56 protein-coding genes and 1 pseudogene are annotated in these 45909 nt (G+C 70.4%); 32 read left to right on the top strand and 25 right to left on the bottom strand.

The genetic code is table 11. The features are described from left to right. Nucleotides 1–746: helix-turn-helix transcriptional regulator (locus tag J7I97_RS29250; protein WP_308364341.1), on the bottom strand; the 746-nt coding region annotated here is incomplete at its 3' end. A gap of 184 nt (nt 747–930) precedes the next feature. Between J7I97_RS29250 and J7I97_RS29245 the strand changes: the two genes are divergently transcribed. The 3 genes from J7I97_RS29245 to J7I97_RS29235 are packed head-to-tail and all read left to right on the top strand — an operon-like array spanning nt 931 to nt 2136. Next, nucleotides 931–1314: an ATP-binding protein gene (locus J7I97_RS29245; RefSeq protein WP_214940724.1), complete on the top strand. Its 384-nt coding sequence runs from the start codon at nt 931–933 to the stop codon at nt 1312–1314. A 22-nt stretch (nt 1315–1336) separates the two neighbouring features. Further along, nucleotides 1337–1639, top strand: a complete 303-nt coding sequence (locus tag J7I97_RS29240; RefSeq protein ID WP_214940672.1) for a hypothetical protein — start codon at nt 1337–1339, stop codon at nt 1637–1639. After that, the gene (locus J7I97_RS29235; RefSeq protein WP_214940670.1) at nt 1636–2136 is read left to right on the top strand and encodes a hypothetical protein; all 501 of its coding nucleotides are present in this window, start codon (nt 1636–1638) and stop codon (nt 2134–2136) included. The genes J7I97_RS29240 and J7I97_RS29235 overlap by 4 nt, the downstream gene beginning before the upstream one ends. Nucleotides 2137–2547: 411 nt before the next feature. Here the strand turns inward: J7I97_RS29235 and J7I97_RS29230 are convergent, their stop codons facing one another. From J7I97_RS29230 to J7I97_RS29220, 3 genes are read right to left on the bottom strand one after another with little or no spacing between them, the layout of a single operon-like run. Continuing rightward, nucleotides 2548–3084 (bottom strand): SRPBCC family protein, encoded by a 537-nt coding sequence (locus tag J7I97_RS29230; RefSeq protein ID WP_251059265.1) that lies wholly within the window; start codon nt 3082–3084, stop codon nt 2548–2550. Between the two features lie 5 nt (nt 3085–3089). Continuing rightward, entirely contained in the window at nt 3090–3602 is a 513-nt protein-coding gene (locus J7I97_RS29225; protein ID WP_214940668.1) for an RNA polymerase sigma factor, read from the bottom strand. Beyond that, nucleotides 3599–4027: a DUF3995 domain-containing protein gene (locus J7I97_RS29220; RefSeq protein ID WP_214940666.1), complete on the bottom strand. Its 429-nt coding sequence runs from the start codon at nt 4025–4027 to the stop codon at nt 3599–3601. Before J7I97_RS29220 ends, J7I97_RS29225 begins: the two co-directional genes overlap by 4 nt. 147 nt (nt 4028–4174) lie before the next feature. Between J7I97_RS29220 and J7I97_RS29215 the strand changes: the two genes are divergently transcribed. After that, on the top strand, nt 4175–4405 hold the full coding sequence (locus J7I97_RS29215) for an antitoxin (RefSeq protein WP_214940664.1): 231 nt from the start codon (nt 4175–4177) through the stop codon (nt 4403–4405). Next, the gene (locus J7I97_RS29210; RefSeq protein ID WP_214940662.1) at nt 4402–4809 is read left to right on the top strand and encodes a type II toxin-antitoxin system VapC family toxin; all 408 of its coding nucleotides are present in this window, start codon (nt 4402–4404) and stop codon (nt 4807–4809) included. The genes J7I97_RS29215 and J7I97_RS29210 overlap by 4 nt, the downstream gene beginning before the upstream one ends. Before the next feature lie 21 nt (nt 4810–4830). Here J7I97_RS29210 and J7I97_RS29205 read toward each other — a convergent pair whose 3' ends face one another. Both J7I97_RS29205 and argS read right to left on the bottom strand, forming a co-directional pair. Beyond that, a complete protein-coding gene (locus J7I97_RS29205) occupies nt 4831–5334 on the bottom strand; it encodes a hypothetical protein (protein WP_214940660.1) in 504 nt (167 codons plus the stop codon). Between the two features lie 235 nt (nt 5335–5569). Beyond that, nucleotides 5570–7354, bottom strand: a complete 1785-nt coding sequence (argS, locus tag J7I97_RS29200) for an arginine--tRNA ligase (protein WP_214940656.1) — start codon at nt 7352–7354, stop codon at nt 5570–5572. Nucleotides 7355–7534: 180 nt separating this feature from the next. On the opposite strand from argS, the gene lysS reads away from it, so the two are divergent. Next, nucleotides 7535–9262 carry a lysine--tRNA ligase gene (lysS, locus tag J7I97_RS29195; protein WP_214940653.1) on the top strand — a complete coding sequence of 576 codons (1728 nt, stop codon included), beginning with the start codon at nt 7535–7537 and terminating at the stop codon, nt 9260–9262. Nucleotides 9263–9350: 88 nt separating this feature from the next. On the opposite strand, the gene J7I97_RS29190 is transcribed toward lysS, so the two are convergent. The 3 genes from J7I97_RS29190 to J7I97_RS29180 all read right to left on the bottom strand — a co-directional run bounded on the left by J7I97_RS29190 (nt 9351) and on the right by J7I97_RS29180 (nt 12731). Beyond that, the gene (locus J7I97_RS29190; RefSeq protein WP_214940650.1) at nt 9351–10829 is read right to left on the bottom strand and encodes a DUF2637 domain-containing protein; all 1479 of its coding nucleotides are present in this window, start codon (nt 10827–10829) and stop codon (nt 9351–9353) included. A 47-nt stretch (nt 10830–10876) separates the two neighbouring features. Next, a complete protein-coding gene (locus J7I97_RS29185; RefSeq protein WP_214940647.1) occupies nt 10877–11647 on the bottom strand; it encodes a DUF3558 family protein in 771 nt (256 codons plus the stop codon). Nucleotides 11648–11831: 184 nt separating this feature from the next. Next, nucleotides 11832–12731, bottom strand: coding sequence for a DUF3558 domain-containing protein (locus tag J7I97_RS29180; protein ID WP_308378372.1), 900 nt, complete (start codon nt 12729–12731; stop codon nt 11832–11834). A 192-nt stretch (nt 12732–12923) separates the two neighbouring features. Here J7I97_RS29180 and J7I97_RS29175 point away from each other — a divergent pair, with 192 nt between their 5' ends. Further along, nucleotides 12924–14117, top strand: coding sequence for an RtcB family protein (locus tag J7I97_RS29175; protein WP_214940645.1), 1194 nt, complete (start codon nt 12924–12926; stop codon nt 14115–14117). A gap of 36 nt (nt 14118–14153) precedes the next feature. Here J7I97_RS29175 and J7I97_RS29170 read toward each other — a convergent pair whose 3' ends face one another. The 3 genes from J7I97_RS29170 to J7I97_RS29160 all read right to left on the bottom strand — a co-directional run bounded on the left by J7I97_RS29170 (nt 14154) and on the right by J7I97_RS29160 (nt 15815). Beyond that, nucleotides 14154–14552: a VOC family protein gene (locus J7I97_RS29170; RefSeq protein WP_251050131.1), complete on the bottom strand. Its 399-nt coding sequence runs from the start codon at nt 14550–14552 to the stop codon at nt 14154–14156. A gap of 96 nt (nt 14553–14648) precedes the next feature. Next, a complete protein-coding gene (locus J7I97_RS29165) occupies nt 14649–15419 on the bottom strand; it encodes an SDR family NAD(P)-dependent oxidoreductase (RefSeq protein ID WP_214940641.1) in 771 nt (256 codons plus the stop codon). Between the two features lie 60 nt (nt 15420–15479). Further along, on the bottom strand, nt 15480–15815 hold the full coding sequence (locus tag J7I97_RS29160) for a YnfA family protein (RefSeq protein WP_214940639.1): 336 nt from the start codon (nt 15813–15815) through the stop codon (nt 15480–15482). Between the two features lie 187 nt (nt 15816–16002). Here J7I97_RS29160 and J7I97_RS29155 point away from each other — a divergent pair, with 187 nt between their 5' ends. Then, complete coding sequence (locus J7I97_RS29155) at nt 16003–16491, top strand: hypothetical protein (RefSeq protein ID WP_214940637.1); 489 nt, start codon at nt 16003–16005, stop codon at nt 16489–16491. Between the two features lie 177 nt (nt 16492–16668). On the opposite strand, the gene J7I97_RS29150 is transcribed toward J7I97_RS29155, so the two are convergent. Continuing rightward, a complete protein-coding gene (locus J7I97_RS29150; protein ID WP_214940635.1) occupies nt 16669–17406 on the bottom strand; it encodes a Mut7-C RNAse domain-containing protein in 738 nt (245 codons plus the stop codon). A 210-nt stretch (nt 17407–17616) separates the two neighbouring features. Here J7I97_RS29150 and J7I97_RS29145 point away from each other — a divergent pair, with 210 nt between their 5' ends. Then, the gene (locus tag J7I97_RS29145; protein ID WP_214940715.1) at nt 17617–18513 is read left to right on the top strand and encodes an NADP-dependent oxidoreductase; all 897 of its coding nucleotides are present in this window, start codon (nt 17617–17619) and stop codon (nt 18511–18513) included. Nucleotides 18514–18790: 277 nt separating this feature from the next. Next, a complete protein-coding gene (locus tag J7I97_RS29140; protein WP_214940633.1) occupies nt 18791–19825 on the top strand; it encodes a serine hydrolase in 1035 nt (344 codons plus the stop codon). Between the two features lie 2 nt (nt 19826–19827). Here J7I97_RS29140 and J7I97_RS29135 read toward each other — a convergent pair whose 3' ends face one another. Then, entirely contained in the window at nt 19828–20265 is a 438-nt protein-coding gene (locus J7I97_RS29135; RefSeq protein WP_008738524.1) for a hypothetical protein, read from the bottom strand. A 298-nt stretch (nt 20266–20563) separates the two neighbouring features. On the opposite strand from J7I97_RS29135, the gene hemL reads away from it, so the two are divergent. From hemL to J7I97_RS29095, 8 genes are all read left to right on the top strand, one after another. Next, nucleotides 20564–21886, top strand: coding sequence for a glutamate-1-semialdehyde 2,1-aminomutase (gene hemL, locus J7I97_RS29130; RefSeq protein ID WP_214940630.1), 1323 nt, complete (start codon nt 20564–20566; stop codon nt 21884–21886). 26 nt (nt 21887–21912) lie between these two features. Continuing rightward, entirely contained in the window at nt 21913–22614 is a 702-nt protein-coding gene (locus tag J7I97_RS29125; protein WP_214940695.1) for a histidine phosphatase family protein, read from the top strand. Between the two features lie 131 nt (nt 22615–22745). Further along, complete coding sequence (locus tag J7I97_RS29120; RefSeq protein ID WP_214940693.1) at nt 22746–23990, top strand: hypothetical protein; 1245 nt, start codon at nt 22746–22748, stop codon at nt 23988–23990. 66 nt (nt 23991–24056) lie between these two features. After that, nucleotides 24057–24698, top strand: coding sequence for a TlpA disulfide reductase family protein (locus tag J7I97_RS29115; RefSeq protein ID WP_214940627.1), 642 nt, complete (start codon nt 24057–24059; stop codon nt 24696–24698). A 13-nt stretch (nt 24699–24711) separates the two neighbouring features. Continuing rightward, entirely contained in the window at nt 24712–25506 is a 795-nt protein-coding gene (locus J7I97_RS29110) for a cytochrome c biogenesis CcdA family protein (RefSeq protein WP_374103625.1), read from the top strand. Between the two features lie 13 nt (nt 25507–25519). Next, nucleotides 25520–27277 carry a cytochrome c biogenesis protein ResB gene (locus tag J7I97_RS29105; protein WP_214940621.1) on the top strand — a complete coding sequence of 586 codons (1758 nt, stop codon included), beginning with the start codon at nt 25520–25522 and terminating at the stop codon, nt 27275–27277. Next, nucleotides 27274–28359: a c-type cytochrome biogenesis protein CcsB gene (gene ccsB, locus J7I97_RS29100; RefSeq protein ID WP_308364352.1), complete on the top strand. Its 1086-nt coding sequence runs from the start codon at nt 27274–27276 to the stop codon at nt 28357–28359. Before J7I97_RS29105 ends, ccsB begins: the two co-directional genes overlap by 4 nt. A 25-nt stretch (nt 28360–28384) precedes the next feature. Further along, a complete protein-coding gene (locus tag J7I97_RS29095; RefSeq protein WP_214940618.1) occupies nt 28385–28888 on the top strand; it encodes an SRPBCC domain-containing protein in 504 nt (167 codons plus the stop codon). Here the strand turns inward: J7I97_RS29095 and J7I97_RS29090 are convergent. Beyond that, the gene (locus J7I97_RS29090) at nt 28864–29415 is read right to left on the bottom strand and encodes a hypothetical protein (RefSeq protein WP_251059263.1); all 552 of its coding nucleotides are present in this window, start codon (nt 29413–29415) and stop codon (nt 28864–28866) included. The two genes, J7I97_RS29095 and J7I97_RS29090, sit on opposite strands and share 25 nt — an antisense overlap. A gap of 69 nt (nt 29416–29484) precedes the next feature. Next, nucleotides 29485–29964 (bottom strand): MarR family winged helix-turn-helix transcriptional regulator, encoded by a 480-nt coding sequence (locus tag J7I97_RS29085; RefSeq protein WP_374195522.1) that lies wholly within the window; start codon nt 29962–29964, stop codon nt 29485–29487. A gap of 100 nt (nt 29965–30064) precedes the next feature. On the opposite strand from J7I97_RS29085, the gene J7I97_RS29080 reads away from it, so the two are divergent. Further along, the gene (locus J7I97_RS29080; RefSeq protein ID WP_308369342.1) at nt 30065–30430 is read left to right on the top strand and encodes a cupin domain-containing protein; all 366 of its coding nucleotides are present in this window, start codon (nt 30065–30067) and stop codon (nt 30428–30430) included. Nucleotides 30431–30481: 51 nt separating this feature from the next. On the opposite strand, the gene J7I97_RS29075 is transcribed toward J7I97_RS29080, so the two are convergent. Then, complete coding sequence (locus J7I97_RS29075; protein WP_214940612.1) at nt 30482–30793, bottom strand: PLD nuclease N-terminal domain-containing protein; 312 nt, start codon at nt 30791–30793, stop codon at nt 30482–30484. Nucleotides 30794–30884: 91 nt separating this feature from the next. Between J7I97_RS29075 and J7I97_RS29070 the strand changes: the two genes are divergently transcribed. The 4 genes from J7I97_RS29070 (at nt 30885) to J7I97_RS29055 (ending at nt 34390) form a co-directional block, all read left to right on the top strand. Next, on the top strand, nt 30885–32342 hold the full coding sequence (locus J7I97_RS29070) for a menaquinone biosynthesis decarboxylase (protein ID WP_214940610.1): 1458 nt from the start codon (nt 30885–30887) through the stop codon (nt 32340–32342). Continuing rightward, nucleotides 32339–32809: a hypothetical protein gene (locus J7I97_RS29065; RefSeq protein ID WP_308364356.1), complete on the top strand. Its 471-nt coding sequence runs from the start codon at nt 32339–32341 to the stop codon at nt 32807–32809. Before J7I97_RS29070 ends, J7I97_RS29065 begins: the two co-directional genes overlap by 4 nt. Then, nucleotides 32806–33729 (top strand): menaquinone biosynthesis prenyltransferase MqnP, encoded by a 924-nt coding sequence (mqnP, locus tag J7I97_RS29060; protein ID WP_214940608.1) that lies wholly within the window; start codon nt 32806–32808, stop codon nt 33727–33729. The genes J7I97_RS29065 and mqnP overlap by 4 nt, the downstream gene beginning before the upstream one ends. Before the next feature lie 94 nt (nt 33730–33823). Continuing rightward, nucleotides 33824–34390 carry a Uma2 family endonuclease gene (locus J7I97_RS29055; RefSeq protein ID WP_308364358.1) on the top strand — a complete coding sequence of 189 codons (567 nt, stop codon included), beginning with the start codon at nt 33824–33826 and terminating at the stop codon, nt 34388–34390. A 1-nt stretch (nt 34391) separates the two neighbouring features. On the opposite strand, the gene J7I97_RS29050 is transcribed toward J7I97_RS29055, so the two are convergent. Further along, nucleotides 34392–35000, bottom strand: coding sequence for a rhomboid family intramembrane serine protease (locus tag J7I97_RS29050; protein ID WP_214940606.1), 609 nt, complete (start codon nt 34998–35000; stop codon nt 34392–34394). Between the two features lie 104 nt (nt 35001–35104). Between J7I97_RS29050 and J7I97_RS29045 the strand changes: the two genes are divergently transcribed. Beyond that, the gene (locus J7I97_RS29045) at nt 35105–35794 is read left to right on the top strand and encodes a UbiX family flavin prenyltransferase (RefSeq protein ID WP_214940604.1); all 690 of its coding nucleotides are present in this window, start codon (nt 35105–35107) and stop codon (nt 35792–35794) included. On the opposite strand, the gene J7I97_RS29040 is transcribed toward J7I97_RS29045, so the two are convergent. Beyond that, complete coding sequence (locus tag J7I97_RS29040; protein ID WP_214940602.1) at nt 35791–35934, bottom strand: hypothetical protein; 144 nt, start codon at nt 35932–35934, stop codon at nt 35791–35793. The genes J7I97_RS29045 and J7I97_RS29040 overlap by 4 nt on opposite strands. A gap of 129 nt (nt 35935–36063) precedes the next feature. Here J7I97_RS29040 and J7I97_RS29035 point away from each other — a divergent pair, with 129 nt between their 5' ends. The 5 genes from J7I97_RS29035 (at nt 36064) to lepB (ending at nt 40869) form a co-directional block, all read left to right on the top strand. Beyond that, nucleotides 36064–36519, top strand: a complete 456-nt coding sequence (locus J7I97_RS29035; RefSeq protein ID WP_214940599.1) for an Lrp/AsnC family transcriptional regulator — start codon at nt 36064–36066, stop codon at nt 36517–36519. 58 nt (nt 36520–36577) lie between these two features. Then, the gene (mqnE, locus tag J7I97_RS29030; protein ID WP_214940595.1) at nt 36578–37756 is read left to right on the top strand and encodes an aminofutalosine synthase MqnE; all 1179 of its coding nucleotides are present in this window, start codon (nt 36578–36580) and stop codon (nt 37754–37756) included. Between the two features lie 293 nt (nt 37757–38049). After that, a complete protein-coding gene (locus J7I97_RS29025) occupies nt 38050–38361 on the top strand; it encodes a DUF4229 domain-containing protein (protein WP_374103623.1) in 312 nt (103 codons plus the stop codon). A gap of 350 nt (nt 38362–38711) precedes the next feature. Beyond that, a complete protein-coding gene (locus tag J7I97_RS29020) occupies nt 38712–40028 on the top strand; it encodes a dicarboxylate/amino acid:cation symporter (protein WP_214940592.1) in 1317 nt (438 codons plus the stop codon). Nucleotides 40029–40176: 148 nt separating this feature from the next. Beyond that, entirely contained in the window at nt 40177–40869 is a 693-nt protein-coding gene (gene lepB, locus J7I97_RS29015; RefSeq protein WP_214940588.1) for a signal peptidase I, read from the top strand. Nucleotides 40870–40894: 25 nt separating this feature from the next. Here lepB and J7I97_RS29010 read toward each other — a convergent pair whose 3' ends face one another. Next, the gene (locus J7I97_RS29010) at nt 40895–41212 is read right to left on the bottom strand and encodes a hypothetical protein (RefSeq protein WP_214940585.1); all 318 of its coding nucleotides are present in this window, start codon (nt 41210–41212) and stop codon (nt 40895–40897) included. Between the two features lie 22 nt (nt 41213–41234). On the opposite strand from J7I97_RS29010, the gene J7I97_RS29005 reads away from it, so the two are divergent. Continuing rightward, nucleotides 41235–41789 (top strand): DinB family protein, encoded by a 555-nt coding sequence (locus J7I97_RS29005; RefSeq protein WP_214940582.1) that lies wholly within the window; start codon nt 41235–41237, stop codon nt 41787–41789. Between the two features lie 55 nt (nt 41790–41844). On the opposite strand, the gene J7I97_RS29000 is transcribed toward J7I97_RS29005, so the two are convergent. Genes J7I97_RS29000 through J7I97_RS28990 form a run of 3 tightly spaced genes read right to left on the bottom strand, consistent with a single transcriptional unit; the run spans nt 41845 to nt 43078 of the window. Next, entirely contained in the window at nt 41845–42027 is a 183-nt protein-coding gene (locus J7I97_RS29000) for a DUF397 domain-containing protein (protein WP_214940579.1), read from the bottom strand. A gap of 5 nt (nt 42028–42032) precedes the next feature. Further along, a complete protein-coding gene (locus tag J7I97_RS28995) occupies nt 42033–42224 on the bottom strand; it encodes a DUF397 domain-containing protein (RefSeq protein ID WP_214940577.1) in 192 nt (63 codons plus the stop codon). Beyond that, nucleotides 42221–43078, bottom strand: a complete 858-nt coding sequence (locus J7I97_RS28990) for a helix-turn-helix transcriptional regulator (RefSeq protein WP_214940575.1) — start codon at nt 43076–43078, stop codon at nt 42221–42223. The genes J7I97_RS28995 and J7I97_RS28990 overlap by 4 nt, the downstream gene beginning before the upstream one ends. Before the next feature lie 155 nt (nt 43079–43233). On the opposite strand from J7I97_RS28990, the gene J7I97_RS28985 reads away from it, so the two are divergent. Together J7I97_RS28985 and J7I97_RS28980 are read left to right on the top strand one after the other, a co-directional pair. After that, nucleotides 43234–43686, top strand: a complete 453-nt coding sequence (locus tag J7I97_RS28985; protein ID WP_214940573.1) for an ATP-binding protein — start codon at nt 43234–43236, stop codon at nt 43684–43686. Between the two features lie 1085 nt (nt 43687–44771). Further along, on the top strand, nt 44772–45146 hold the full coding sequence (locus tag J7I97_RS28980; protein ID WP_214940571.1) for a hypothetical protein: 375 nt from the start codon (nt 44772–44774) through the stop codon (nt 45144–45146). Here the strand turns inward: J7I97_RS28980 and J7I97_RS28975 are convergent. Both J7I97_RS28975 and J7I97_RS28970 read right to left on the bottom strand, forming a co-directional pair. Continuing rightward, nucleotides 45135–45302: a hypothetical protein gene (locus J7I97_RS28975; protein ID WP_214940569.1), complete on the bottom strand. Its 168-nt coding sequence runs from the start codon at nt 45300–45302 to the stop codon at nt 45135–45137. The genes J7I97_RS28980 and J7I97_RS28975 overlap by 12 nt on opposite strands. A gap of 274 nt (nt 45303–45576) precedes the next feature. After that, nucleotides 45577–45909: pseudogene (locus tag J7I97_RS28970) on the bottom strand (hypothetical protein); the annotation flags it as partial.

Below are 45909 nucleotides of genomic sequence, written 5' to 3'. Positions count from 1 at the left end.
AGGGCCGGGTCAAGTTTGACGGCCTGTGACCGCAGCATCGCATATTTCTGAGCGAGGATGCTGACCTCGTTGGGGTCCCGTACGAGGATGCTGCCGCGCTGGGTTTCCGAGTACGCGAGGTGCTGGTGCTCGGGGGTTTCCAGCAGGGTGAACGGGCCGTTGAGACCCGCGTGGGCGGTGATGCCCAGCGGCAGCACCTGGAGGGCGATGCCCGGGCGGTCGGCGCAGGCGCGCAGGTGGCGCACCTGCTCCCGGTAGACCTCGCTGCCGCCGATCCGGTCGCGGAGGGCGGCCTCCCAGATGACGAAGCTGAGGGTTGGCGGGGCAGGGCGGCGCAGTATTTCCTGGCGCTTGATGCGGCGGGCGGTCTGGAGCTCGATCCAGTCCTCTCCGTGGTAGGGGACGCGGCAGCCGAGGACGGCACGGGCGTACTCCTCGGTCTGGAGCAGGCCCGGGACGGTCAGCGTGTCGTACCAGGACAGGGCGAGCGCCTCGAACTCCCGCTCCATGTACTCCTCGGCCCAGGCCGGGATCATGTCGACCTCCGGCATCCGGTTCGCGGCGACCGAGAGCAGACCGGGGAGGCCGAGGATCCGGTCCATCCGCTCCGCGACGTCCGGCATCAGGACGCGTCTGCCCTGCTCGATGGAGGCCAGGGTCTCGATGTCCATGACGACTTTTTCGGCCAGCGCGCGCTGGGTCAGTCCTTGGGCGACGCGGCAGACGGCGACCTGCTCGCCCACCATTTTCATCGCGGTTGAATTCGGCCGAGGCCTCTTCCTGGGTGGCATGAACGTGAACTCCCCACCTGGGCTCAAGAGATACCCGTACCAACCCGTACTCAGTGATGAGTACGGGTTGGTCGTCTCTTTCACGGTAGTCACGCATCGCGACGATTGCCCTGTGAACGTGAATATTCAACCCGCCCTGATGCGGGAGCGGTTCTATCCGCGCAGCCGCCAAACCGTGGCCTCTGCCAGGGAGTTCACGGCGGTGACACTTGACGCGTGGGGTGTCACATCGCGCCGGGATGAGATGTTGCTCTGCGTGAGCGAGCTCGCCACCAACGCGCTGCTGCACGGCGTGCCGCCCGGCCGCTGCTACCAGCTGCGGCTGTTCCGTTTCGAGGGGACGGTACGGGTGGAGGTGCACGACAGCGGTGGCGGGCGGCCGCGGGTCGCCGACCGGGACGAGACCGGCGAGCGGGGGCGGGGGCGGGGGCTGTTGCTCGTCGAGGCGCTCGCGGACCGGTGGGGGGTGGGGCCGCGGTCGCCCGGGAAGATCGTCTGGTGTGAGTTCGCCTGCGCCTCGTAACACGGCGTGCTACGGTCATTTCATGGCCACCAGAGAGCGGTTCAGCATCAGCATGGACGCCGACGTGCGCGCGAGGGTGAAGCAGCACGCCGACGCGATGGGCCTTGACGTATCGGCCTATGTAACCGCAGCCGTGCTGCGGCAGATCGACGAGGACACCGCCGTTGCGCGTCGGTTCGCGGGAATCGACGCGGACATCGCGGCGACCGAGGCGCTGCCCGCACCCTCCGGAGCGGAACCGGAGTTCGACGATGCCGAGCTGGCGGCCGCGCGCGCCGGTATGGCTCGGGCGCTGGCTCAGGACATGCAGGAGTCCGCCGCGTGAGCAGCCCCGTCTTCGTGTACGACGCGGGCATGCTGATCGCGCTCGACCGCGGGGAGAAGAGCGCCGGACTGCTGCACCATGTGCTCGTCGAGGATGGGCATTCCCCGGTCGTGCCGCTCCCTGTCCTGGCGCAGGCCTGGCGTCCGGGGCAGTGGACGCCGCTGACTCGGGTCGTGCGGCAGTGCGTGGTCTTCGGTGTACGGGTTTCGGCGCCGCTGTCGTGCGGAGTGTGCCAGGCGGGGCACGTGGAGGACGATGCGAAGCGCGCCGGCCGGATCCTCGCCCTCGCGGCCATCCCGGCTGAGAAGCGGCCGGATGCGGTCGACGCGCTGGCGGTCGTCATCGCAGCCAGGCACCACCAGTCGGTCATCGTCACGTCAGACCCTCGGGACGTGACCGCATACCGGGATGTTCTGCCAGGCGCTTCCGAAGCGGTGAGGGTCCTGGACGTGCCGGATATCGCCGGGTTCATCGCGGGCAAGCGGGTGTTGCGCTGACGGGTCGTCGCAGGGGCGGCCGGCGCTGTGCCGGTCGTAGCCGGCCGTAGGGCAGAGGCTGGACAGCAGGTGCTGGGCGTCGCCGACGACACTGGGGAAGTCAGATACGGGACCTGGTGCCACCGGGCGGGGATGCCCACCGGCTGCTGGTGACCTCGCGGAACCGGCTGGTCGCGGGGGTGCTGCGGCGGACCTGGCCTGAGGATCCGCGGCCGGACCGGGAGCCTGCGGAGGCGGCGACGGTCACCGCCGCCGCGGCCACGGCGACCGCCGCGAGCAGCGCGACGACCTTCCAGGAGCGCCACCAGCCACCGCCGGCCGGCGGACCCTGCGGCTGTTGCGGGCTTATCCACCCTGCTCAGCGCACAGGCCGACGGAAGCCGGAGCACGGCCGTGGGGCGTCAGGCAGGTTCACCCGTCCGCTCCGGGACCGCCGCGGGCGTCCACGCGGGCGCCGAGGCGGGCCATCGCCCGCGCCAGTTCGGAGGCCGTGCCGAAGGGGACGATCGCCGCCCGGCCGGGGACGCGGACGCCGCCGGTCAGGGCCACGCGGGTGCCGCCGCCCGGCTCCGGGGCCGCGGCCATGCCGATGATCAGGAACCGGCTCTGCAGCCAGCACCAGCCCGGCCGCAGCACCCCCCGCAAGTGCGCCCGCAGCCCGTATTTGCTGCGGGCCAGCGCCTCCACACGGTCACCGCTCACGCGCAGGATCCGCACGCTGCGCATGTCCGGCTGGAACCGCCCGAACTCGCCCTCCAGGTCGGCCATGACCGCCCAGACCTCGGCGAGGGGGGCCGGGATGACGTGTTCGGCGATGCGGGCGCCGCGCACCCCGGCGGCCATGACGTGCAGCCGGCTCACCGCGTCGAGGGCGTAGCCCGTGCCGGGTGCGCCGCTCATGCCAGTGCCGCTCGTGCCCACGCCGCTCCTGCCAGTCGTGTCAGCCATGTCCGTCATGAGAACCACGCCTTCCGGAAGCTCGAACGGGCCCGGTGCAGCCGGGATTTGGCGGTGCCGGCCGGGACGCCGAGGAGGGCCGCCGCGCACTCCTCGTCCAGGCCTTCCACATCCCGCAGCACCAGTACGGCCCGGTGGTCCGGCGAAAGCCGGGCCAGGACGTCGTCGATGTCGGCGGACAGCTGCGGATCCCCGCGTTCTGGTACGTCGGCCAGCTCGGCCGGCCGGGCCCGCGCCGCCCGCCGGGCGATCCGGACCGCCTCGCGGACGGCGATGGCCCGCACCCAGCCGTACAGCGTCTCGGGGTCGCGCAGGGACCGCAGGGCCTTGAAGACCGCGACCAGCGCCTCCTGCGTGGCGTCCGGGCCGTCGTCGAGGGCGATCGGCGTGCAGATGCGGGCGATGTACGGGGTGAGGTGGTCGAGCAGGTCGTGCATCGCCAGCGTGTTCCCGGCGCGGGCCGCCCGGGCGAGGGCGACACCGCGGTCGCGGTGCCCGGACGCGCTCACCGGGCCCGTGCCAGGCGGGCCGCGGCCCAGCCGAAGCCGAGGCAGGCCGGCGTGTACAGGGCGAGGTTCAGCCAGTAGAAGGGCCCGGCCGGGCTGTCGAGAACCCCCGCCGCCCACCCCAGCCCCGCGAGGCCCCGTACCCCCAGTCCGGCCGCCACCGCGACGGTCACCAGGCGGGTGGCCCGCCCGCCCCGGCCGTGGGTGTGCGCGAGGACGGCCGCGGTCCCGGTCAGCGTGAGCGCCGCCAGCGGCAGCACCACGCGCGGCGCGAAGGACACCTCCGTGCCGAGCACGGCGAGCGACAGCGCCCGCTCATCGGCGGCGGGCCAGGTCTGCCCGGTCGCCCAGTACAGATGCGCCAGCCCGTCCACAGCCAGCAGTCCCGCGAGTGCGATGCCCGAACGGCGTGCCGTTGTACCGGTCATGAGTGCTCCCCCTCGGTGTCCCGTTTCGGTGTCGAACGCCAACACCCGAAAGAGGAGGTGCACACGGAGAACGTTCCCTGTGTGCCGCGTCACACGGGGCGGGGACCGCTGCCAGCAGAATGCTGGCAATGCGACTACAGTTGTTGCATGGCAACCTTGTATGTGCGTGATCTGTCCGAGGAGGCTCTCGCCGAGCTGAAAATACGGGCGGCCCGTAATCGGCAGTCGCTTCAGGCCTACGCGCGGGCGCTGCTTGAGCAGGAAGCGGCGACGCCGTCCATCGATGATGTGGTCGCCCGCATTCGCGCCCGCGTGTCGGCTCGGCTCGCCACGGACGAAGTCCTTGCGGACATCGAGGCCGGCAGGCGGCGCGAATGATCGTGATCGACGCCGGCGCACTCGTCCTGCTGGTCGCCGATGCCGGGCCCGTTGGGGAGGCGTTGCGCGACCGGGTGGCGGGGGAACGGCTCGCCGCCCCTTACCTGGTCGATGTGGAAGTGGCCTCCGCGCTGCTCGGAAGACATCGGGGCGGCAAACTGTCCGATGCCCAGCTCGACGCTGCCTGGGACGACTTCGGTCTGCTTCCCATTCGGCGCATGGAGCACATGCCGGTGCTTCCGAGAGTTCGTGAGCTGTATGCGAATCTCTTCGCGTACGACGCCACGTACGTGGCGCTGGCCGAAGGACTTCAGGTGCCTCTGGTCACCAGCGACGGCCGAATCGCCCGGTCAGGCCGCCCCCGGTGCAAGGTCGAGGTCTTCAACGAGGCACAGGGCATCTGAGCCGCCGGGCCACCGTGTACGTCAGAGGGACTGCCGGGCGTGCGTCAGGCCGCGTATGAGCCACAGGATCACGTACAGGCAGGCCAGCCAGCCCAGCGAATGCACCGCCCACACCCCGCCCAGCGTCGGGCCGCCCCACGCCTGGTGGTAGTCCGTGTCGCCGTACCAGATGGGGTAGCCGAGATTGCGGACGGTGTTGAAGGCCGAGTAGGCGACCACGATGAACGCCGCCAGCTCCAGCGGTATGCCGAGCAGCAGTCGCTTGGCGGCCGCGAGGGCGCCGGGGCGGGTCTGCGCAGGCGTGGCGCCCGGCAGCAACGCGCCTTCGAGGCGCCGGCGTATACGGGACGCGGTACGCCCCTGGCCGAGCAGAGTGGCCACCAGGCAGACGGCCGAGACGGGCAGCGCGAGGAAGGCGTAGCCGACGCGACGCCACGTGTCGGCGCGCAGTGGCGCGGCCCAGCGCGCCGCCCCGACGGGCGCGTTCAGGGTGGTGTCAGTGGCTTGTGCGGACCGGATGCTCATCGCTGTCTCCCCCGAGTGGTGGTTTTTCCTCACCGCCAGGGTCTCTTTCCGCACCGTCGTACGTCTTCACGCGCAGGTATCAACCTCGGCGTGCTACTTAGGTATTACTCAGCGAACGGCCCCGCCCCCGGCAGTGAATGCCGGGGGCGGGGCCGTGCTCGCGTGCGGTGCCGGGTGCCGGGGCCCGGGGCCCGGGGCCGGGGCCCGGGTGTCAGGTCCCCGGTCCCGGGTGCCGTCAGAGGCGCTCGGGAGTGCGGATGCCCAGGAGGGACATGCCCTTGGTGAGGGTGCGGGCGGTCAGGTCGCACAGGAAGAGGCGGTTCTCCATCTGCTCCGCCGTGTCGGCCTTCAGGACCGGGCACTGGTCGAAGAAGGTCGAGTAGAGCGTGGCCAGCTGGAAGAGGTACGCCGCCACCTTGTGCGGGGCGTGCTCGGCCGCCGCGTCCGCGATGACCTCGCCGAACTGGTCGATGTGCAGGCCCAGCGCGCGCTCCGCCGGGGCCAGCTCCAGCTCCGCGTGCGCGACCGGCCTGGCCTCGCCCGCCTTGCGCAGGATCGACCGGTTACGGGCGTACGCGTACTGGAGGTACACGGACGTGTCACCGGTAAGGGAGACCATCTGGTCCAGGTCGAACTTGTAGTCGCGGCCGGCCGAGGTCGACAGGTCCGCGTACTTGACCGCGCCGATACCGACGTACTGGCCGTTGGAGACGATCTCGTCCTCGCTGAGGCCGATCTTCTCGCTCTTCTCCCGGACGACGGCCGTCGCGCGCTCCACCGCCTCGTTGAGGAGGTCGACCAGGCGGACGGTCTCGCCCTCACGGGTCTTGAACGGCTTGCCGTCCTTGCCGAGCACCGTGCCGAAGGCCAGCTGGACGGCCTCGACGTCGCCGTTCAGCCAGCCGGCGCGGCGGGCCGTCTCGAAGACCATCTTGAAGTGGAGGGACTGGCGGGCGTCCACCACGTAGATGAGCGTGTTCGCGTTCAGGTTGCCGACGCGGTCGCGGATCGCCGACAGGTCGGTCGCGGCGTAGCCGAAGCCGCCGTCCGACTTCTGGACGATCAGCGGGGTCGGGTTGCCGTCGGGACCCTTGTACTCGTCGAAGAACACGCACAGAGCGCCGTTGGAGCGGACGGCGACGCCCGAGTCCTCCAGCAGCTTGCAGGTCTCGACCAGCATGTCGTTGTAGCCGGACTCGCCGACCACGTCCGGGTCCTGGATGTCCATGTCCAGCTTGTTGAAGACGGAGTAGAAGTAGATCTTCGACTCGTCCACGAACCGCTGCCACAGGGCCAGGGTCTCCTTCTCGCCGGCCTGGAGGTCGACGACCCGGGCGCGGGCACGCGTCTTGAACTCCTCGTTGGAGTCGAAGAGCGCGCGCGAGGCCTTGTACAGCCGGTTCAGGTTGGACATGGCCTCCTCGCCGGAGACCTCCACCGACTCGTCCGCGGCCTTGTGGTCCAGCTCGTGCGGGTGCTCGATCAGGTACTGGATGAGCATGCCGAACTGGGTGCCCCAGTCGCCGATGTGGTGGCGGCGGACCACCTTCTCGCCCGTGAACTCCAGGATCTGGACCATCGCCGCACCGATCACGGCGGACCGCAGGTGGCCGACGTGCATCTCCTTGGCCACGTTCGGCTGCGCGTAGTCGACCACCGTGATGCCCGGCTTCTCGGCGTACGGGACGCCCAGGCGGTCGTCGCCGGCGCGCGCGGCCAGGGTCTCGATGATCGCCCGGTCGGAGACGGTGATGTTGAGGAAGCCGGGGCCCGAGACCTCGATGTCCTTGATCAGGTCGTCCCCGTCACCGGCGGGGATGGCCTCGACCACGGTCGTCGCCAGCTCGCGCGGGTTGGCCTTGGCCTTCTTCGCGAGCGCCAGGATGCCGTTGGCCTGGAAGTCGGCCCGGTCGCTTCGTCGCAGCAGCGGGTCGGCGGCACCGGCCTCCGGCAGGGCGGAGGCGAGGGCGTCCGCGACGCGCTGATTGACGGAGGAAGCGAGGGAAGGGACCGAGGCCATGAGCTGCCGTTCCTGTGAGGTTGCGGGTGCGGTTGCACTTGGTTGTTCACTTGGTTGTTCCGACAAGTGGTGAGTATCCCATGCGGGTGCCATCCGTTTCGCGGGAGAAAACAACCCCGGAGCGGCTTGTTACGTCTGGGAGAATGGCTGAAGCCAGCATTCGAGATAGAAGGACGTGTCGTGGCTCAGAGCAGCACCGAGACCGACTGGGTCTCCCGTTTCGCGGACGAGGTCATCGCCGAGGCGGAGCGCCGAGCACCCGGCAAACCTGTCGTCGTCGCGTCCGGACTCTCCCCCTCCGGCCCGATTCACCTGGGCAACCTCCGCGAGGTCATGACCCCGCACCTGGTCGCGGACGAGATCCGCCGCCGGGGCATTGAGGTCCGCCACCTCATCTCCTGGGACGACTACGACCGGTACCGGAAGGTGCCCGCCGGTGTCCCCGGCATCGACGAGTCGTGGGCGCAGCACATCGGCAAGCCGCTGACCTCCGTGCCCGCCCCGGCCGGTTCCGCGTACCCGAACTGGGCCGAGCACTTCAAGGCCGCGTTCGTCGAGGCACTGGCCGAGATGGGCGTCGAGTACGACCCGATCAGCCAGACCGAGCAGTACACGAGCGGCGCCTACCGCGAGCAGGTGCTGTTCGCGATGAAGCACCGCGGCGACATCGACGCCGTACTGGACCAGTACCGCACGAAGCAGAAGCCGGGCGGTAAGAAGCCGCAGCAGAAGCCGGTCGACGAGGCCGAGCTGGAGGCCGCCGAGGGCTCCGGCGCGGCCGCCGAGGACGACGGCAGCAGCGCCGAGGGCGGGTACTTCCCGTACAAGCCGTACTGCGGCGAGTGCGGCAAGGACTTCACCAAGGTCACCTCGTACAACGACGAGACGACCGAGCTGACCTACGTCTGCACCGAGGACGAGTACACCGAGACGGTCAAGCTCAACGAGTTCAACCGCGGCAAGCTGGTCTGGAAGGTCGACTGGCCGATGCGCTGGGCCTTCGAGGGCGTGATCTTCGAGCCGTCGGGTGTGGACCACTCCTCACCCGGGTCGTCCTTCCAGGTCGGCGGGCAGATCGTGCACATCTTCGGCGGCGAGCAGCCGATCGGCCCGATGTACGCGTTCGTCGGCATCAGCGGCATGGCCAAGATGTCGTCGAGCAGGGGCGGGGTCCCGACCCCGGCCGACGCGCTGAAGATCATGGAGCCGCAGCTGCTGCGCTGGCTGTACGCGCGCCGCCGCCCGAACCAGTCCTTCAAGATCGCCTTCGACCAGGAGATCCAGCGTCTCTACGACGAGTGGGACAAGCTGGAGTCCAAGGTCGCGGACGGTTCCGTGCTGCCGGCCGACGCCGCCGCGCACACGCGCGCCGTGCGGACCGCCGCCGGCGAGCTGCCGCGCACCCCGCGGCCGATGCCGTACCGGACGCTCGCCTCGGTGGCCGACATCACCGCCGGGCACGACGAGCAGACGCTGCGGATCCTGACCGACCTGGACCCGTCGCAGCCGCTGACCTCGCTCGACGAGGTACGGCCGCGCCTGGACCGCGCCGAGAACTGGATCACCACGCAGGTGCCCGCCGACCAGCGCACGCTGGTGCGCGAGGAGCCGGACGTGGAGCTGCTGTCGTCGCTGGACGACGAGGGGCGCGAGTCCCTGCGGCGTCTGGTGGACGGGCTCGACTCGCACTGGTCGCTCGACGGGCTGACCACGCTCGTCTACGGCGTGCCGAAGGTGATGGCGGGGCTGGAGCCCGACGCCAAGCCGACGCCGGAGCTGAAGGTGGCGCAGCGGACCTTCTTCGCGCTGCTGTACCGGCTGCTGGTGACCCGGGAGACCGGGCCGCGGCTGCCCACGCTGCTGCTGGCGGTGGGGGCGGACCGGGTGCGCAAGCTGCTGGCCGCCTGATTCCGGGTATGTGAAAGGGCCCGCACCCCTCGGGGGGTGCGGGCCCTTCCGCGTGGCGCGTGGCGCATGGCGCCTTACGTCTTACGTCTTACGCGATGTGCTCGTTCTCCAGGTCGCGCTGGTAGCGCTGCTTCAGACCCGGCATGAGCTTGCGGATCATCGAGGAGCTGCGCGGGTGCACGATCCCGTGACGGTCCGAGAGGTGTATGTCCACCTGCTCCGGGGTCGGGAAGTCGGCGTGCTCGTCGAGGTACGAGCGGAACACCTCGTAGGCCGCCTCCGCGAACTTGACCTCGTCGAAGCCGGAGTCCGCGGCATCCTCCTCGTGTTCCCCGCGTTCCTCGCGGGCGGCCGGAACCGGGAGCTCCTGCTGCGGGACCTCCTGAAACCCCTCGTCCGGACCGGGGCCCGCCGGGGGCATCACCGGGGTGGGCTCCAGTCCCTCGACGTACTGGGGGTTGTAGCCGCCCTCGTACGCGGCCTGCGGGGCCAGGGGCGCGGCGAACCACGCGCTGTTGTGGGCCGCCGGCATGGCGGTCGGGTCCACGGCGAAGGGTGCCTGAGCCTGGGCGTACGCGAGGGCCTGGGCGGCGGCCGCCGCCTGGGCCTCGGCATGGGCCACGGCCTGGGCCGCCGCGCCGCCGGGCAGCGGCTGCGGGTGCTGCTGGGCGTACTGCTGGGGCTGCTGCTGCGCGTGCGACGCGTGCGACTGCTCGTGCGGCTGCTGCACGTGCTGCGGGTGGCCCTGGGCCGGCTCGGCGGCCGTCAGCGCCGGGGCCTGCACCTGCGCGTGCACCTGCGCCTGCATCTGCACCATTCCGGGGTCCGCGGCCGGAGCGGCGGCGGCCAGAGCGGCGGCGGCCGGGGGCAGCAGCGCCGGGTCGATGCCCGCCGCCGCCAGCCCCTCGGGCGCCGTCTGGGACAGCGGTACGCCGATCCGCGCCAGGCGCAGCGGCATCAGCGCGTCCACCGGGGCTTTGCGGCGCCAGTTACGGCCGTACCGGGCCTGAAGGCGGGCCTGGTAGATCAGCCGGTCCTGTTCCATGCCGACCGCCTGCTCGTAGGAGCGCAGCTCCCACAGCTTCATCCGGCGCCACAGCTTGAACGTGGGCACCGGGGAGAGCAGCCAGCGGGTGATGCGGACGCCCTCCATGTGCCGGTCCGCGGTGATGTCCGCTATCCGGCCCACCGCGTGCCGGGCCGCCTCGACGGTGACCACGAACAGGATCGGGATCACGGCGTGCATGCCGACACCGAGCGGATCCGGCCACGCCGCGGCACCGTTGAACGCGATCGTCGCCGCGGTCAGCAGCCACGCCGTCTGGCGCAGCAGCGGGAACGGTATCCGTATCCACGTCAGCAGCAGGTCCAGCGCCAGCAGGACGCAGATGCCCGCGTCGATGCCGATCGGGAACACCAGCGAGAAGCTGCCGAAGCCTTTCTGCAGCGCCAGCGCGCGCACGGCGGCATACGATCCCGCGAAACCGATCCCCGCGATGACCACGGCTCCGGCGACCACGACACCGATGAGTATCCGGTGCGTACGAGTCAGCTGCATCGCGGCCACCCGCGATCCCCTCCCCTTATTGAGCTACGGCAGGCACAGCGTACGGCCTACTGCGCGGAGGGCGACTGCTCAGGCTTCGGCGACTCCTGCTTGTTCGCCGCGTCGACCGAGGCAACGGTCTCCTTGGCCGCCGCAATGGCGTTCTCCAGCAGCTTCGCCTGGTCCGGGGCTTCGGCGCCCTCGTAGGAGGCGGCGTTGTAGTCGACCGTGACGACCACGTTCTGGGTGCGCACCACGAGCGTGGTGTTGAAGAACTCGACGTCCTTCTTCACGCCGTAGATGACCGCCGTGCCCTCGTCGCCGATCCCGCCCGCCGGGTCCGCCTTCAGGTCGTGCGCGCCCTCGGCCGTCTTCGCCGCCTCGACCTGCTTGTTGTACTGGTCGGTGGCGCGCTTGTTGCCGCTGCCGAGCGAGGCGTGCGAGTCGTAGCGGATCAGCGAGATCGAGAGCCAGCGGTACTTCGAGCCCTTCAGGCCGTCCTCGTCCAGACCGTTCCAGGAGCAGCTGGCGCGGCTGGCCAGGTCGTTCGACTTGGTCGCCGTACCGCTCTTGTCCTTCGCCTCCGGGACGAGCGTCTCGATGCTCTCCTCCTGGAGCGTCTTGCACGGGTCCGGCAGCGTGGCGTACGCGGCCTTCTCCAGGGCGGCCGACGGCTTCGCCTTCGGCTTGGTGGAGGAGGACGAGGACGAACCGGACTTCTTGCCGTTGTCCGAGCCCGAGTCCTTGCCCGAGTCGGACGAGCATCCGGCGACGGTGAGGATCACCGGGACGGCTGCGCAGGCGAGAACGCGGGTGAGGCGCGAGGCTGATCGGTGCATGGTTCCTTCAGACGTTGAGGGTCTTCTTGGGGGCGCGTTTTGGTGCGCGTTTTGGTGCGCGTTTCGGGGGCACGTTTCGGGCCCGTTGGGGGCGCGGGACCCGAACAACGGTAGCCCGACCCGGCGCCCGGCTGCTGTGCGCGCCGTCACGCAGGCCCCGCACGCCCCCTCGGCCGGGGCTCGGTCAGTCGCTGAAACGCTCGGCCAGGGCCTGCGCCAACTGCCGTGCCTTGTCCTGGGTTTCGGTGCTCGGCGGGACGGCGCCGGGCGCGGAGGGCTGCACGCCGTACTCGACGGTGACGATGACATTGGAGGTGCGGAACACAATCCGCACGTTGCGCGCCTGTGCCGCCGTGGCGCCGGCCGCGCTCAGCTTGTCGTCGAGGAACGCCTCGTTGCCGAGGTCCTCCAGGACGCGGGAGCCGAGCTCGGGCGGGGCGCTGGGGGAGCCGGAGGGGCTAGGGCTGCCGCCGGTGCTCGCGGACGGGGCGGGGCTCGTACCTGCTGCGGGAGTGGCCGTGGAGCCGGCCGCGCGTGTGCCGGTGGGGCTGGCCGTGGGGCTGGCCGTGGGGCTGGGGATCGCGGTGGGCCCGGGGAACGGAAGCTTTGCGTCCGTCAGCTGCCGTACGTAGACCTGCCGCGCCTTGTCGTCGTCGCTCGCGGCGGTGCGGTCGTACGAGACCACGCGCTCGAATCCGACGTAGAGCAGCCGGGTTTCCCCGGGCGTCTGCGTGGTCCAGCGGCAGCCGACGTGCCGGTCGCCGTCGTAGGAGGTGTCCGCGGTGCCGACGTAGAGCCTCTCGCGCTGCTCACTGGTGAGGGAGTCGGGCGGCGGCAGCATGGCCCTGAGGCGCTTGCCGTCGGCGGCCTTGCAAGGGGAGGGCAGACTGCGGTACTTCCCGGCGGGCGCGGTCACGGGGGTGTCGCCGGGCTTCGAGTCGCTGGTGGTCCCGCCGCCGCTGCCGCTGGTGCACCCGGCGAGCCCGGCCGTGCCGGCCGCGAGCGCGATGAGCGTCGCGATTCCGGGCAGGACTCGGCTTCGGACCCGGACTCGGACTCGCCGTACCGCCGCCTTGCGCTGCACGTCCACTGGCTCCCTTCGACCGGCCGGCCGCCCGACGGTCAGGAAAATGCGTTGCCGCGGCTGGGGCGCGGCTGGACACAATGTCTATCGCACACGCTGGTGCTGGCGCCGGTCCTCTGTCTGGTTTGGGACCAAGAGCGAGGCTTTTGCGTATTCAGACTTTCCTTTGGTTAACGGGGTATTGAGGCTGTTATGTCGTATGTAGAGATGCCCGGGGCGAAGGTCCCGATCCGGATGTGGACCGATCCGGCGTCGGTCGAGGACCGCGCGATGCAGCAGCTGCGCAATGTCGCGACCCTCCCGTGGATCAAGGGCCTGGCCGTCATGCCGGACGTCCATTACGGCAAGGGCGCCACGGTCGGCTCGGTCATCGCGATGAAGGACGCGGTCTGCCCGGCGGCGGTGGGCGTCGACATCGGCTGCGGCATGTCGGCGGTGAAGACCTCCCTGACGGCGAACGACCTGCCGGGGGACCTGTCCCGGCTGCGGTCGAAGATCGAGCAGGCGATCCCCGTGGGCGCCGGGATGCACCGGGACCCGGTGGACCCGGCGCGGCTGTACGGCTTTCCGGAGAACGGGTTCGGGGACTTCTGGGAGCGCTTCGACTACATCGCGGACGCGGTGAAGTTCCGTCGTGAACGGGCCATGCGGCAAATGGGAAGCCTTGGCGCAGGGAATCACTTTTGTGAAGTGTGCGTAGATTCTTCCGGTTCGGTGTGGCTCATGCTGCATTCCGGCTCCCGGAACATCGGCAACGAGCTGGCGGACTTCCACATCAACGTGGCTCGGGGCCTCTCGCACAACCAGGGCCTGGTCGACCGGGACCTCGCGGTGTTCCTCGCGAAGACCCCGGAGATGCAGGACTACCGGAACGACCTCTTCTGGGCGCAGGAGTACGCGAAGTACAACCGCGCCGTGATGATGAGCCTGTTCAAGGAGGTCATCCGCAAGGAGTTCCGAAAGGCGAAGGTCTCCTTCGACCAGGAGATCAGCTGCCACCACAACTACGTGGCGGAGGAGCGGTACGACGGCATGGACCTGCTGGTCACGCGGAAGGGTGCGATCCGGGCCGGCAGCGGTGACTACGGGATCATCCCGGGCTCGATGGGCACGGGCTCGTACATCGTGAAGGGCCTCGGGAACGAGAAGTCCTTCAACTCCGCCTCGCACGGCGCGGGTCGGAAGATGAGCCGGACGGCGGCGAAGAAGCGGTTCTCGGCGCGGGACCTCGCGGAGCAGACGCGCGGCGTGGAATGCCGTAAGGACTCGGGCGTCGTGGACGAGATCCCGGGCGCGTACAAGTCGATTGAGCAGGTCATCGACCAGCAGACCGACCTGGTGGAGGTCGTGGCCAAGCTCAAGCAGGTGATCTGCATCAAGGGCTGAGCCCTGAGCCCTGGGTGCGGTCGTCCCGTGGTGGGGTCAGCCCTGTTGGGCCGGGTAGAAGAGCTCCAGGGCGATGTTGTCCGGGTCCTTGAAGTTGAGGTGGACGCCGGAGGCGTCCTCGACGATGCCGGAGTGGGAGATGCCCTCCTCGTCGAGGCGGGATTCCCAGGCGTCCAGGTCGCTGCGGGCGCCGACGTGGAAGGCGCAGTGGTCCAGGCCGATGCGCTCCGCGTCGAACGAGTCCGCCGACTTCGTCGCCTCGTGCGTGCGGAAGCCGATGACGAGGGTCGGGGAGCCGCTGACCACGAAGGGGCCGAAGTCGTCCACGATGTCCTTCATCGTCTGTGTGCCGAAGAGCTTGTTGTAGAACTCCGCGCTGCGCTTTACGTCGCTCACGGTCAGCGTAATGTGCCCGATTACAGGCGTCTCGGGCATGGCCGCCACCTCCTTGATGGTGCGCTGCCCCCTGTTTTCAGGCTACGTCGGCAGGGTGGAGGGCGCCTGGCGGTCAAGTAGGGATTCCCGTGGGGACTACAGGTCGCGGTGGACCTTCGTGTTCGAGGCCTGGGCGCGGGGGCGGACCACCAGGAGGTCGATGTTGACGTGGCTGGGGCGCGTCACCGCCCAGGTGATGGTGTCGGCCACGTCGTCGGCGGACAGGGGGTCCGCGACGCCCGCGTAGACCTTGGCGGCCTTGTCGGCGTCGCCGCGGAAGCGGGTGGTGGCGAACTCCTCGGTCTTGACCATGCCCGGGGCGATCTCGATGACGCGGACGGGCTGGCCGACGATCTCCAGGCGGAGGGTCTCGGCGAGGACGCGGGCGCCGTTCTTCGCGGCGACGTAGCCGGCGCCGCCCTCGTAGGTGGAGTGGCCGGCGGTGGAGGAGAGGACGACCACCGTTCCGTCGCCGGAGGCGGTGAGCGCCGGGAGCAGGGCCTGGGTGACGTTGAGCGTGCCGATGACGTTGACCTCGTACATCGTGCGCCAGTCGGCGGGGTCGCCGGTGGCGACGGGCTCGGCTCCGATGGCGCCGCCCGCGTTGTTGACGAGCACGTCGACGGAGGGGAAGCGGTCGAGGGAGGCCGCGAAGGCATCGACGGCGGCGCGGTCGGTGACGTCGAGGGCGTAGGCGGTGGCCTCGCGGCCGGCGTCGGTGAGCTCGGCGGCGAGGGCCTCGATGCGGTCCTTGCGGCGGGCGGTGAGGACGACGTGGTAGCCGGCTGCGGCGAGCTGCCGGGCGGTGGCCGCGCCGATGCCGCTGCTCGCTCCGGTGACTACGGCGGTTCGGGTGGCCGTGCTCATGTGCGGGGCTCCTCGTGCGGGTGTTCGTAGGGGCGGATACTCGCCAGCATAGGCGGGGGGTCAGTGGCCCCGCGGGGCGTACATGATCACGGCCATGCCGGCCAGGCAGACGAGGGCGCCGGCGATGTCCCAGCGGTCGGGGCGGTAGCCGTCGGCGACCACGCCCCAGACGAGGGATCCGGCGACGAAGACCCCGCCGTAGGCCGCGAGGACGCGGGCGAAGTCGCCCTGGGGCTGGAGGGTCGCGACGAATCCGTAGAGGCCGAGGGCGATGACTCCGGCGCCGATCCAGGCCCAGCCCTTGTGGTCCCGTACGCCCTGCCAGACGAGCCAGGCGCCGCCGATCTCCAGGAGGGCGGCGAGGGCGAAGAGGGCGGCGGAGCGGGCGATCAGCATGGCCGGAAGCCTACGCAGGGGCCGCGCGCGGAGGCTGCTCGGCCGGTGGGCCGCCGCCGGGCGGGGACGGGCGCCGCCGGACGCCCCCGGGCGACCGTCGTGTGGGCGGCGGCCGCTTGGGCGAGGACCCGCCCTCGTTCGTGTGATGGTCCGACCGGAGGGCCGGCGGCCTGGCTAGCCTCGCCGCGTGGAGGTGGTGGCGGTGCGCCGTAGTGCCGTACGGGTACGGAGTGTGGTGGTGGCGGGGACGCTGGTGCTCGGCGTGGCCGGCGGCGCCCATGCGTGGGAGGGGCCGGAGGCGGACGTGGCGTACCACGGCCGGGTCTCGCTGGCCCGCGGGCAACTGCGCGTCCTGCTGCTCCCGGAGAACGACGGGCCGGCCGCGGTGCCCGCCGCGACGGTGCGGCTGCGCCTGTCGGCCGACCTCGCGGACCGGCAGGACCTCGCCGCGGGCTGTGCTCGGTCCGGGATGCGCGAGGTGGTGTGCGAGACGGGCGCGCTGCCGGAGCACGGGCGGGGCCGGCACATCGGGCTGCTGCTGGAGCTGCGGGAGCGGCCGGCGGAGGTGGCGCTGCGCATCGACACGTGGTGGAACGGCGGGGCGACCGACCGGAACCTCGGCAACAACGAGTTGGCGGTGCTGGCCCTGGACACGGGCGACTCGTACGCCTTCTGACGCCTTCTTACGCCTAGGTCCTGTCGTCAAAGTAGCGCCGGTAAGGCCTGCGGCGTCCGGCGCCGTGCATCGCAAGGCGGAGGGGCGCCCGTGTACTGGACGTACTCGGGTGCCCCGGCAACGCGGCGAGGTGCGGTGCCGGGCGTCGCAGGTCAGGCGGGACTTTGACGACAGGGCCTATGGGGTGGCGACCCCGCCGAATTCGGCGACGGCCTCGCTGACGATCCGCTCCAGGCGGGCGTGGTGGGCGCCGCGCCAGTAGACGCGCTCGCAGTCGGTGCACTGGGCGAACACGTCGTACGAGCGGTGCGTGCCGCGTTCGAGGCGTTCGCCCACGCTGTCCTTGTCGGCGCCCTGGAGCGGGCCGTTGCACGCGGTGCAGCGGGTCCAGGGCGCGAGGACGGGGGCGAACCGGCTGAGTACGTCGCGCAGTTGCTCGTCGGGGTTGTCGCTGTAGACGTACGCCCCGGCGAAGATCTCGCGGCGGCGCAGCAGCCCGCGGTCGCGGGAGAGCAGTACGCGCTGCTCGGCGGCGGAGCGGGTGGCGAGGGCCGGGTCGCCGATGTCCTCGTTCTCGTAGGCGGCGTCCACGCCGAGCAGGCGCAGGCGGCGGGCGAGGGTGCCGAGGTGGACGTCGAGGAGGAAGCGGAGCGGGGCGCCGGTGATGTGCTGCGGGCGGCTGATCCCGAACACCTCGACGGACTGGCCGGCTTGGGGCACGTACGAGACGGGCACCTCGCGGCCGTCGACGAGGAGGCGGCCGACCTCGGTGAGCGGGACCCCGGTCGATTCGACGACGTGTCCGATGCTGGAGGCGCCGTCGGTGGCGGTGGGCACGCGGTCGGTGCGTCGGCTGGGCGGGGCGAAGAGGCGCAGTTCAGGGGCGAGGGTGAGCTGAATGCCGGGTCCGTTCACGGCCCCAGCATGCCACTGGTCGGCGGGGCGGTGCGGCCGATTTACGCGGTCGGCGGCGGCCGTGGGGTGCGGGGGTACCCACCTCCGGGTCGGGTACGCACTCCGAAGTATGTACTTACGAAAGGAGAGTACCTCTCCGTAGGTTAGCGCTCATCAGGAACGAGCCAACGGGGAGAAACCATGAGCGAGCAGCAGCAGACGACGACGACGATGCAGGCGGCCGTAGTGAGCGTCTTCGGCGGCCCCGAGCAGCTGGAGATCGCCGAGGTCGCGGTGCCGCGGCCGGCGGCCGGGCAGGTCCGGATCCGGGTCCGGGCGGCCGGGGTCAATCCGGTGGACGGGGCGGTGCGCGTCGGAGTCTTCGGCGGTGAGGGGCAGCGGATCGGCCTCGGCTGGGACGTGGCCGGCGAGATCGACGAGGTCGGTGCCGGGGTCACCGGCTGGAGCGCCGGTCAGCGGGTCGTCGGGCTGCACTACGGGCCGGTCAAGCCGCTCGGCACACACGCGGAGTACGTGGTGCTCGACGCCTCGGCGGTGGCGGCCGCGCCGGCCACCGTGGACGACGTGGCCGCGGCGGCGCTCCCGCTGAGCGGGCTGACCGCCGCCCGCGCCGTGGACCTGCTGGGGCTGGCCCCGGGCGCCTCGGTCCTCGTGACCGGCGCGGCGGGCGTGGTCGGCGGCCTCGCGGTGCAGCTCGCGGCCCGGGCCGGACTGGTGGTGACGGCCCTGGCGGGTGCGGAGGACGAGGCGCTTGTACGTTCCCTGGGCGCGGCCGCCTTCGTCCCGCGCGGCGGGGCTCCCGCCGAGCCGGTGGACGGCGTCGTGGACGCGGCCGTGCTGGGCGGGGCCGCGCTGTCCTCCGTCCGCGACGGCGGTGTCTACGTAGGCCTGATCCCGCACGCCGCGCCGGCCGCCGAGCGGGGGATCCGGGTGGAGGAGCAGGAGGTCGCGGCCGACGGCGCGCACCTGGCCCGACTGGTGTCCCTCGTCGACGCGGGAGAGCTGACCCTGCGGGTGTCGGAGACCTTCGCCCTCGCCGACGCCGCCAAGGCCCACGCCCGCCTGGCCGAGCCGGGCGTCCGGGGCCGGCTGGTCCTGACGCTCTGACGCTCTGACGCTCTGACGGTCCGACGGTCAGACGGATGTCCTGACCCGGGTCGTCCCGGTCCGCGGCCGACAGGGGGGGCCGCGGACCGGGACGGCTCCCGAAGTACAGGAAGTACAGGAAGTACAGGAAGCATCTGCCCACGCGACACCCGTGGTTGGCGGCTTCCTGGCTCGTGGCCGGATCCACCCCCCCGGGCCCCTCCGGCGCGGCTACGGGCACTCGCTCGCCGGTCTCGCCAGGCTTGAGGGTGAGAGCACCGCCGACCCGGAGGCACAGATGACCCAGGCCGTACCGTTCACCACCGCCGAGACCCACGAACTGCGCGACGCGCTGGGCGAGATCGTCGCCGACGGCGCGAGCCCGGGAGGCATCGTCGTCTGCGGTACGGCCGCCGGGGGCCGCGAGGTCCTGACGGCCGGCGTCGTCTCCCCGTACACCAACCCGCAGGCCCCCGACGAGCACACGGTCTACGACATCGCGTCCCTCACCAAGGTCACCGCCACGTGGCCCCTGGCCGGCCGTGCGATCGACGCGGGGCTCCTCGGCCTTGACACCCCCGTACGGGAGTTCCTGCCGCCCCTGACCGGCGACGTCTCCATGCCTGGCGCCGAGGCCACCGTGCGGCAGCTGCTCTCTCACACCTCCGGCCTGCGGGCCGCCACCCGCCTCGACCTCTACGACCTGGCCGAGCGCCCGCTGCACGAGCTGATCTGCCACGAGCTCCTGGAGAGCCTCCCCGGCACCCACCGCTACATCAACCGGGGTTACATCCTGCTCGGCCTCGCCCTGGCCCACGTCCACCAGCAGCCGCTGGACCGGCTCGCCGCCGAGATGTGGTCCGAGCTGGGCATGAACCACACCTCGTACGGCCCGGTCGCGCAGTCGCCCCGGGTCGCGCCCACCGAGCAGCGTGAGGATCACGACCGGCTGTGGGGGGCGGTGCACGACGACAACGCGGCCATCATGGGCGGCGTCGCGGGCCACGCCGGGGTGTTCGCCCCGGCCGCAGACCTCGCCACCTACGCCGAGTACCTGCTGGCCGGTGAGGAGACCGTGCTCGGTGCCTGGCTGCGGGCCGGCCTGACCCCGCAGGCCGAGATCGAGCCCGGCCTGCACCGCGGCCTGGGCTGGATCCTTGCCGCCGGCGACACGGTGGCCTACCACCACGGCTTCACCGGAACGAGTCTCTACCTCGCCCCCGCGACCGGCCGGTACATCGCCATCACCACCAACGCCGTCCACAACGGCGCCTCACGCACCCTGATCGCTCCCCTGCGCGAGCGCGCCCTGAAGATCCTCGCCGCCGGCTGAGGTCAGGGCCAGACCAGGCAGTACGGCTGGTGGCCCGCCTCGTGGAGGCGGTGGCTGAAGTCCTGCCATTCGTGGAGGAGCTGGTAGACGTTGAAGGCGTCGCGCGGGCCGCCGCGGTCCGGGACCGTGGACCAGATGAAGGCCGCCGCGCCGACGGACTCCTCGCCGATGCCGCGCAGCGGGTCGACCACGGTCATCGGGAGCTTGACCACCGCGTAGTCGGGGTGGAGGACCACCAGCTCCAGCGGGGGCACCTTGTGCAGGGGTATGCCCTCGATGCCGGTGAGGACCATCGCGGCAACCGTCTCCGGCTTGATCTTGGTGAACATGCCGCCCATGCCGAGCTCGTCGCCGCCCAGCTCCTCCGGCCGCATCGTGACCGGGACGCGGGCCGCCGTCGCGCCGTCGGGGGCGCCGAAGTACTTGTACGTCACCCCCATGCCGCGGCCCTTGGGGAGGCCGTCGTCCGCCTGCGTGGGGCCCGGTACGGGGTCGGCCGCGTCAGCGGCCCGCCGCCGGTGCTTGCCCCGGCTGCGGCGGGCATCACGGGCGCGCTGCGGATCCAGGCCGTCCGTGCCCTCGCCCGGTCCACCACCGCGTTGCATATCTCCACCCGACTGGTATTGCCTGCCCTGGCTTCGCGGCCCCCGCCACGCAGCCTGATCATCATGGCAGTGACCTCCCCCGGGGCGGCGCGGTGAAACGCCCGTCCGCAAGTCCGTCGCGGCCTCTGAGACCATGGCTGGTGTGAGCTACCCGTATCCGTATGAAGCCCCAGTCTCGCAGAACCTGTTTACGCGCGCGTCCCTCGTGACGCCCGGCGGCGTGAACTCTCCCGTGCGCGCGTTCCGCGCCGTGGGGGGAACGCCCAGGTTCATGGTGTCTGGTACCGGTCCGTATCTGACCGATGCCGACGGCCGTGAGTACGTAGACCTGGTCTGCTCGTGGGGGCCGATGATCCTCGGCCACTCCCACCCCGCCGTGATCGAGGCCGTCCAGGCCGCCGTCGCCCGCGGCACGTCCTTCGGCACCCCCGGTGAGGGCGAGGTCGCGCTCGCCGAGGAGATCGTCGCGCGCATCGAGCCCGTGGAGCAGGTCCGCCTGGTGTCCTCCGGCACCGAGGCGACCATGTCCGCGATCCGGCTGGCGCGCGGTTTCACGGGCCGGGCCAAGGTCGTGAAGTTCGCCGGCTGCTACCACGGGCACGTGGACGCGCTGCTCGCCGCCGCCGGGTCCGGGCTGGCGACCTTCGCGCTGCCGGACACCCCCGGGGTGACCGGCGCCCAGGCCGGCGACACGATCGTGCTCCCCTACAACGACCTCGAAGCGGTCCGGGCGGCCTTCGCCGCGCACCCCGGCGAGATCGCCTGCGTGATCACCGAGGCCGCGCCCGGCAACATGGGCGTCGTGACCCCGGCCCCCGGCTTCAACCAGGGTCTCGCGGACGTGTGCCGCGAGAACGGCGCGCTGTACATCTCCGACGAGGTCATGACGGGCTTCCGTACCTCCCGCGCCGGCTGGTACGGCGTGGACGGGGTCAAGCCCGACCTGATGACCTTCGGCAAGGTCATGGGCGGCGGCTTCCCGGCCGCGGCGTTCGGCGGCCGCGCCGACGTCATGGGCCACCTGGCCCCGGCCGGCCCGGTCTACCAGGCGGGCACGCTGTCCGGTAACCCGGTGGCCACCGCCGCCGGTCTGGCGCAGCTGCGGCTGCTGGACGAGGCCGCGTACGACAAGGTGAACGCGGTGTCGAGCCAGATCCAGGGGCTGGTCACCGAGGCGCTGACCAAGGAGGGCGTGGCGCACCGGCTGCAGACCGCGTCCAACATGTTCTCGGTCTTCTTCACGGAGGACGAGGTCCGGAACTACGACGACGCGAAGAAGCAGGAGTCCTTCCGCTTCAACGGCTTCTTCCACTCGATGCTGTCGCAGGGCGTCTACCTGCCGCCGTCGGCGTTCGAGTCCTGGTTCGTGTCCACGGCCCACGACGAGCAGGCGATCGAGCGCATCGCGGCCGCCCTGCCCGCCGCCGCCCGCGCCGCCGCGGAGGCCACGGCATGAGGAGCAGCGAGAGCCCCGTGAGCCCCGTGAGCAGCCCGGTGACCGGCGGCGCGAGCCGCGAGATCACCGTCGTCCACCTGGTGCGGCACGGCGAGGTGCACAACCCGGACGGGGTCCTCTACGGGCGCCGCGACGGCTACCACCTCTCCGAGCTCGGCCGTCAGATGGCCGACCGGGTCGCTGAGCACCTCCAGGGCCGGGACGTCGCCTACGTGGTGGCCTCCCCGCTGGAGCGGGCGCAGGAGACGGCGGCGCCGATCGCGAAGGTGCACGGCCTGGAGCTGGCCACCGACGGCCGGCTGATCGAGGCGGGCAACGTCTTCGAGGGCAAGACCTTCGGTGTCGGCGACGGCGCGCTGCGCAAGCCGGCCAACTGGAAGCACCTGACGAACCCGTTCAAGCCGTCCTGGGGCGAGCCGTACGTCGAGCAGGTCGTCCGGATGATGAGCGCCATCGAGTCCGCGCGCGACGCGGCCCGCGGCCACGAGGCGGTGGCGGTCAGCCACCAGCTGCCGATCTGGATCGTGCGCAGCTTCGCGGAGAAGCGCCGGCTGTGGCACGACCCGCGGCGCCGCCAGTGCACGCTGGCCTCGCTGACGTCGTTCACGTACCAGGGCGACAGGCTGGTGTCGGTGGGCTACAGCGAGCCGGCCCGGGACCTGGTCCCGGCGCACCTCCTGGCCGGGGCGAAGCCGGTGAAGGGCAAGTCCAAGGCCTTCGGCGCCTGAAGGACCGCTTTTCGCCATGGTTTGACCTAATTTCATACAAGTCGCGCCGAAGCCCTCGTGTCGACGGGTCAGCCGCTCCCGAATGTCCGTTTATATGACATTTCATGAGCGATATGCGCGATGTGCGCGATGTGCGCGACTTCAGTCGAAGGGGAGTGCTCGGGCTCGGTCTGGGACTCGGGCTGGGTGCCGCAGCCGCGGTGGGCATCGGGGGCTGCGGCGCCCCTTCCAGCGGCTCCGGCTCCGGCTCCGCCCCCACGCCGCACGCGAAGCCCGGCGGTCCGCCCGCCGCCAGGGCCGGCTGGATCGGTGACGGCTCCACCGCCGACACCGGCCCGCAGCCCCATCAGCCGGCCAGGCCCGTGCCCCTCCAGCCGGGCGAGATCCCGCCGCAGTTCGTGGTCTTCAGCTGGGACGGCGCGGGGGAGGTCGGCAACGGCCTCTTCCCCCGCTTCCTCAAGCTCGCCAAGGACCACGGCGCGGCCATGACCTTCTTCCTCTCGGGCGTCTACCTCCTGCCCGAGTCCCGCAGAAGCCTCTACCGGCCGCCCAACAACCCCGTCGGCGCCTCCGACATCGGCTACCTCACCGACGGGCACGTCCGCGCCACCCTCGCCTGCGTCCGCCAGGCGTGGCTGGACGGCCACGAGATGGGGACCCACTTCAACGGGCACTTCTGCGACGGCCCCGGCTCAGTGGCCCACTGGACCCCCGCCGACTGGGAGGACGAGATCACCCAGGCCGTTTCGTTCGTCACCGGGTGGCGCACCAACACCGGCTTCAATGACCTCGAACCCCTGCCCTTCGACTACCGCAAGGAGCTGGTCGGCGCCCGCACCCCCTGCCTGCTCGGCCAGGGGAATCTGCTCCCGGCCGCCCGGAAGCTGGGCTGGCGCTACGACTCCAGCTCCTCCGGCGGACTCCAGCGGTGGCCGGTGAAGAAGTCGGGCCTGTGGGATCTGCCCCTCCAGTCGCTCCCGTTCCCCGGGCACTCCTTCGAGGTGCTGTCCATGGACTACAACATCCTCGCCAACCAGTCCGTGGCCACCACCCGGGGCGTCCCGGCCAACTACCCGGGCTGGCGCACCCAGGCCACCGACACCTACCTCGGCGGTTTCGGGCGGGCCTACGAGACGAACCGCGCGCCCCTCTTCATCGGCAACCACTTCGAGGAGTGGAACGGCGGCATCTACATGGATGCCGTTGAGGAAGCCCTGAAAGCCATGGCGGACAAAAAGGACGTACGACTCGTGTCCTTCCGGCAGTTCACCGACTGGCTGGACGTCCAGGACGCCAAGGTGCTGGCCAGGCTCCAGGGCCTGGGGCCAGGCCAGTCGCCGACCGGTGGCTGGCACACGTATCTCTCCGCTGCCTGACCAGCGCCTTAACACCCCATCGGGGGGCGCGGAAGATCCGCAAATCGCTCATGCGAAACTTTTCACATGAGCCTTAGCCGCGCGCGTCGTCGCCGAAGTAGCTGCCGCTCGACCAGCGGCCGCGTCACCCTGCTGACGGCAGTGACCCTCGCCGGCGCCCTGACCCTTTCGGCGTGCGGTGATTCGGGCAGCGCCGGCGCATCCGGCTCCGCCGGCGGCAACTACGTGAGGGGCCCCGGCGGCATCTCCACCGTCGCGAAGGCGGACCGCGTGGCGGCCCCCAAGCTCGACGGCGAGACCGTCGACGACAAGACCCTCGACACGACCACCCTCAAGGGCAAGGTCGTGGTCCTCAACGTCTGGGGCTCCTGGTGCCCGCCGTGCCGCGACGAGGCCAAGTACTTCGCCAAGGTCTCCAAGGAACTGGAGGCGGCCGGGCAGCCCGTCGCGTTCGTCGGCATCAACACCCGCGACAACAGCAAGCAGAACGCCGTCGCCTTCGAGGAGAACTTCGGGATCACCTACCCGAGCCTCTACGACCCCGACGGCAAGCTGATGCTCCGCTTCCCCAAGGGCACGCTCAACCCGCAGTCCATCCCCTCCACCGTCGTGCTCGACAAGGAGGGCAAGATCGCCGCCCGCACCCTTGCCGCGATCAACGACGAACAGCTCCACAAGATCATCGACCCGCTCCTCGCGGAGAAGTGACCTCGTGGTCACCGTGGTCACCGGAGTCACCCGCGCCCCCGAGTTCGTCCTCGCCGCAGAGGCGACCGGCGTGAACCAGACCGTCCTCAGCGGGGCGCTCCTTCTGGCGCTGCCCATCTCGCTGCTCGCCGGGCTGCTCTCCTTCTTCTCGCCGTGCGTGCTGCCGCTCGTCCCCGGCTACCTCTCCTACGTGACGGGCATCAGCGGGGCCGACCTCGCCGAGGCGCGGCGCGGGCGGATGCTGGCCGGCGCGAGCCTGTTCGTCCTCGGCTTCACGGCCGTGTTCGTCTCGACCGGGGCGCTGTTCGGCTACTTCGGCGACACCCTCTCGGCGAACAAGGAGATCATCTCCCAGGTGCTGGGCGGGCTGGTGATCCTGCTCGGGCTGTTCTTCATGGGGGCGATCCCGGGCCTGACGATGCGGGAGTTCCGCTTTCACAAGAAGCCGACCGCGGGCCTGCTCGGCGCGCCCGTGCTCGGTGTGCTGTTCGGTGTCGGCTGGACCCCCTGCATGGGTCCGACCCTCGCCGCCGTCAACACGCTGTCCCTCGACCAGGCGAGTGCCGGCCGGGGTGCACTGCTGACCGTCGTGTACTGCTTGGGTCTCGGCCTGCCGTTCATCCTCGCCGCGCTCGCCTTCCGCAGGGCGCTCGGCGCGTTCGGCTGGGTGAAGAAGCACTATGCGTGGGTGATGCGCATCGGTGGCGGCATGCTGATCGTCACGGGCCTGCTGCTCGTCACAGGTTTGTGGGGCACGCTCGTCACCGACATGAAGAGCTGGACCCAGGGCTTCACGGTGGGGATCTGAGGACTAAACGCACATGAGTACGACCGACAAGGCGTCCACCGAGGCGCCGCATTCCGAGGACTCCGCCGAGGCCGCGGCCACCGCCGAGGCCGAAGCGGCAGCCACCGCCGAAGCCACCGCCGAGGCCGCGGCCGGAGCGCAGCTCTCCACCGCCCCGCAGGAGGAGGCCGCCACGGCCCCCGTCGGCATCGGCGTGCTCGGCTGGGCCCGCTGGTTCTGGCGCCAGCTCACCTCCATGCGGGTGGCGCTGATCCTGCTCCTCCTGCTCTCCCTGGCGTCCATCCCGGGCTCCCTCATCCCGCAGACCCAGGTCGACGAGATGAAGGTCGCCGTCTGGAAGCAGGAGCACGCCTCCTGGGTCACCGTCGCCGAGAAGCTCCAGCTCTTCGACGTCTACAGCTCGGTGTGGTTCTCCGCGATCTACCTCCTGCTGTTCATCTCGCTGATCGGCTGCATCCTGCCGCGCTCCTGGCAGTTCGTCGGCCAGCTCCGCGGCCGCCCGCCGGGCGCCCCGAAGCGGCTGGACCGGCTGCCTGCGTACGCGACGTGGCGGACGGAGAAGTCCCCCGGCGAGGTGCTCTCGTACGCGAAGACGATGCTCGGCGAGCGCCGCTTCCGCACCGAGGCGGGCGGGAACGCCGTTGCCGCCGAGAAGGGCTACCTGCGCGAAGCCGGGAACCTGCTCTTCCACATCGCCCTGATCGTGATGCTGATCGCCTTCGCCTGGGGGCAGTACTTCAAGTCCGAGGGCGGCAAGCTCGTCCTGCGCGGCAAGGGCTTCTCGAACACGCTCACCCAGTACGACGACTTCAAGCACGGTGCCCTCTTCGAGTCCGACGACCTGCCGCCGTTCTCGTTCACCCTGGACAAGTTCGACTCGGCGTACGAGCGGACCGGCCCGCAGAAGGGCACCGCGCGCGACTTCAAGGCGTACGTCACCTTCAGCGAGGGGGCGGACGGCAAGCCGCAGAAGCGCGAGATCGAGGTCAACAAGCCGCTCGAGGTCGACGGCTCCAAGGTCTACCTGCTGGGCCACGGCTACGCGCCGGTCATCTCGGTGACCGACCCCACCGGCAAGGTGATCTTCAAGGACGCCGTGCCGATGCTGCCGCAGGACTCCAACCTCAGCTCCACCGGCGCCGTCAAGGTCACCGACGGCTACAAGAACAAGGACGGCAAGAAGGAGCAGCTCGGCTTCGCCGCCATGTTCGTGCCGACGTTCGCCGGTGAGGGCAAGGGCACGATGTTCTCGCAGTTCCCCGAACTGGACTACCCGGTGCTCGCGCTCAACGCCTGGCACGGCAGCCTCGGGGTGGACTCGGGCCTGCCGCAGAACGTGTACCAGCTCGACACGTCGAAGATGGAGCAGTTCAAGGGCGCGGACGGCCAGCTGCTCAAGCAGCGGATGCGGCCGGGCGAGACGATGACCCTGCCGGACGGCGCGGGCACCGTGAAGTTCGAGGGCATCGAGCGCTGGGCCACCTTCTCGATCACCCAGCAGCCCGGCAGCGGCCTCGCCCTCGGCGGCGCGATCGCCGCCATCGGCGGCCTGGCCGGGTCCCTGTTCATTCAGCGCCGCCGGATCTGGGTCCGGGCGGTCGCCGGCGAGGACGGCGTGACCGTCGTCGAGATGGCGGGCCTCGGCCGCAGCGAGTCGCCCAAGCTCCCCGAGGAGCTGACGGTGCTCTCCGCCGAGCTCCACCAGCAGGCGCCCACGGCGTCCGCCCCACCAGTCGAAGCAACCGTTGAAGTTGAAGGGGAGCGCAAGTGAGTTCGCTCGCAGTCGTGGCCGACGCGGATTTGGCTCAGGCCAGTAACTACCTGGTCTATTCGTCGATGGCGGTCTACACGCTCGCCTTCCTCGCGCACATCGCCGAGTGGATCTTCGGCAGCCGCAGCAAGGTGGGCCGTACGGCCGCCGCGCTGACCGGCGCCGGTGTCCGGGCGGCCGACGCCCCCGCCGTCCAGGTGCGCGGCAAGGGGGGCACCGCCGTCCTCGACAAGCCGAAGGTCGTCACCCGCTCCGCGTCCGGCGCCCGTGACGTCCCGGACGGCCCCGGCGCGGCCGGCGGCACCGTGCAGGGCGACCTGTACGGGCGGATCGCGGTCTCGCTGACCGCGCTCGCCTTCCTCATCGAGGCGGCCGGTGTCATCGCCCGCGCCACCTCCGTGCGGCGGGCCCCCTGGGGCAACATGTACGAGTTCTCGCTCACCTTCTCCACGGTGGCCGTCGGCGCGTACCTGACCCTGCTGGTGCTGAAGAAGAACGTCCGCTGGATGGGCCTGATCCTGGTCACCACCGTCCTGCTGGACCTGGGCATCGCCACCACCTGGCTCTACACCGCCAGCGACCAGCTGGTGCCCGCCCTGCACTCGTACTGGCTGTGGATCCACGTCTCCACCGCGATCATCTGCGGCGCCGTCTTCTACATCGGTGCGACCGGAACGGTCCTGTACCTCTTCCGCGACGGGTACGAGTCCAGGCTCGCGCGCGGCGAGCAGCCGGGCCGGTTCGCGACCTCGGTCATGGAGCGGCTCCCGGCGGCGGCCACGCTCGACAAGTTCTCGTACCGGATCAACGCGGCGTTCTTCCCGCTGTGGACCTTCACGATCATCGCGGGCGCGATCTGGGCGGGCGACGCCTGGGGCCGCTACTGGGGCTGGGACCCCAAGGAGGTCTGGTCCTTCGTGACCTGGGTGGCGTACGCCTGCTACCTGCACGCCCGTGCCACGGCCGGCTGGAAGGGCCGCAAGGCCGCGTACCTCGCGCTCTTCGCCTTCGCCTGCTGGATCTGGAACTACTACGGCGTGAACATCCTGCTCAACGGCAAGCACTCGTACGCGGGCGTCTGACCGGCGGGAGTGGGACGCTGGTGTCATGCCTCCTGTGAGTCATGCCACCAGCGAGAGCCGGGGCGAGGGCCGCTGGCTCCTCCGCTTCGAAGTGCACCTGCCGTGCGCCTACGCGGACCTCTGGCCCGCCCTGACCACGGCGGAGGGGCTGCGCGGCTGGCTGGCCGCCGCCGACGTCCTTGAGCGGCGGCTCGGCGGGGCCGTCACCCTGCGCTGGCTGAACACCGGGACGACGGTCTCGGGCCGCATCACGGCCTGGGACGTCGAGCGGGTCGTGGAGTACACGGTGGCCGAGCACGGGCGGATCCGCTTCCACCTGGAGCCGGTGGGGACGGATTCCACGCTCATCCGCTTCCTGAACGAGCGGGACGGCTCGGACGAGGACCGGCTCGACAGCCTGGCCGGCTGGCACCACCACTTCGAGCTGCTGGAATCCGCCCTGCACGGCCATCCGGCGGACTGGTCCCGGTGGACGGACGCCCGCTGGGCGGAGCTGCGGTCCTCCTACGCGTCCTTCTCCAGGACGTAGGCGCTGCGCGCGCTCGGGTCGCCGAAGAAGAAGTACAGCTCCAGCGCCTGCCGCGCGTCGCGGCGCAGCTCGAAGGTCCACAGATAGCGCTCGGGCGCCGATCGCCGGGGCGGTACGTCGCCACGTGCGGCCGCGGCGGTCCGCGCGGGCAGGTGGAGGAGGACGTGCTGGCCGTAGTTCCAGCCGGCGGGGCGGCGGCTGACGAGCTCCCAGGTGCCGGGGCCGGTGAGCCGCCAGCCGTGGTCGTAGTCGAGTTCCTGCCCGTCGAGCAGGGTGACGGCGGCGGTTCCGTCGGAGTGGAAGACCACCTCGGTGCCGTCGACGCAGCGCCAGGTGCCGACGATCTCGGCGTTCTTCGCGTCGTAGACGGCGGGGGCCGCGTCGTAGGTGTGCGGATCGCCGCCGGCCATGGTGAGCAGGGCGGCGACGATCAGCCCGTACGCGAGCAGATTGCGCAGGACCGTGTCGACGACGCGCGGCCCGCTCTTCTCCGGCCTGCTCTTCTCCGGCCTGCTGGTATCCGGCATGGGGTCATTCTGGCAGCAGCCTTGAACGTGTTCAATTGTGTCCAGCGTCACATGGTCGACGCCCCCTGGTCACCACACGGGGCGCAGGGCGGGCAGGCCCTCTTCTCCGTGCAGCGTGCGGACGACGTGGATGAGCTCGGTGCGCAGGGTGGCGAGGTCGGCGCTGCGGCCGAGCTCCGCCTCCAGTTCGTGCAGGATCCGCCCCGCGACGGCCAGGTGGTCGGTCGCCGCCCCGGTCAGGACCACCAGCTTGCGGCGCCCGCCCTCGGGGTGCGGCTCGCGGCGGACGTAGCCCCGCTTCTCCAGATCGTCCACGATCTGCCCGGCGGCCTGCTTGGTCACCCCGAGCCGTTCGGCGAGCTCGGTGGCGGTGGCGCCGGGGCCCTTGAGGGCCTGGAAGGCCATGCCGTGCAGGGGGCGCAGGTCGGCGTACCCGGCCTCGCCGAGCCGCCGGGTGAACTCGCCGAGCATCAGCTGGAAGCCGAGGCCGAGCAGGAAGGTCAGCTCGATGCCGCCCTCTTCGCCGCCCTCTTCGTCGTTTCTGGTCACGGAAACATGGTGACACGGGTGAGTCAATCTGCTTTACTCGGATGAGTAAAGGTACTTGACTCACTCGCTCCCAGAAGAAGACAGAGGACCCGCCTTGCGCGTGATCGCCCCTTCCCCCGAGAACGTCACCGCCACCCCGAACGCCACCATGACCGGCTTCTCCGCCCCCAGCCGCGGCAGCTCCGAGCTCAGCACCTGGCACGTCGCCATGACCGCGGGATCCGCCGGCCCGGAGCACTCCGTGAGCCGGGAGCAGGTCTGGACGGTCACCGCCGGCTCCCTGGAGGCCACCTGCGACGGCCGCACCGAGAAGGTCACCGCCGGCCAGACGCTGGTCCTGCCCGCGGGCGCACTCCGCCACGTGCGCGCCCCCGAGGACTTCGAGGCGTTCGTCGCCATGCGCGCCGACGGGGTCGTCTCCGTCCCGGGCACCGAGGGCACCCGCACCCTGCCGTGGGCCTCGTAGAGGCTCTGCTCGCAGGGCACTTGAGGCGGTAGTTGCCAAGTCGCCCAGGGCCTAGGCGTCGTCGTCCTTATCGTTCTTCTTTTCCTGCTCGTCCCCCAGGGACTTCAGGAACTCCGGGTTGTCGTCGGGCGCCACCCACTGCGCCCGGCGCGCCCGGCCGCCGCCGAAAGCGCCGCCGACCGCGGTCCGCTTCTTGCCCGCGAACAGCCACACCACCGGACCGACGATCGAGAAGAGCAGGATGATGATCACCCAGATCACCTTGGGAAGGTGCTTGACCTCCTCCTCCGGCGTGTTCAGGCAGTCGATGAAGGCGTAGATGGTCAGCGCGATGATCAGCAGGAACGGCAGGTAGCGCAGCACGGTGCGGGACCGACTCCCAGGCAGTGGCGGAGGGCCCGCGCGGGGGCCCCGGTGACGCCTCCAGGGTAGTTGGTGACGGATACTGACCCCTATGGCTTACGACGATCTCCGCTCGCTGCTCCGGGCTCTGGAGCGGGAGGGCGACCTCAAGCGCATCAAGGCCGAAGTCGACCCGTACCTGGAGGTCGGGGAGATCGTCGACAGAGTGAACAAGGCGGGCGGGCCCGCGCTGCTCTTCGAGAATGTCAAGGGCTCGGCGATGCCGCTGGCCATGAACGTATTCGGGACCGACCGCCGCCTCCTCAAGGCCCTCGGCCTGAAGTCGTACGCCGAGATCAGCGAGAAGATCGGCGGCCTGCTCAAGCCCGAGCTGCCCCAGGGCTTCATCGGCGTCCGCGAGGCCTTCGGCAAGCTCGGCTCGATGGTGCACGTGCCGCCGAAGAAGGTGAAGGGCGATTCCGCCCCCGTCCAGGAGGTCGTCCTCACCGGTGACGACGTGGACCTGGACCAGCTCCCGGCGCTCTTCACCTGGCCCAAGGACGGCGGGTCCTTCTTCAACCTCGGCCTGACGCACACCAAGCACCCGGAGACGGGCGTACGCAACCTCGGCCTCTACCGCCTCCAGCGCCACGGCAAGCGCACCATCGGCATGCACTGGCAGATCCACAAGGACAGCCGCAACCACTACGCGGTCGCCGCCAAGAAGGGCGAGCGGCTGCCGGTCGCGATCGCCTTCGGCTGCCCGCCGGCGGTGACGTACGCGTCCACCGCGCCGCTGCCGGGGGACATCGACGAGTACCTGTTCGCCGGCTTCGTCGCGGGCAAGCGGATCGAGATGGTCGACTGCAAGACGGTCCCGCTCCAGGTCCCGGCCAACGCCGAAGTCGTCATCGAGGGCTGGCTGGAGCCCGGGGAGATGCTCCCCGAGGGCCCCTTCGGCGACCACACCGGCTTCTACACCCCGCAGGAGCCCTTCCCCGCGCTGAAGATCGACTGCGTGACGATGCGCAAGCGCCCGCTGATCCAGTCCATCGTCGTCGGCCGCCCGCCGACTGAAGACGGTCCGCTGGGGCGTGCGACGGAGCGTTTCTTCCTCCCGCTCCTCAAGATCATCGTCCCGGACATCGTGGACTACCACCTCCCCGAGTCGGGCGGCTTCCACAATTGCGCCATCGTCTCGATCGACAAGAAGTACCCGAAGCACGCGCAGAAGGTCATGCACGCCATCTGGGGCGCGCACATGATGTCGCTGACCAAACTGATCATCGTGGTGGACGCGGACTGCGACGTCCACGACCTGCACGAGGTGTCCTGGCGGGCGCTCGGCAATACGGACTACTCCCGCGACCTGACGGTGGTGGAGGGCCCGGTCGACCACCTGGACCACGCCTCGTACCAGCAGTTCTGGGGCGGCAAGGCGGGTATCGACGCGACGAAGAAGCTGCCCGAGGAGGGCTACACCCGCGACGGCGGCTGGCCCGACATGGTCGAGTCCGACCCGGCGACGGCCGCCCTGGTCGACCGCCGCTGGAAGGAGTACGGCCTGTGAGCCCCACCGGCGTGAGCGGCCCGGCCCTCTTCATCGGCGACGACACGGCCTACGTGGCCCTCGTGCGGCCGCGTCTCGACCCGGCGGACCCGGACATCCGGCGGGCGGCCGAGGACGCCGGGGTCTCCCCGGAGGAGTTCGCGGGCCCCGGGAACATCTGGGCGCTGATGCTGGAACAGGAGGACGGCGAGGGCGACGGCTTCGAGTTGCCGGGCCTGCGGGACGCGGAGGCGGAGGATTTCGCGGAGCGGCTGCTGGCGGCACTGAGCACGTCCGAGCCATTCACCGTCGAGGCCGGGATCGTGCTCCGGCTGGACGCCCGCCCGGGCGCGGACGCCTGGACCGTCACCGCCCACGTCACCCCGCCCGAGGGCCACGACGGCCCGCCCCGGATTCTGGAGCTCGGCCCGCTGCCCACCACCGAGCTGGTGGCCGACCTCGAAGAGTTCCGGAGAAGCCTCGCATGATGACGACCGCCGACGATGTGCTCGGGCCCGGCCCGGCGCCGCAGCCGACCGGCAAGGTCAAGGCGTTCCTGCGGCTCGTGATGATCGAGCACTCGGTCTTCGCGCTGCCCTTCGCCTACATCGCCTCCCTCACCGCCATGTTCCGGTTCGACGGGAACGTGCACTGGGGCAAGCTGCTGCTCGTCACCGCCTGCATGGTCGGCCTGCGGACCTTCGCGATGGCCGCCAACCGGATCATCGACCGCGAGATCGACGCCCGGAACCCGCGCACCGCCGGCCGCGAGCTGGTGACCGGCGCGGTGTCGGTGCGCTCGGCCTGGACCGGGGCCGGGATCGCGCTCGCCGTCTTCCTCGGCTCGGCGGCGCTGTTGAACCCGCTGTGCCTGTTGCTGGCGCCGCTCGCGGTGGTGCCGATGGTGGTGTACCCGTACGGCAAGCGCTTCACGAACTTCCCGCACGCCATCCTGGGCCTGGCCCAGGCGATCGGGCCGATCGGGGCCTGGATGGCGGTCACGGGGGAGTGGTCCTGGGACGCGGTGATCCTGGGCCTCGCGGTGGGCGTATGGATCGGCGGCTTCGACCTGATCTTCGGCAGCCAGGACGTGGCCGCGGACCGTGCGGAGGGCGTCAAGTCCGTCCCGGCCCGCTTCGGCGTCGCGGCGGCCCTCTGGGGCGCCCGCGCCGCGCACGTGGTGACCACGGCCCTGCTGGCCTGGTACGCCCTCGCCGCCGACGCGGGCGCGCTGTTCTGGTTCGGCCTGCTGATCGTCGTAGCGGCCTTCCTCTACGAGCACACCATCGTGAAGCCGAACGACCTGTCCCGCCTCAACCGCGCCTTCTTCACGGTCAACGGCTTCATCGGCATCGCCCTCTTCGCGTGCGCCGTACTCGACCTCGCGGTCCGGGGCCTGACCCTGTAGCCCGATCGTGTGGGGCCCGCCGGATCTTACGGTTCGAGGCCTGACCCTTTGGCTACCGTCCGGCCTACCATCGATGGCAGGGAAGGAGGCCTACGTGACCATCTCGGAGAGCGACCGCCTGCACTCGCAGCTCAGCCGGTTCGAGGACATGTTCCCGGGCTACCGGACGGAGATTGTTGAGGGCAACATCGTGATGAGTCCGCTCAAACCGCACCACAACGCCACCATCTGGGCGCTGTGGAGTGTGCTGAAGTCTCAAGTGTCCGACGAGTGGGACTTTCTCAGCGATGTGGCGATCCCCTTCGACGGCGACAACGAGTTCTGCCCCGACCTCGCCGTGGTCCCGGCAGCAGAGGTCGCCAAGAACCTCAGTGCCTACTCGCCCGACCTGATCGAGCTGGCGATCGAGGTGGTCTCCCCGAGCAGCGTGCGCAACGACTACGAGATCAAGGACAAGGCCTACGCGGCCCGCGGTATCCCGAACTACGTGATCTTCGACCCGTACAAGGCGCACTGCGTGACCCTGTGGAACCCGGGCCCGGACGGCTACCGCGGGCGGGATGTGATCCCGTACGGCCAGGCCGTCGTCGTCGAGACTGGCATCGGCAAGTTGAGCATTGGCACCGCCGAACTCCCCGTGGACCCGGGCGCGACCCCCTGACTCATCCCCGCAGGGCCGGGCGCCTGCCCACGAGGAACGCCGCGCCGGCGCCCGCCAGGAGGCCGAAGAGGTGGGCCTGCCAGCTGATCATGGAGTCGGTGGGGAGGGCGCCGGCCAGGAACGTGGTGCCCCAGACGGCGGCTATGACGATGCCGACGGCGACCCCCAGCGGTTTGCGCTCGACGAAGCCGCGGACCAGCAGGTAGCCGAAGAGGCCGAAGACCAGGCCCGAGGCGCCCATCGTGATGCTGTGCGAGGGGGAGGTCAGCCAGACCGCGAGGCCGTCCACCAGCACGATGGCGACGCACACCGTCAGGAAGCGGCGTATGCCGCTGAGGGCCGCCACGAAGCCGAGGACCAGCAGGGGGATGCTGTTGGACGCCACATGGTCGAAGCCGAAGTGGAGGAAAGGGGCCAGGGGGATGCCCGTCAGGCCGTCCGCCTCGCGGGCCTTGATCCCGTAGGCGTCCAGGGCGTGGCCGGTGACGAGGTCCATGACCTCGATGAGCCACAGCAGGGCCACCCAGCCCAGCATCAGCTTTCCGGCCGCCTTGGCCCGGTCGGCCTGGCTCCACTCGGCGCTCCGCGCGTCCGAACCTGCGTACGTCATGTCGGTCCCCCCACCTCTGCGCCGTGCCACGTTCTGTCCCACCCTGTGAACGTCGGGTCACCTTACTCAGTGCCCGATCGCGGTGGCCGGATAGGCTCGGAGCTATGACTGACGGCAAGCGCACCCCGTGGGTGGTCGGGGTTTCCGGCGCGTCCGGGACGCCGTACGCGGCGTCGGTGATCCGCGGACTGCTGGCGGGCGGCGAGAGTGTGGACCTGGTGGTCAGCCGGGCCTCGCGGCTTACCCTGCTGGACGAGACCGGGATCGCCTTCCGCGACGCGCACTGGCGCGACGACCTCGCCGAGTGGCTGGGGCGCGGAGCGGACGGCAAGCCCGGCACGTATCCGCGGCCTGATCTGGACGACGTCCGCTACTGGGGCGCCGGGGATCTGGCCGCCGGACCGAGCTCGGGCTCGTACCCCGTGAAGGGGATGCTGATCGTCCCCGCGTCCACGGCCTGCGTGGCGGGGGTGGCGCTCGGACTGTCGAAGGACCTGCTCCAGCGCGTGGCGAGCGTGACGCTCAAGGAACGGCGCCGGCTGGTGGTCGCGGTGCGGGAGACCCCGCTGAACGGGCAGACGCTCAAACATCTGGTGGCGCTGGACGAGGCGGGCGCAGTGGTGCTGCCCGCCTCTCCGGCGTTCTACGCGGGTGCGACGCACATCCAGGATCTGGTGGATTTCGTCGCGGGGCGGGTGCTCGACGCGGCAGGTGTGCCGCACAAGCTGTACCGCCGTTGGGAGGGGGAGCTGGGTGGCGGCTCCCGCCCCCTGGAGGCAAGCGGCGGTGACTAGCGCTTCTTGGCGGTGCGCGGCTTGCGGGTCTCGCGGCTCTCATGCAGGCGCTGGGCGGCGGCCGGCTGGTCAGTGCGGGATCGGTTGGCCAGCTCCTGGAGCTGTCGCATGTGCGCGTAGGCCATCTCGATCGTGTACACGGTGAACCACTCCTGATGATTGTCAGATCTTCATTGATCTGTTGAGAGATTCACAGGGCGTTGACCCTGTGTGCCTTAGATTCTATACCTAAACTTGCAGGATCACCGAATAATGGAAGGCTCCACGTAATGGACACGGTGGACAGGCAGCTCATCCAGGCACTCCGGGAAAACGGTCGTGCCTCGTACGCGGAGCTGGGCCGTCTCGTGGGCCTCTCCGGCCCCAGCGTCACCGACCGCATCAACCGCCTGGAGACGGCGGGCGTGATCACCGGTTACCGCGCGACCGTCGACTCGGCCTCGCTCGGCCTCGGCGTCACGGCGCTGATCGGTATCTCCCTCTCCGACGCCGCGGACCACGAGGACGTGGCCCGCCGGCTGCGCGACCTCGCGGAGATCGAGGACTGCTGGTTCATCGCCGGCGACGACTCGTACATGCTCAAGGTCCGGGCCGGCGACGTGGACGGGCTGGAGAAGATCATCCGAAAGCTCTCCAGCACCAAGGGTGTCTCCCGCACCCGTACCACCATCGTGCTCTCCACCAAGTGGGAGAACCGGGTCGGCGAACTGCCCGAAGAGTCCTGAGAGTACGGTTGGCAGGGTTGGGCAAGGGCTAGCAGGACATAGAGGAGGCGACCGGCCGATGACTGCATCTATTAAAGATGTAGGGCTCAAGCGCGAGCTGGAGGAGAAGGTTCGCTCCGGCGAGCGGCTGACCCGTGAGGACGGCATCGCCCTCTACGAGTCGGATGACCTGGCCTGGCTCGGCGGCCTCGCCCACGAGGTGCGCACGCGCAAGAACGGCGACGTCGTCCACTTCAACGTCAACCGCCACCTCAACATGACGAACGTGTGCACCGCCTCGTGCGCGTACTGCTCGTTCCAGCGCAAGCCGGGCGAGAAGGACGCGTACACGATGCGCATCGAGGAGGCCGTCCGCCTGGCCAAGGCCATGGAGAACGACAGCCTCACCGAGCTGCACATCGTCAACGGCCTGCACCCGAGCCTGCCGTGGCGCTACTACCCGCGCTCGCTCTCCGCGCTGAAGGAGGCGCTGCCGAACGTCTCGCTCAAGGCGTTCACGGCCACCGAGATCCACCACTTCGAGACGATCTCCGGGATGTCGGCCTCCGACATCCTGGACGAGCTGATCGAGGCCGGCCTGGAGTCGCTGACCGGCGGCGGCGCGGAGATCTTCGACTGGGAGGTCCGGCAGCACATCGTCGACCACCGCACCCACTGGGAAGACTGGTCGCGCATCCACCGGCTCGCGCACGAGAAGGGCCTCAAGACCCCCTCGACGATGCTCTACGGGCACATCGAGGAGCCGCGCCACCGGGTGGACCACGTGCTGCGGCTGCGCGAGCTCCAGGACGAGACCGGCGGCTTCCAGGTCTTCATCCCGCTGCGGTACCAGCACGACTTCGTGGACATGAAGGACGGCAAGGTCCGCAACAAGCTCCAGGCGCGCACGACGATGGCCACCGGAGCCGAGGCGCTGAAGACCTTCGCGGTCTCGCGCCTGCTCTTCGACAACGTGCAGCACGTCAAGGTCTTCTGGGTGATGCACGGCGTGCAGACCGCCCAGCTCGCGCTCCAGCACGGCGCGGACGACATGGACGGCTCGGTCGTCGAGTACAAGATCACGCACGACGCCGACGACTACGGCACCCCGAACAAGCTGGGCAGGGAAGACCTCCTGGAACTGATCCGGGAGGCGGGCTTCCGCCCGGTCGAGCGCAACACGCGGTACGAGATCATCCGCGAGTACCCGGGCCCGGATGCGGCCCTGCGCGAGTCGCCGCAGGCGATGCGCGTCTGAGTTCGCCACGCCGCCGAGCCGTCGGCGCGCGTGAGTACGCCCCGGTCCCGTTGAGGACCGGGGCGTCTTGCGTTCCGGCGAGTGGGAACGGGAACGCACCGCAAACCCGGCGACGACCGCGACGACATCACGATGCTGCTCCCGCTGCACTGACCTGGCCCGATCCCGGCCTGATCTTGGCCCGACCCCGGCCGGCCCGGGGCCCGGGACCCCGGCGGGCCGGAGCGCGGGTCCGGCGTGCTTCACTGGACGGGCACGAGCCGCAGTACGACGACGAGAGAGAAGGGGTCACCGTGTCCCTCAAGCCGAGCGCAACGATCCGCTACACCGCGATGCGCCTGGGCATCTTCGTCGGGTGCCTCGTCGCCGTCGCGGGCCTGGTCCGCCTCGGCTGGGTGCCGTCCGGCCTCGGTGACGCCAACTTCGCCTGGATCGTGCTCCTCGCGCTGGTGCTGTCCGCGCCGCTGTCCTTCGTCCTGCTGCGCAAGCAGCGCGACGAGATGTCGCAGCAGATCGCCGGACGCGTCGCGGGTGCGAAGGAGAAGCTCGCCGCGAACCGCTCGCAGGAGGACGCGGCCGATGACGCCGCCCGCGTGAGCTCGTAAGGCCCCAGTTAGCTTCATCACACACCGAACTGCCCCAGCACCGGGTTTACCGCCCGTAACGCTGGGGCTTTCGCGTTTTCCGGGCGGGTCCCTGGCGGGTCCGGGGGCTGTGTGCCGACCTTGGCTCAAAGTACGCCTTTGAGATTCTCAAAGCTAAAGTGTTAGCGTGTTCAACATGTTGACCACAGTTGCGCACCACATGACCACGGGCGTCCCGCTCGTGGGGCGCCTGCACGTCGACCTCTGCCGCCGCGTGTCCGCGGCCTGTTGCGGCTGTCGCTGAGCCCACCCCCCACCGTTCTTCTGTTTGCTCCGCGCGTCACCCCCTTTGGCGCGCCACCCCCCGGAGAGTGTCCGTGTCCGCGACCCCCCAGGCCCCCGCCAAGGCCTCGTTCAAATTCCCGTTCAAGTTCCCGTTCTGGGCCCAGATCATCACCGGTCTGGTGCTCGGTGTGCTGCTCGGCTGGCTCGCCAAGGGCCAGGACGTCAGCTGGCTGCGCACCACCCTCCAGCAGGTCGGCGACATCTTCGTCCAGCTGCTGAAGCTGGCCGTCGCCCCGCTCGTCTTCTTCGCGATCCTGGTGTCCATCACCAACCTCCGGAAGGTGAACAACGCCGCGCGGCTCGCCTCCCGGACGCTGCTCTGGTTCATGATCACCTCGCTGATCGCGGTGGGCATCGGCCTCGCGATCGGCCTGCTGACCAACCCCGGCGCCGGCACCGGCCTCACCCCGCAGGACGGCAAGCTGCCCAAGAAGCAGGGCTCCTGGATCGACTTCCTGACCGGCATCGTGCCGACGGACGTCGTCACGCCGTTCACCGAGCTGAACGTGCTCCAGATCGTCTTCATGGCCGCCGTCGCCGGTATCGCCGCCCTCCAGCTGGGCAGCAAGGCGCAGCCGGTCCTGAACCTCGCCGAGTCCGTCCTGGAGCTGCTGCAGAAGGCCCTGTGGTGGGTCATCCGCCTCGCCCCGATCGGCACCGTCGGCCTCATCGGCACCGCGATCGCCACCTACGGCTGGGACCTGATCGGCAAGTACGCGACCTTCACCGCCGACGTCTACATCGGCTCGGCCCTCGTGATGTTCGGCGTCTACCCGCTGCTGCTCGCCACGGTCGCCAAGGTCAGCCCGGTCCAGTTCTTCAAGGGCGCCTGGCCGGCCATCCAGCTGGCCTTCGTCTCCCGCTCCTCGGTCGGCACCATGCCGGTCACCCAGAAGGTCACCGAGCGCCTCGGCGTCCCGAAGGAATATGCGAGTTTTGCGGTTCCGTTCGGAGCCACTACGAAGATGGACGGCTGCGCCGCGATCTACCCGGCGCTCGCCGCGATCTTCATCGCGCAGATCTTCGACGTCCAGCTGGGCATCAAGGAGTACTTGCTGATCGCGTTCGTGTCGGTGGTCGGCTCGGCCGCGACGGCCGGTCTGACGGGCGCCACGGTCATGCTGACCCTGACCCTCTCCACCCTGGGCCTGCCGCTCGAGGGCGTGGGCCTGCTGATGGCGATCGACCCGATCCTGGACATGATGCGCACCGCCACCAACGTGGCCGGCCAGGCCGTGGTCCCGGTCCTCGTCTCCGCCCGCGAGGGAATCCTGGACAAGAAGGCCTACGCGGCCGCCTCGTCCTCCCCGCTGGAGGAGCGGGCGGTCCCGGTCGCGGCGTGACCGCTGCGGCGTGACGCTGCCGCGTGACCGCTGTCGCATGACGGCTGCCGCGTGATCGGCCCCGGATCGGCCCCGCCGGTCCGGGGCCTGACGGCTTTGCATACCCTTCCCGCACGCGTACACGCTTCGGGAGGGCAGCTTCGTGGATATGGAACGCAGGCCGGGGCGGAGACTGGGCATCTGGGCGATCGTGCTCCTCGTGACCGGTGCGGTGCTGGCGGTGGTGCCGTGGCTGGGCACTCTGGCGCTGACCCGGCACGAGATCAAGGCGTACTCCGTACCTTCGGACTCCATGATCCCGACGTACTGGCGCGGGGACCTGGCCTACTTCGCCCTCGGTGACGCGGACGACCTGGGCGTCGGGCGCGGGGACGTCGTGCTCTTCTCGGCTCCGGAGTGGGTATCCGAGGGGCCCTGGCTCAAGCGCGTGGTGGCGGTCGGCGGCGACCGGATCTCGTACCGCAGGGGCGATGCGACGCTCATGCTCAACGGGAAGCCGCTCGATGAGCCGTACGTGAAGGACCGCGCGATGCCGTCGACCGTCCCGTTCGAAGTGACCGTGCCCGAAGGCCGGATGTTCCTGATGGGCGACAACCGGCTCAACTCGGCGGACTCCTCGATGCACCTCGGTGACGACGGCCAGGGCTCGCTCCCGCTGTCGGCGGTGCGCGGCAAGGCCATCGAGCGGCCGACGGCGGTGATCGTGGCGGGCGGGGCCCAGCTCCTGGGCATGGTCGTCTTCTTGACCGGCGGCGGCCTGGGTATCGCCGCACTGGTGGTGCGGCGTCGGGCGGCGGCCCGGGCGGCGCGGGTTCCTGTCTGGCCGACGCCGGGAGCCTGACGGCTGTGGTGACGGCTGTGGTGCGTCAGACCGTCTTGGCGCGGATGTAGGCGGTCAGCCCGAGGGCGAGCGGCGCGGCGTACCACCACCGGCCCATGGTGCGCCGGTACACAGGGAGGAGCGAGAGCAGCAGCCCGAAGAGGCTGATGCCGACCACGAGGTAGGAGCCCGCCGCGATGTCGTCGCGCATGCGGTCGTCCTTGGGGCCGCCCGGCTCGGCGACGAGCACGAGGAAGCAGAAGTACACCGCCGGCAGGTAGATGAGGGCGAGCGGAACCCCCAGTACCCACTGCAGGCACCCCCGGTCCTCGGGGAGGTCGATGTTCTCGCGGCCAAAGATCACCGCGTCAGATTAATTTGTACGTATGGCAAACCCAACTCGAAGAGCAGAACTGTTCGTTGGCCCCGAGAGCGACGGCCGGTTCAGCGGGCCGGCAACCGGTGACGAGCGGCTGATGCTGATCGACATGCTGGGGGCCCAGCGCACGACGCTGGAGCTGAAGTGCGCGGGCCTTACCGACGACGCGTTGCTCTCGCGGCCCCTGGCGTCGACCACGCTCTCGCTGCTCGGCCTGGTCCGCCACCTCGCGGATGTGGAACGCCGCTGGTTCCGGCAGGTGCTGGCCGGCCAGGACGCACCGCTCGTCTTCTCCTCGGAGGCCGACCCCGACGGGGACTTCGACGGTGCGATGCCCGGGCCCGGCGTCATCGAGGAGGCATGGAAGGCCTGGCGAACGGAGGTGGCTTTCGCGGAGCACTTCGCCGTCGAGGCACCCTCCCTGGACATCGAGGGCGACGACGACTGGCGCGGCACGGTGTCCCTGCGCTGGGTGCTGATCCACCTGATCGAGGAGTACGCCCGCCACAACGGCCACGCCGATCTGCTCCGCGAGAACATCGACGGGGCCATCGGCTTGTGACCCGGGCTCGGTGCCCCCGCCTGTGCCTGCGGGGTGCGGGCGGGGGCGGGGGGTGTCAGTTGCCGGACGCGCTGGACACGAATCCGGCCCAGGCGTGGGGGGTGAAGGCGAGGAGGGGGCCTTGGACGTCCTTGGAGTCGCGGACGTGGACCGTGCCGGGGGTGGTGGCCACCTCGACGCAGGAGTCTCCCTCGCTGCCGCTGCTGTAGCTGCTCTTGAACCAGTCCAGCTCGGGCATCGGGACTATGCCTCCCCTGCGTGCGAGACGAAGCCGGTCCAGGCATGTGGCGCGAAGGCGAGGCGGGGGCCCTGGGCGTTCTTGGAGTCGCGGACGTGGACGGTGCGGGGGGTGGTGGCGACCTCGACGCAGTCGTCGCCCTCGCTGCTGCTGCTGTAGCTGCTCTTGAACCAGTCCAGCTCGGGGTTGTGGATCATGTTTCTCCCAGCAGTTGCTCGATGAAGGCCCGCGATTTCGGCGGCGTCAGCGCTTGAGCTCGGATGGTGCCATAGCGAAGTTCAAGGATCCGGAGCTGCTTCGGGTCGGAGACCGGGCGGCCATGGAAAGCGCCATCGGAGCGCCCCACCGCAGTGCCGTCAACAAACTTCAGCACCTCAATCAGACCGCCCATGCCGGCATGGTCTTCGAGGCTGGTCGGCATCACCTGGAACTCGACGTTCGGCAACTGGGATACCTCCAGAAGGCGTTCGAGCTGTCGGCGCAGAACCATTGTGCCTCCGATCGGGCGACGGAGGGTCACCTCCTCCTGGACGAAGCTGAGCGCCGGAGCGGGTGAGCGGCCGAAGATCGACCGTCGGGCCATGCGGGCAGCCAGGTTCCGGTCCATCTCGTCGGGCGGGTAGGCGGGCCGCCTCATTCCGAACAGGGCTGCCGCGTACTCCTCCGTCTGGAGCAGGCCATGGATGTTGTGGCTGCTGTACATGCCGATCTCGACGGCCTTGGCCTCCATCTTCGCCAGGGCGCGGACCTTCTTCGGGTAGCGGACCTGCTCAAGGTCGGCCTTCATCGCGGCGATCTTCCCGCCCGCGTCGAGGACCTCGTCCGCCCTGTCGAGATATTCGGGGCGAGGGATTCGTTTTCCGGACTCCACCTTTCGAACCTGGTCCTCCCCGTACCGAATTCGCGCCCCGAAATCCGCTACGCGCATTCCCGCCGCCTCCCGCCATGTCTTGAGCTGGCGGCCCAGCGCGGCCACCACCGCAGCCCCTTGTTCGTCCTCGGGATCGACGTCCCAGCCGGGCTCTTCCGTACCGTCACTGTCCACGCTCATGCGCGCCCACCTCCGACGAGCCGATTTCCTCAACGCCCCGTACCCCGCAGGCAACTCCGGACAGCCGGGACAGCACCGGACAAGCTCCGGACAAACGCGGGACGCACAGGCGGTGTCCCTTCTCACGGTACGCACGACCGGCCACGCTGAGTGACGTGAATCATCAACTTGCCCAAACCTGGGCCTCTGCACGCCAGTTTGACGTCCAGCTCTCCGCCACCCCGCGAGGAGCCCGGCTCGCCCGGCTGCTCGCCGTCGAGCAACTCCGAGGCTGGGGGCTGCCCTTCGACCGGGCCGCACACGTCATCGCGGAGCTGGCCGCCAACGCGGTGACCCACGGCAAGGTGCCCGGACGCGACTTCCGGCTCGCCCTCGCCGTCACCCGGAGCACGCTGCGGATCGAGGTAACCGATACGCGGGGTGACCGGACCCCGGGCGTGCGCGAGGCGGTGGAAACGGACGAGTTCGGGCGGGGATTGCTGCTGGTGGAGGCGCTCGCGGACCGGTGGGGCGTCACGAACGGGCCGGCTCCGCGCAAGGTTGTGTGGGCGGAGATTTCCGTGTCCACCGGGTCGCGGATTTCCGCGACCCGGTGCGCCGAGAGGTAAAGAAAGACCAAGTAACAGGAGCTAAAACCAACCCGACCAAACCCCTCCGGCTCCCCGTAGCTCGGACGGGTGAATCTGCCAACTGGAGTGGAATTCGGGTCTGTTGCCGGGCATATGCTCGGCCCGACAACCACAGACATGAGACGGCCCCCGCCGGGACTGGCATCCCGAACGAGGGCCTGACCAACGAGGAAGATCACCACTTCCCTATGGCTCTTGAGCACCCTAGCGCGCCCGCGCGCCCGTGGTCCGGTGTTCCCTCCGAGACCCCCCGATCCGGTGTAGTCCACGTCAACGTCCGGCACGCCAGCCGCTACACCGTGATCGGCAACCACCTGGCCCAGCACCGCTCGCTGTCGCTGACGGCGAAGGGGCTGGCCGTGTACATCCAGTCACTGCCTCCGGGCGCGTCCATCGGGATCAAGTGCCTCGCCGAGCGCAACCCGGAGGGCGAGGTCCGCATCGCCGCCGCCCTCCGGGAGCTGGAGGAACACGGCTACCTGGAGCGCCGCCGCGAGCGCCTGAACTCCGGACGAGTGGTCACCCGCACCTACTCGTACAACAACCCAGCAGCGGAACGCCCCGAGCCCCCACCACCGCCTCCGCCGCCCCCCGCAAACCGCCCCCCGACCCCGCAGCCCACCCCCGGCCCCGGCCTCGGCCTTGGCCTTGGCCCCGGCCTCGGTCCCGGCCTCGACCCCGGTCCCGGTCCCGGTCCCGACCCCGACCCCGGTCCCGGCCTCGGCCTCGGCCTCGGCTCTCGTCCGGATCAGGGGTTGGTCCCCGCCCCGGGGGCTGGTCCTGGCCGCCACGCTGGCTCCGATCCGGGAGCCGGCCCCGGCCCGTGTCGTGGCTCTGTCCCCGATCCGGAGTGGGGCCCCGGCTCGGGACACGGTCCGGGCTCTGACCGGGGCGCTGGCCTTGGCCAAGGCCCCGATGCGGGAGCTGGCCCCGAGGCCGACCGCGGCGCTGGCCCCGGCCCGGGTAATGACCCCGGCCCAGGTTCTGGCGCCGACCCCGGCCAGGGGGCCGGCCCCGGCCCCCAGGTCGACCCCGACCCCGCGCCGGAGCCACGGTTCGTGCGGGTGGCTGCTGAGATCCTGGCGGGGCTGCCGCGGCGGGATGCTCGGCTGGTGTTGCCTGAGAAGGACGTGCGGCGGCTGGCGCCGGGGCTGGCCCGCTGGCTGGAGCGAGGGGCCGATCCGGAATCGTGCGGGCGCACCCTGGCCGCGAGTCTCCCCGAGCCTCTGAAGACCCCGGTGGGAATCATCGCCCACCGGATCGTCGCCCTGCTCCCCGCCTGGATGCCCGTACTCCCACCCCGCCGGGCGTTCGTCCCGCCGGACCCGTTCCAGACCTGCGACGGCTGCGAGCGCGTCTTCCGCTCCCGCGAGCCGGGCCGCTGCCGAGACTGCCCCCCCAACGGACAGCGCGGCGGCGGCCGCCGCCTAGCGCTCTGACCGGGAACGTTCACCGGGCCGCCGCGCAAGGGCGTGGGGCACCGGGAGGTCGAACAAGGCCGTGCCGTCGAGGCCCAGCGTCTGCTCCACCACGCCGTCGAGCGCGCGCAGCGCCTGGTGGACGTGCGCCCGCTGCACCATGGCGAACTGCGCCACCTCCGCCACCGATGCCGACCCGAACCTTCCAGATGGCGCAGGATGAGGCTCATCAGCGCCTCCGGCGCTGCCTCCCGCCCCGTGCTGACCGGGCCTGTTCGCGCTGCGACGTACGAAGTTCGGGTGCCGAACGACCACGGCCCGCCCGTCGGGGAATGGTGCAACGGCGCGTATGCCCGCAGCCCCCAATTCCTCTGCGCGCCGAGCCGGTTCCACAATGCGAGGTGCGGCGAGGCGGCGTGCTGTGCTTGCAGCGCGACGAACCGCGCGGCGCCTACGCGGGGAGCCGGGGGCCCGGTATGCCGAGGCCGGTGAGGAGTACCGCCGCCAGGTCTTCCACGAAGGGGGCGGACTCGGTCAGCGCACGGCGGATGAGGTCCTGGTCCGCGGTCAGGCCTGCCGCCGCGGACCAGGACAGGGCGGCGATCACCGCCGGGGCGACCGAGTAGCGGTGGACCGGTATCTCGTAGTCCGCCGCCGTCTCGCGGTCGAGCAGGGCATGCCATCGCCTGCCGTCCGGCGCGGCCCCCTCCACGAACCCGACGTCGCTGTCCAGGTAGTTGACGACGACCGCCGGCGCCCCGGTTGCCCCGCTCGTCATGCCCGA

It is taken from the genome of Streptomyces sp. ISL-87, from assembly GCF_018614095.1.
Taxonomy (GTDB): Bacteria; Actinomycetota; Actinomycetes; order Streptomycetales; family Streptomycetaceae; genus Streptomyces.
The sequence above is the reverse complement of the archived record's forward strand: the minus strand, read 5'-3'. Positions and strand labels throughout refer to the sequence as shown.

What these genes read in the sequence shown, in the direction of transcription:
- J7I97_RS28990 (WP_214940575.1), bottom strand. Translation starts at nt 43,078, where the DNA reads ATGAGCGTGGACAGTGACGGTACGGAAGAGCCCGGCTGGGACGTCGAT.
- mqnE (WP_214940595.1), top strand. Translation starts at nt 36,578, where the DNA reads ATGACTGCATCTATTAAAGATGTAGGGCTCAAGCGCGAGCTGGAGGAG.
- lepB (WP_214940588.1), top strand. Translation starts at nt 40,177, where the DNA reads ATGGAACGCAGGCCGGGGCGGAGACTGGGCATCTGGGCGATCGTGCTC.
- argS (WP_214940656.1), bottom strand. Translation starts at nt 7,354, where the DNA reads ATGGCCTCGGTCCCTTCCCTCGCTTCCTCCGTCAATCAGCGCGTCGCG.
- J7I97_RS29045 (WP_214940604.1), top strand. Translation starts at nt 35,105, where the DNA reads ATGACTGACGGCAAGCGCACCCCGTGGGTGGTCGGGGTTTCCGGCGCG.
- J7I97_RS29210 (WP_214940662.1), top strand. Translation starts at nt 4,402, where the DNA reads ATGATCGTGATCGACGCCGGCGCACTCGTCCTGCTGGTCGCCGATGCC.
- J7I97_RS29160 (WP_214940639.1), bottom strand. Translation starts at nt 15,815, where the DNA reads ATGCTGATCGCCCGCTCCGCCGCCCTCTTCGCCCTCGCCGCCCTCCTG.
- J7I97_RS29145 (WP_214940715.1), top strand. Translation starts at nt 17,617, where the DNA reads ATGCAGGCGGCCGTAGTGAGCGTCTTCGGCGGCCCCGAGCAGCTGGAG.
- J7I97_RS29035 (WP_214940599.1), top strand. Translation starts at nt 36,064, where the DNA reads ATGGACACGGTGGACAGGCAGCTCATCCAGGCACTCCGGGAAAACGGT.
- J7I97_RS29090 (WP_251059263.1), bottom strand. Translation starts at nt 29,415, where the DNA reads ATGCCGGATACCAGCAGGCCGGAGAAGAGCAGGCCGGAGAAGAGCGGG.
- J7I97_RS29205 (WP_214940660.1), bottom strand. Translation starts at nt 5,334, where the DNA reads ATGAGCATCCGGTCCGCACAAGCCACTGACACCACCCTGAACGCGCCC.
- J7I97_RS28995 (WP_214940577.1), bottom strand. Translation starts at nt 42,224, where the DNA reads ATGATCCACAACCCCGAGCTGGACTGGTTCAAGAGCAGCTACAGCAGC.
- J7I97_RS29070 (WP_214940610.1), top strand. Translation starts at nt 30,885, where the DNA reads ATGGCTTACGACGATCTCCGCTCGCTGCTCCGGGCTCTGGAGCGGGAG.
- J7I97_RS29105 (WP_214940621.1), top strand. Translation starts at nt 25,520, where the DNA reads ATGAGTACGACCGACAAGGCGTCCACCGAGGCGCCGCATTCCGAGGAC.
- J7I97_RS29245 (WP_214940724.1), top strand. Translation starts at nt 931, where the DNA reads ATGCGGGAGCGGTTCTATCCGCGCAGCCGCCAAACCGTGGCCTCTGCC.
- J7I97_RS29185 (WP_214940647.1), bottom strand. Translation starts at nt 11,647, where the DNA reads ATGCACCGATCAGCCTCGCGCCTCACCCGCGTTCTCGCCTGCGCAGCC.
- J7I97_RS29000 (WP_214940579.1), bottom strand. Translation starts at nt 42,027, where the DNA reads ATGCCCGAGCTGGACTGGTTCAAGAGCAGCTACAGCAGCGGCAGCGAG.
- J7I97_RS29165 (WP_214940641.1), bottom strand. Translation starts at nt 15,419, where the DNA reads ATGAGCACGGCCACCCGAACCGCCGTAGTCACCGGAGCGAGCAGCGGC.
- J7I97_RS29135 (WP_008738524.1), bottom strand. Translation starts at nt 20,265, where the DNA reads ATGGGGGTGACGTACAAGTACTTCGGCGCCCCCGACGGCGCGACGGCG.
- J7I97_RS29170 (WP_251050131.1), bottom strand. Translation starts at nt 14,552, where the DNA reads ATGCCCGAGACGCCTGTAATCGGGCACATTACGCTGACCGTGAGCGAC.
- J7I97_RS29050 (WP_214940606.1), bottom strand. Translation starts at nt 35,000, where the DNA reads ATGACGTACGCAGGTTCGGACGCGCGGAGCGCCGAGTGGAGCCAGGCC.
- J7I97_RS29115 (WP_214940627.1), top strand. Translation starts at nt 24,057, where the DNA reads ATGAGCCTTAGCCGCGCGCGTCGTCGCCGAAGTAGCTGCCGCTCGACC.
- J7I97_RS29005 (WP_214940582.1), top strand. Translation starts at nt 41,235, where the DNA reads ATGGCAAACCCAACTCGAAGAGCAGAACTGTTCGTTGGCCCCGAGAGC.
- mqnP (WP_214940608.1), top strand. Translation starts at nt 32,806, where the DNA reads ATGATGACGACCGCCGACGATGTGCTCGGGCCCGGCCCGGCGCCGCAG.
- J7I97_RS29215 (WP_214940664.1), top strand. Translation starts at nt 4,175, where the DNA reads ATGGCAACCTTGTATGTGCGTGATCTGTCCGAGGAGGCTCTCGCCGAG.
- J7I97_RS29140 (WP_214940633.1), top strand. Translation starts at nt 18,791, where the DNA reads ATGACCCAGGCCGTACCGTTCACCACCGCCGAGACCCACGAACTGCGC.
- J7I97_RS29220 (WP_214940666.1), bottom strand. Translation starts at nt 4,027, where the DNA reads ATGACCGGTACAACGGCACGCCGTTCGGGCATCGCACTCGCGGGACTG.
- J7I97_RS29175 (WP_214940645.1), top strand. Translation starts at nt 12,924, where the DNA reads ATGTCGTATGTAGAGATGCCCGGGGCGAAGGTCCCGATCCGGATGTGG.
- J7I97_RS29230 (WP_251059265.1), bottom strand. Translation starts at nt 3,084, where the DNA reads ATGGCTGACACGACTGGCAGGAGCGGCGTGGGCACGAGCGGCACTGGC.
- J7I97_RS29095 (WP_214940618.1), top strand. Translation starts at nt 28,385, where the DNA reads ATGCCTCCTGTGAGTCATGCCACCAGCGAGAGCCGGGGCGAGGGCCGC.
- J7I97_RS29240 (WP_214940672.1), top strand. Translation starts at nt 1,337, where the DNA reads ATGGCCACCAGAGAGCGGTTCAGCATCAGCATGGACGCCGACGTGCGC.
- hemL (WP_214940630.1), top strand. Translation starts at nt 20,564, where the DNA reads ATGGCTGGTGTGAGCTACCCGTATCCGTATGAAGCCCCAGTCTCGCAG.